Origin of the sequence: Pseudomonas sp. HY2-MNA-CIBAN-0224 (assembly GCF_040310285.1) — a bacterium.
GTDB classification, from domain to species: domain Bacteria; phylum Pseudomonadota; class Gammaproteobacteria; order Pseudomonadales; family Pseudomonadaceae; genus Aquipseudomonas; species Aquipseudomonas helleri.
Genome location: NZ_JBEOPQ010000040.1, coordinates 1 through 51,900 on the forward strand (window position 1 = coordinate 1; position 51,900 = coordinate 51,900).

Here is a 51,900-nt window from a genome sequence, read left to right on the forward strand (position 1 = left end):
CTTCATGCGACACCTATGATGCACACTACGACTGTATCCTTGAGCAATATCTGTATCATCTCGTAGTGCAGAATTATAATTGCACATTACGTGAGAAATAACAAGCACTTACCTTCATTCATTGCGCATGCATTTGCGGGCCTTACCCACGTTGACGCCCAGGAAAATGTGTCGCTATGCCAACACTTGTTGATGGCCTCCGATACCCCTAGATCCACCGATCTTCACGTAGGCCCGTCTCGCCCACGGGCTAGTGACTCCGAACGTGTCCGTACCGTATACACTTGGCACAGGCTATCTGCCATCACGACTATTAGCTTTCGCAATGGACACTCCATGGATTACAGACGCATCAGAGGCATGGATTCAGGACAGCGCCTCGCATTTGAAGAACTCGTTTGCCAGCTAGCCCGACGTGAACCACCAGCCGCTGACGCGGAGTTCAGGCGAATAGAAGGTGCTGGAGGAGATGGGGGAATCGAGGCGTACTGGTTGCTCAGTGATGGAAGCGAGGTTGGTTATCAAGCTAAATACTATACGAAATCGGCTGATATAAACTGGGCTAACATTGACGACTCCGTGCGGCGAGCCTTGGAAACGCATCCAGGATTGTCCAGGTATATTGTCGCTCTCCCCTGTGACCTGACTGATAAGACTGGCAAGCAAGGTGGCGGCAACACAGGTTGGGAACGCTGGCACTCTCGAAAGGAAACATGGGGAAAGCTCGTTGCGCCGGGTAAACATGTCGACTTTATTGCATGGACGGCCTCAGAGATCACGGATCGACTCACCCATCCGAATGCGGAGGGGTTGCGCAGATATTGGTTCGGCGACGTTGAGTTCTCACCAAAATGGTTTTCCGATCACATTGACCTAGCAGTCAAATCGCTGGACGAAAGATACCATCCTGAAGACCATGTGGAAGTTGGCATTGAAAGAATATTCAAGGTCATATTACGAGACGATAGCATTGTCTCCGAGATCCAGGATCACTTTTCAAAAATACAAAAAGCCGCCCAACTTGGAGACATTGAGCAGTCATTCGAAGGCAGCTTAGAGCTTATTGAGAATATCCACGCCAAAACAATTGACTTGGAGAAACTTAGCCTCGCATTTACTTCAGACGCCTACAGAGTCTGGCCTGTAGCGGCAGCCTTAGAGATAATCGAGTCTATTTCAGAAAGCGTCCATGATCTAGAAAGATTTTTTTGGCGAGCGAAGCAAGAAAAGGCGAAGGAACCAAAGTCCAGCAGCTCCTCATTGGACTATATAGAGTACCGACTGCGAGATCTCAGTGGTGCAGCATACGCCTTCAGATCACTCATCGAGGGTCGATACATTTCTGCGGAATCAGGTCGCAGCATCTTCATATTTGGAAAAGCGGGAACGGGAAAATCGCATCTGCTGGGTAACGTAGCGCAGAACGCCATATCAGAGGGCAGAGCTGTCGTCCTGATACTTGGCCAACAGCTAAACGGCGACAGCGTCTGGGCTCAGTTTTCAAAGCGCCTGGGAGTCGGAGACATTAATCCTGACGCATTGCTTCAAGCACTGAGTGCCGCCGCAGACGTTACCGGCAAGCGCGGATTGATCCTGGTGGATGCGGTAAATGAGGGGGCTGGATTAACTCTCTGGCGTAATGAGCTTGCAGAGTTCGTGGCAAGAATCGAACGCCACCCGAACCTAACGCTGGCCTTCAGTTGTAGGACTGAATACATTCCTTACATTATCCCTCCTGCGGTAAGTGAGAAGGTTCCGGCGTTCCGAATTCGCGGATTTGAGACACAGGAAGAGCAGTCCAGAGCGGCTCGAATATACTTGGGAAAGCGCGGCATATCTCAACCGAACACCCCATGGTTAGCTGCCGAGTTTGTAAATCCGCTTTTTTTGCGTAGCGCCTGCGTTGCTCTTGAAAGGGAAAATCAAAAGTGGTTCCCCAAGGGTTTGGTCGGCACGAAGCAGGTTTTTTCGTTCTATACGAAGAGTATTGCTCGCAACTTGGGTGCCGGTAGGGATGGTAGCGATGAGTTGGTAAGGCCGACGAACCAGGCACTCGCTGCTATTGCATCAGAGATGGCTGCAAACAGACGGGACTATGTCCCGCATAGCGACGCCATACGTATCGTCGATGGGAGGTTCCACGCATACCCGGCACCTCCGGGAACCACATGGTTTGAAATTCTCCAGAGAAACGGATTATTCAGGCTTGATCCAGATCCCAGGGAAAGGAGAGCCGATCCTTTTGCCGCCCCTGAAGACATCGTTCGCTTCAGCTTCCAGAGACTTCAAGACCACTTGATGGCCTCAGTGATACTGGAGACGGTAATCAATCCTGCTGATGCACTGAAATCTGGTGCCCTGAAATTCATCCATGATGATGAAAGCATTCATGGTGACTGGGTGGGATTGGTCGACGCCCTGTCGGTGCAACTGCCTGAGCGTTTCAATCAAGAGCTGCTCGATCTGTTACCAGGCGATATCAATGCATGGGCGAATGATCCAGCAGTCAATGATGCCTTCATAGAAAGTCTTAGGTGGCGCAATAATGAGTCGTTCACCGACCGGACGCTCGAGCTATTCAACGCATTCCTGGAGGTTGAAGATGGGTATTTCGACATTATCATCCAGGTCAGCGCGAGTGCTGGGCACCCCTGGAATGCAGAAGCACTGCATAAGCGGCTAATTGTCCTTGAAATGCCGAAGCGGGACGCATACTGGACTGTGCACGCGAATATTCTCCCGTTAGACGAGGGGGCTACTGCCAGGCGGCTCATAGAGTGGAGCGCTCTCGAGCAAAGTGAGCAGACAGACTCTGAGGTACAGTACCTTTGCGCGATAATCCTCACATGGTTCCTTGCTAGCTCTAATCGGGAGCTGCGGGACAAGGCCACCAAAGCGCTTACCTCGCTGATGATCCGCAACCATTCTCTGTACGCGAAGCTTTGTGATGACTTCGCCGCAGTGGACGACTTGTATATCCTAGAGCGCCTGCACACAGCAGCCTTCGGCGCGTGCTGTGTCAGCAATTGTGAACGGCTTCTGCGCCCCTTTTCTGAGGTGACCTACAAGGCTGTATTCGACCGAGTGGACGTCCCCGCGTCCATCCTGCTTCGAGACGCCGCCCTTGGCATTATCGAGCTCGCAGCTTGCAAAAACTGCTTGCCGGAAACCGTGGACATTCAGAAGGCCCGTCCACCCTATAACTCGAGAAGCATTCGGCTTTCCGTTACAGAAGATGCGCTCGAGAAGGCTGCCAAGCATGCTGGCGACTCTCAGATACAGAGCTCATGCGCCCAGTGGGGTGGCGACTTTGGCTGCTATGAAATACGACCTCGCGTAACTTCGTTCCTGAATATCTCGCTGAGCACGCCTGAGCCCCTGACCCCCTCTGAAAGATCTGAAATTTTTGAGCAAGAAGTCATCGACCATTGCCCTGAACGCGTCGAACTCCTTGAGATGATGCATGCCTTCACGCCGACCCGTTTCCGCGATCTTCTTCAGCGCCGGCAGGGCACAACTGCACCTGATTACTCTGAAAGCTTTAAGGCGTGCGAGACACTCCTTCTAAGAATGCTGAGCACAGGTGAAAAGGCAAGGTATCGCAAGGAATATAAGCCGCGATTCAATGCCCCCGAGGAGCGGCCTGACCAGCTACCGCATATCGATGTGACTGCAGCCCAGCGCTGGGTCGCAAAGCGTGCCTATGGCCTCGGCTGGACGAAGGATTTGTTCCCCGAAGATCGGAGCAGGCGTCATGATTACAGTCGGGACAGACCGTTGGTTGAGCGTATTGGTAAGAAATACCAGTGGCTGGCTTTGGATGAGCTTCTCTGCAGCCTTGCGGATAACAAATGGATGTCCGAACGCGCCCTCCATGGATCGCGTCAGTATGCTGGGCCTCTCGATGTAGGTTTCCATAGAGACATAGATCCGACAATCCTACTAGCCTCCGAAGAGGCGCCTAGCCCGGAAGATTCCATTCCCAGATCCGAAATCACCATGCGACAGACCTCAGAACAGGAACTCGGGAAGTGGCCTTTCGAAGAGGATCCGGCTTTGGGTATGGCAAGCCTTGTCAGCAGGACGGATGCGAAGGGCCGGGCCTGGATAGTCCTACATGAGCATCGGTCGGTATCAGAGCGGTACAAAGATAAGTCCAGCCGCGAGCATGGGCTTAGAAAACAGGAGTGGCGCTTTTTACTGCCAGTAATCGTAAAGCGTGAGGATGAACAGAGACTCATAAAATACATCCGTATGGAAAAAGAGGTTCGAGTAGACAACTGGTCAACCCGAAATGCGACGGACGATGGCTATCTGCTGGAAGCCCCTTGGCGTTCGACGTGGGATCAAGAGCAGTGGTCAACCATGGACTTTCACAATATTGGTGAGGTTGAGATTGCCTACCCGTGTTTCCGTTACCACTGGGAGTCTCATCTAGATGCGTCTCTGAACGACGGCGCTCACGCTCTGATACCTGCACCATGGCTCGCAAAACGACTAGGGCTGACGCCGCATCAGTCCAACTCAAACATATACGCTGACAGCTCTGGCAGAACACTTTTCGTCAGCGGGCAGAGTCCTGACGACGGCTCTCATGCTTTTATAGATCAGGGTCTGTTTGACTCCTTTCTCGAGGAAGACGGTCTGTCCTGTGTATGGATTTTTGTCACAGAACGGGGCGCTTGGCCAGGCGGTGGAAACAGCCATGCCTCCTGGCGTCGATCTGAAGGGGTCGTTTGGTTTAGCAAGCGCGCTCCACAGCTGCAACATTGGAAAAGGGATGTGGACAAGGGAGAGCCAGGAGAGGCATCCGACCTGGATTCCTGAATTAGGGGCAGCCGGAGTGGTCACCAGGTCGAGGTTCAGCATTAGTTAGCTGGGCTAGCCTCGACTTGATGGCTGATGACGGTTCGAACAGTGCGTAGCCAAACAGGAAGTAGCTCATGTCTAACAGGAAGAAAAAGCCAAATCGCTCCGGGAAAGTTACGTCGTCACTGGCAGATCACAAAAGGGTTGGCAAAGCGCTCATACCCCCCATTATGCAGATCACAGGGATGAGCTTCTCGTCATGGGCGAACAATCGCCTACCGGAGATGCTTTGGGCCTGCCTGGTCATTACCGTAATTCCCCGTGAAGAGGCAATCGAGGTTTTTCGGGACATCGCTTCCATCGGCATTCGCTATCGACGTGATGATGACCGCGAACAGGAGCCAAAAGAAGCACTGGGCTGGACGCTTCGCCACTCTGATTTACCGAACCAGCCGAGAGAACTCTTCAACGCCCTCGTGAGCCGGGTGCTCCACTGCCATTCAGGCTTGCAAGCGTTGCGTCCGTTACTGCTCCTCGAAAACCTTCCAGGTCGAGACTGGTGGAAAGCAGCACTCGCTGCTGAAGCAACCGAGGACGACTGGCAGACCCTTGGCCAGGCGGTACTGAAAACCTTTGACCACCAGTCCCAAGAAGCAACGGATGTGCGCTGGTTAAGCGTACTGTTCAAGCTAGGGCTAGGGGAAATCTTCGTCATGGAGGAGATGAGGGAGCGGATTCAGGAAATTATCGAATATCCACACCGGGGAGATATGAGATCAGTCCGACCCTCCATTAGATCCATGGAAATGGCTGTAATCAGCCTTAAACCGGATCAAGAACCTAGCCTCTGGCCCGAATTATTTTGGGCTTACACACTGGAACATACCCACTGCCTCCCAGCTCCGTTGGAGGCCAGAGGTGAATCTGCCCATGACCCCAAAATCTTGGGCAAGACGATCAATGATGTCCGTGAAGGTTTACTGGCTCACTGGTTCACGAGCTTGAGCACCACTGGCCTGAATCAGAAACATGATGGCGTTTTCGGGTTCGGGTTCTTCGCTCTCGCCTGCTTAGCCGAAATAAGCATGGGGCCGTTGAGCTCAGCCATTACCGGAAGGCTACTGCTTCGATCTCTCACTGAGTGCAGGATCTCGCTGGCTTACCTAGTACGCTGTGGGAACGACGAGATGTGGAAAAAATTCCGTTCCTATGGCGCCGGCCAAGCCAAGCTGGCACTGCTCAAGCACGAGGAGATGGCCGGTCAGAAGGCTCGGTTTGTGACCCAACAGGCTTTGGAAACCTTGGCGAACGAAGACTACTTCCAAGAGTACGTGGAGATCGATCTGGGCCATTGGGCCGGTAAAGATCTTCGCAGGCTAGCAGAGGAGTCAGGCACGAAGGATGACTACGACAGGTACTACGGTTGGGCCTCGGGCTTCGTCCATGGACAATGGGGTGCAATAAGGGACAGTAACTTCACTCACTGTCTGAACCCTCTGCACCGGTTCCATCGCATCCCACTGCCATACCACCGGATGCTAGAACCTACCATTGCTGATGCGTTGCATTTAATAAATGCCATTCTTGCCGACGTGAACACTGCGTACCCTGGATTTGATACGCGCTTCGAGATCGAGGACGCACCGAGGGATGATGAGAACAATGCGGCGGCTCCTAAAGAGCCTGCATAGGCTGAGGTTTGGGGATAAACGGGATTCATCTGCTGGTTAATAATGATCCCGAATCGGGATATTAAGCCTCTAAAACTGGCTTAGTGTCCCTTTTCGGGCACATTACACGACCCTTCAATCTCGAGCCGTGTTTGGTCATTGTTTGAACAGCTTATCCAGTGTCACGAACGCAGCGCCTGTCTCTGCCGCTGCTCTTACTTGCCGCCCATAGCCCAATCTTTCGGAACCATCGTAGACGCTCCGCAGATTGCCATGCTAATTTCTATGCCCCTGATCTCCCTGGATCAAACGGTCGGCTCGTGAAGGCTCCAGTGCCACAGGTTGCAACACCACTTTTTCGCACGCATTTCGACGATAGTCAGCGGGCAGCCGACACCCTGACGCTACCGGAGAACTGCTATGCGCGTCCCAGTCTATCCAGACGACCTGATCCGAAATCGTGGCTTCAAAAGCCTGTCCAAGCAGTTGCAGCAGCACTGGTGTGGCCCAGCCCCAATCTCACTTGCAGATGCTCAAAAAGCGCTCGCGCAGGGACTAGGTTATCTGAGCTTCCACGATCTCAGCGAGACGTCAAAAGTCTGCCCGCCAGATGAGCCTGTGCCGCATGAAGCCGATGTCAGGAAGGCAATTGGTTCAGCCATCAAAGCTACCCTGCAGGCAGAAACATCGCCGCCTGTGGATCGACAGAAGCTGGAACGGCTCGTGAACGATCTCTCCCTGAAAAAACTCCTAGCCTTTAAACGTGTGCAGGTTTCTCCCGCTGCTGGTCATGGCCTACTACCAAAACTGGTTATCCAGACTCAGCAAGGGTTGATCAAAGAACATGTTCAGACCTTGGAAAAGATCCTTGCCGAATCGGGCGACTTGAGAGATCGGGCGCTGTTTGCATGCATGCTGGGTGGGCTGCGGGCAAACGAGTTCCTATCGGCGAGGATGCAACAGGGTGCTGCGGTGTATAGCGTGAAGAGCCGTGATACCAAGCATGTACTCGATGCGATTCCTGATAGGTACAGGTCGATACTTAAGGAGTACATCAAGGTCTCAAGGCTGTCAGACGGAGATTATCTTTTCCGTGCGGGTAATGCCTCTGGGCGTCCGCTGTCGGTTATAACTCTGAGAAAGATCTGTTTCTCCTGGACTCGCAAAGGGAATATTGATGCGAGCTTGCTCACACCTTATGGCATCCGCAAAACCACGGACAATTACGCCGACTTTTTGCGCGAAATGGGCGTGAGGATGGGCCACCACTCAGTGAATACGTCCTTGGCATATGGAGTCGGTTTGCCGAAAACCAGTAGCACTGTTCACTAGGCCTAACCTTGGGAATGGTTTCGCGACTAATTTGCGAGGCCATTGAGTATTCCTGTTTTGGGCGAGCCCCCTGTTGGGGTACGGCTGTCGTGAACCCAATCTTGGCTTCGCCAATGTTGGGCCCTCCGGGCGTCCATCCTCAGGACTTTGGCCCATCCTATGCCGGCGCGCTCCGCTTACGGTCACGACCGATACCTGAGCAACGCTCCAAGCCACTTCCTGCGAAACCAGCCCGACGATGCCCTTCCCGCTGGCTATTGCGAAGTGAATTTTCCTGACCTATGATCGGGTCAGGCGGTGATGGTCGCCTGGCGCCTGTTTCGCGAAGCAATAGCCCATCGTTTGACATCTTCCAGCATTACATCGGCATGTCCCTAACCAGACGCTGCCCGGTGAACAGGCAATCGGACACCTAAGCGTCGTAGATTTAGGAACCTTTGCCATGTCTGATTTTTCCCCGCTAAACATCTTCAAATCCCAAGCTAAAAAGCTTGCTCATGATCAGGGCCTGAAGCTTTCTGTCGCTCAAGAAACCCTTATTCAAAAAGCAGGCTTCGCTGATTACCATGAGTTTTCTGTAGTCGCCCAACGGAACCCCAAGGATGCGCGTCTGATGGTGGCTGTTTTTGGGATCAAAGACTTTCACCAAGCGATCCATGAAGACGACGTCTACGCCCATCTGGATCTAGAACTGGAGGATCAGCTCTCCGGCGCGATTGCGGACACCAATGCGAGTGGATTCACTATTGATACTCTTGAAATTGAAAACGCTGACTACAGCGACGCAACCGGGAAGCTTACTTTAGAAGTCTCCCTGACCTACCAGGGGCAGCAAGATCAGGAGAGGATGTATCACGGTGCAGCCTTCTATCTCAAAGCCACGGTCGAATTGCTACGCCGTGATGGTATATGGCTACTTGCTGACGAGGGCGTGGTCATCTCCAGCAGTGAGTCTGATGCTGATCGCGACCGTAGATCTGAATGGGAGCACTGGGCCCAAGTTGAAGAAGCTGAACGCGGCAACCGCAAAACCATGGCCCAGGCCCTGGCGAATGAGCTGGAGATTTCTATCGACGACGCAGAGCTTCTAGCCGATTCGGAGGTCACGGCCAACGAATCGGATGAGGGCCTCGTATACAGTTACTGGATCAATTTTGAACCCGTAGCCGAGGGTAAAGTGAGAGCAGACCTCCTAGCGCGATTCGGTTCTCTTGAGTACGAGCTTGGCCCGAACTTCTTCGACGATATTGAGCACGAATTCTGAGGTTGACCAGGTGATGGCCGGCGCAAACGCTGGCCATTCAAAACGCTCTCTGCTTTATCCAGCCAGTACAAAACAAGCTGCGCATGTCGACAAGAACCATGGTGCTCGTGGGGGACAGTGCGCATCGCCACTTTCCAGCTACGCTGAGGCTCCATGCCCACCGTAGATAGGGAATTCCGGCCATGCACTCCTTGAGCAAAATACACATCAAGAACTTCCGCTCGTGCAAGCAAGTGTTTTTGCCTCTGGGTGATTTCACCCCACTGGTCGGTCAGAACAACGCGGGGAAATCCACCATCCTCGACGCGATCAGATTGGTGTTAGCACCAAAGGCATTTGCGAAAACAGACGCTAATGACCCCAGCCAGCCAATCATCATCAGCGCCTGCGTGTCAGGGATTACAGAAGAGCTGATTGCACAAATCCCTGAAGCCAAACATCAAGCCGCGATTACCCCCTACTGCATCAACGGTGACCTTTGGATAAGGATTTCTGCGTCAGGCTCGACAAAACCGACCACGGAAGTTTGGGAAAATGCGGATCTAAATGATCAGGGACTACCTGCTTCCTGGCGCTCATACCCGACTGGCCTACCTCAAGCCATTTCTGCACTGTTGCCTGAAGCGTTGCATATCCGTGCCATGGACGACGTCCAGGAAGATTTAGGTAAAGGGAAGGCTGGAAGCACAATCCGAGGACTACTGGATGAGATCATGGCTCCCATCCTCACGGCTCACCAGGAGGTTCAGGATGCCCTGACAGCGGTGAGGAATATTCTAGGCTCTGACGGAGAAAACCGATCTCCTCTACTGGCTGAGTTCGATACCAGTGCCACCAATGCCCTCTCAAGCTTCTTCCCCGGCCTACTGTTAAATCTCGACGTACCCTCAATCGATGTGAAGGAATTTTTCAAGAGCGGTGATTTGAATGTGACCGATGAGATATCTGGTCAAACTAGACGATTCGACACCTTAGGCAGCGGTGCACAGCGTGCAATACAAATGGCCTTGATCCGACTTTTGGCCGACATCCGCAAAACCCGCGATCAAGACCTCTCTCGCCGCCTCCTCCTGATCGACGAGCCCGAGATTTTTCTTCACCCACAAGGTGTCAGAGGCCTTAGGGAAGCACTCCATGTGCTTTCGAAATCTGGCTACCAAGTCGTATTCACTACCCATTCGCCATTGATGGTGAGCAGAGATAACGCGCCTGAAACGGTGATCGTGCGCCGATCAAGGGAGAATGGATCCGAGGTTCGGATTCCGATGGGTACGGCGGTTACTCAAGCTATAGCAGAGGCTCAAGCCCAATCTCGAACGCTTTTTGAGCTCGGAAATATTGCGGAGATCTATTTCGCTGAAAAGGTAATTTTGTGCGAAGGCAAAACCGATCAGAGACTGCTACCCCTCATATACGAAAAGCTCTATGGCGTCAGCCCAGAGCTCGAACGGATATGTTTCGTTGCCCTCGGGAGCTGCACCGCTATCCCTAAAGGCTTTTCTGTACTGACGGCAATGGGCATCAAGTGTGGCGTGATCGCTGACTTAGATTTTGCATTCACCCACGCTAGGGGCCCCTGGCTCCCGAAGGAATGCGAAGAGATGGATAACGTCAAATCTGCACTTCAAGTAGTCAGCCGAACCGAAGGTTTCCAGCTTGGAGGGAATGGAATGCCTCAGAAATCCCAGAACGGAACCGCAGCGGACTGTTGGGCTGCCTTCGCAAGGCATACTGAAGGTCAACCGCTCGCAAACGCCGCTCATGAGGCTATGAAAGCAAGATTTTCAACTTGGGTCTGGCCAATGGGATGTATTGAGGATGCCTTGAACATTGTGGAAAAGGGGGAAGCCGCCATTATCGCCCAGGAAGATAATATTCGAAGCTGGCAGCCGGAGACGATAGATCAAGAATATCCCGTTTTCCGAAGCACCCTTGATTGGATGCGAGCTATCTGACCGCTTACCTCATCGTAATGCTTCCGCTCGGGAGCATTACTCCAGCTAGTGCGTCAAACCTGCTAGCTCGCTGCGACCGTCTGTAGCTGTCCTATCTCCGCAGTGAAGCTCTGGCTCATCAGGTATCGACGCTTCGACCAGACCAGCGCGGCAGGAACACTAGCTACCTTGAGAATTCCATTACGCGGACTTGATGCGCCAAATGAGCGAGAGGATGGGGCACCACTCAGCAAACATGTCGTTGGCATACGCAATCGGACTGCCGACAACCAGGATCCCTTAGCTTTTGACCAATGGATGAGAATCCAGCGACCATAACACCGGCACCCAAATGAGATCCTGCCCTAAGGAATGCTTATGATCACCAGTTCCCTCGCTGAGCGATTGCGTAAGACTCAGCATGTCGTTGTCTTCACTGGGGCGGGTGCTTCAGCAGAGAGCGGCATCCCGACGTTCAGAGATGCGCTGACGGGGCTCTGGGAGCGCTTTGATCCTGCACAACTTGCGACTCCTGAAGCCTTTCGTGCAGACCCGAGCCTGTGTTGGGGATGGTACGAGTGGCGTAGGAACAGGGTCATCCAGGCGCAGCCAAACGGGGCACATCGTGCCATCGCTGAGCTTTCCAAGCATGTGCCCAAGCTGACTGTGATCACCCAGAACGTTGATGATCTTCATGAGCGGGCCGGCAGTCAGGATGTGATTCATTTGCATGGCAGCCTGCACTCTCCTCGGTGCATCGATTGTGGGCTGGCGTTCACATTGCCTCTCACGTCTGACGTGCTGCCGGAGGATGGACGTCGGATTGAGCCGCCGCGATGCTGTGTCTGCAACGGGTATGTTCGACCTGGCGTTGTTTGGTTCGGGGAGATGCTGCCTGAGGACGCATGGAGCGTAGGTCTCGCAGCTGCAGAGGGTTGCGATGTTTTCCTTTCGATTGGTACGTCCGGGTTTGTTTACCCTGCAGCTGAGCTACCACTACGTGCTTTAGGCCACGGGGCGACTGTTGTTCACATCAACCCTGTGCGGTTCGATATCAGCAGTCAGGAGCATTTTCTTCAGGGCCCTGCTTCGGTGATGATGCAGAGCCTACTTCGCGAGGCATTCGGCTGATTTCCTACCTCGTAGTTTGATCGCGGTTCACATTGCTTCTGCATTGAACCTGGCCCTCCGGGCGTCCATCCTCAAGCTTCGGTTCGTCCTGAGTCGGCGCGCTCAGCTTGCGCTTCGGGCCCGGCTGTGGAACTCCGCTCAGCCCTTTAAGTCATGGTGGAGTTTTCGTCCAAATCTATCTTATGAGAGCAGGGTCACAACCTAGTACGTGCGCCAGTAACTCATATGATATGGCTGAATTAGCCATCTCTAAATAGATTCAGTATAACTCACATTCCCAAGGGATATAAATGAAGCCTCCAACTTGACTGCTGCTATTGCCCTTTTTCTTGTTGCAGGACTCGCATAAGGTCTGGAGGTTCGTAGGATCGGTGGTTCCACCTTTACTGATAGGTACAATATGGTCGATTTGAGGCTTAAGGGAAGTATCAAAGACACCTGTAAGGCTATTTGAGCACTCCGCGCATCGGCCATTCTCTCTATAAAACAAGGCATCTCTAAGCCATGCTGGCCAAGAGCTGGAGCGCTTAAGCCTGCCCTGCGCATGCACATATAGGGGATATTGAGAAGGATTTATATCAGCAATAGCATCAGAAATCCGCTCCCCAAAACAACGCATCAATTTTTTGTCGTTAAATAGTATGCAAAATACTTCATGCGTAATTCTTTTCAAGGGTTCCTGCAATAACTCAAAGAGGTAGTCCTTTTGCTTTGAGATGTCGGAGTATTCCTCATCTGAGAAAGGGATTTTAAAGTGCTGTAGCAGTCTCGAGGACTCCAGCACAAACTCTTCGTCAGCCTTCCTGCGAAGGTAATTCCACTCTTCCCATAAACAGTTCTGAGCGAATCGATGAAGCAAAGTCCATTTGTATGGCTTGAAAGCGATTCTAAAAAAATCCTCGTCAATCGCTAGTGCATCCTCGAATGAGAGAAGGTCATGTCCGTAGCGCTCTTCAAAGGTTCCTAGTATACGGTGCCGTATAGCGTCCGCTGAGTTCAATGCCTCTGCAGAGTGGGGTGGTGAATATGCCAATGCTCTTGCCTTATCAGAGGTCGCATTTGGTTTTTTTTACTATACGGATAGATCGCGATTTCAGGCTGATTCATCTTCGTGAGGTATCCACTTTGGCTTGGCTACTCGTGACCCGAAGACGAACCTACCTATTGAGACTGTCTGGGCGCCGAATTCCAGTGAGGAGTGGTCGAACACTGGCGACAGCGCACTATGCTCTTGAATCATTTCCTCCTGTCCTGGCTTTTGGGCAATGACAGCTCCATAGCCGAAGCGACAGGTTTGGGTGTTTACAGAATGTACCCATTCAACGTCTGGTATTTCACCATGCATAAGCCCCTCCGCGCAGTAGCGCTCTCGGTATTCTTTAGCCCCAAACAACATCATGTGGGGACTGATGGGAAACTGGATCGCTATCGGCCCATCAGGGGAAATGGCATAGGGATTCTGGCTTTCGATTGGGATTGATGGGTCGTACCAAGCAACTGGATTGTCACTTGTGAGAAACGGCACGTCTGATGTGTTATGGATAATGGCCAGGCCAACCGTATCGAAAAGCTCCCCGATCTTCTTGATAAGGCCAGGCATCGCATGAATGCTTTGATGAGGGTCGATGGATACCTCGACCTTGTCGAGGATGTCTTCAAAACCTAGGGGTGGCGGTGAGAGCTTTCCATTCCTCACCAGCGCTTTCATCGTGTCCTTAACGGTTGCCGCAAATGCGGCCTCAAACGCATCTCGCGCCGCAGGCACACGAGCTCGCTGAAGCGCAACAAATTGGATGAAGGGCTCAATGTCATCGTTTATGGACTCTTTCCGAGCCAGCCTTTCAACGAGAACTGGCCATGCGGACTCTACCTCACAGAAGATGTCCTCGAGGGCGTTATTGTCATGACCGCCTTCGGGTAGCGGTTGCGAATAGTAATAGCGCTCAAACTGCGTTGTATCTGGCCTGGCAGGGAGCGCCCGTCCAGGGTTGTCTTTACGGTAAACGAGAACTTGGCCACCCTGATTCGCGAACGCTTTGAGATACGCTTTGGGAACGAAGTGATGGCGTTTTTTTTGCTGAGTAGAGTTCACTGCTCACCTAGATATCAATAAAGAATACGACGCTGACTGAATGCTCCAACTGCTCCATAGCAAGGGATCAGGGTTCCTCATCTTCACCACGAATCCAATTGTGATCAGGAACGATCAGTGTGCCAATAAGGCCATCAGCTTGCTTTCTCAGGAATTCCTCATGCTGAGAAATTGCCAGTGCAAGCATCTGGATTGCAGACCTCGCGACTCGCAGGGCATCCAGAGCCTCGTCGACAAAATCTGAGTGGTTGAGATGCTCAATTTCCGGAGCCTGCCTCGCTAGTGCGGGATCACCAAGGTCATGGAGCACCAGGAATCGATGTGTACCCGAATTTCGCAGATTTTTCTGTGAGCGGAGAATTCCGTCTACGCCGTTATAGTCTTCTGCCAGCTCGGCCAATCCGTACATTGCGTATACGCCTGCCCGAATCAGCACCTCAACTTTCTCTACAAGCCGAGTACCTGTTTTCTTGTCTTCGGGATCCCGCCACAGCCTCCCGAAGCTCACTTTTTTTGGAGCTAACCCAAGCTCGAAATAGGAGTTCGCTGTTACGGCTACCTTGTCGAGCAGGTCAAGGGCTGTCCGGTGCGCCAGTATAAGTGCCGAGGTTTCAGGGCCGTATAGAGCATAGTCAAGAGTGTCTGCAAACTGTCCTGTCTTAGGCCAAACGCTTTCGTCTCTTGCACGCCATGCTAATTCTCGGGCGAGCAAAAAATCGCTCTTCAACATATTGAACATAGCAAACAGTGGCGGTGGGCTAACTCCCTTTTCTGGCTCACGCTCGAGAATACCTGGGAGCGTGAGCCAATCGAGCTTACCCAAAGATGGATCGACGAGTTCGACAGCTGGAGCAAGGGTGAGACGCTCCTCCTCCACCCATCTGATGAATGGATCGGTGTGCTCAGACCGAGATGGCGGATCGCTTAGCTCACTGGCGAGCGCTTCAACCTTGGCCACTACGTTCGCCCCGGCGTATTGGAGGATTCGCTCCTTATTTCGAAGCGCCTGCCTGGCTAGCATCACGGCTTCCATGTGGGTTAGCTCTGAGCAGCCTCCACGTTTAAAAAGCCACATTAGATCCAATGCCGCGCAAAAGGCGGCGACGCCGTTCGTTGGATCAACCTTCAATGCGGAAAGGCGTGCGTCATGAGCCTCAGAAAGCCGGTAGGTTTTTGCGAACAGATTAGCGATGTTAGTCCAAGCCTGGGTGCGTAACTCCAAATCGGCATTTACATCCTGTACCACCCTCCAGTAGTGCCTTCGAGCTTCGGCTCTGTATGCGCGAGTCTGCTCCTGATGATCTACCCACTCCGAATCAGCGCTGCCACAATTTGCTGCTTCCACGAGCCCATTTGCCAAGTTGTAGGTGATATCTACTGTTGGGTACAGGTCGTGAAGCTCGCGGTATAGCTCGACTCCTTCATCGATTGCATCCCGGCGCCCAAGCGAAGCGCCGGCATTAACCAGTGTGGCCGCACGCAAGGACATCCAATTAACGCGATCAGGCCTATCTAGATCGATTTCACGTGCGTGTTGCACTGCAAGTGCGGGATCAGCATCCACCAAGGAACAGAGGTTGGATGACAGCTTTGAGAGCTCGCTCAACATGTGGTGCCTCCTTTGAAGGTGAACAGATCAGCGATGGTGGCATGTCTTAATCATCCGCAAATGCTTCAAGGGCAGTGAGCAGCTTGGCCAGCTCAGTCAGGTTGCCTGCAGTGACGATGTCGTATTCCCCCCGACTACTCAGCCGATAAATCTCGCGTGCCTTCTTAACGCGCTCCAGTAGAGGGACGACGATGCCTGACGCTCGCTCAAGGAAGTCATTAATGTCCGCTCGTGTTTGGGGAATTTTGTAACCCTTGACCGCGCTAGAGATGATCACCCCTGCATCGCGAAGCTTGGCAACGCCACTTGAGCGAATTCTCTGGCCGCTGACCTCGCCGAGCCCGCTGTCTTTTAGCTGGGCCATGATTTCCGTAGTCAACACGTAGTCCTTGGTGACGAATTCGCTCTGAAATCTCAAGAAACGCAAGATGCTTAGCTGCAGGCGCTCATCTTCATCAGGGTGCTCACCAACCCGCTCGCTAAAACGGTCTGCTTGGCGGAGAGCTTCCTGGTGTACTTGGTAGTCTGCATATCCCGATTCATTCGTCGGCGGAGGCAGGAGAGACTGGTACTTGGATGGCCACTCGAGCATTCCGAGAGTCAGACTGCGCAGGATCTTCTTGTAGGCGAGAACTGCTTCTTCCGATGCTTTTTCTTCGTAGATCTGAGCCACTGAGCCGGCAAAAAAATCTGCAACCTGAACAAGGACATTGTCCTTACTGGACATCGTCAAGAAAGCATCCTCATCGCCAAACAGGTCGTCAACGAACCGTTCTACAACGTAGCTTCTGAGACTCTCCTGAAATTCCTGCCCACCATGCTCATCTACAACCATCCGGAGATCAGGGTAGGCGCTGAACAGGCGCTCATAAAGCAGTCCGTTCACGTACTTAATGAAGGAGGTTTTGATACGAAGGCCACCATCCTTGTGGATTCGTGACTTATCAACGACGGTGAAATAGAGCTTGAATGGAAGCTCGGCCAGCTCGTTCAAGATCCGGGCACGGCGATCTGAATCTTTGGGCTTCAGATTGCTGGATTTGATCTCGCCTGTTTGAAAATGACGCTCGCGGAGTGCTTCAGCTAGGGCATAAGCAGCTTCGAGGTCTTTCTCTGCCACCAGAATGGAACACACGATGAAGAAACTCGAGCTTCCTCCCTTTGACGTGTCAAGGTCGGAATTCCCGGACTCATCCACGAAGGCATATGTTCTGACCATGAGCTTGCTCCATCAACAACGTACTGAGCGCGGTGGGTCGCCCAATGGCAAGGTGGCGAACTTAGTTCGTCGCAGTGGTAGTGCCTGGAGCGGGGCCTTCACTGAACGTGTAATTGATTACCACGTCATTGCGGATCAAGACGTCGAGGGTTTTCTGAGTGCCCGTAGTCGTTACCTTCATGGTGACCACGTAGCTTTGGGCGTGGGCTGAGCCATTGGTGTAGGTGTAGATCCACTTCTCGTCAGTCTCGCTGACAGCACTCTTGGCGTAGGGCTCACCAAACAGGGACTTCAACTCAGTAGTCGTCGTTTTGCCTTTGGTGATGCTCGCAACACTGGCCGACGGAAAGTCTCGTCCTGCGGTGTAGTGGGACGTAGCGCAACCGCCAAGTGCGACACACATCCCCATTACTGCGATGAGCTTTTTCATACCCTTCCTTGATCGTAGAAAGCTCGTAATCTAGCTCGCAGCCAGGCTAAAAGCCATCACGAGCTGAGTCATCTGCTTTCGTGCTCTCAGGAATTAGAGCTGCCAGCTAGCCGCTGCCAACCGACCTTGATTACATCTCCCCTTGTGGTGTACCTAAAACTGCCTGAAACCTTGCTAAGGCCAGAAGATATAGTTGATAGCTGGGGCGCGAACTACCATCGACATTACGAATAAACTTCTGCGCCGCCCGGCGTTCAATTGACGTAGTAACTGAAGGATTGCACATGATTGCTCGTTGGCGCTGGATAACGAATCAACTCACCAAACGGCTGTGGTTCAGAGCCTCCCTATTCTCCCTTCTAGGGGTGGCCACGGCTCTGCTCGCTGTTGTATTCAAAGACTTCATTCCGGAGTCATTGCCAGCGCGCATCGGCGCAGATGCCGTAGACAAAATTCTGGGGATCATTGCCTCCAGCATGCTGGCCGTCACAACCTTCTCGTTGAGCACAATGGTCACCGCTTATGGGGCCGCGAGCAGCGGAGTGACACCGCGCGCCACCACCTTGGTAATGGAAGACACGACGACCCAAAATGCCCTTGCCACGTTTATAGGTTCATTCCTATTTAGCCTGGTAGGGATCATCGCGTTGAGCACGGGGGCTTATGGCACGCAAGGTCGGGTGTTGCTGTTCGCAGTGACGATAATTGTGGTGATCTTGATCGTTTACACCCTCTTGCGCTGGATCGATCACCTCTCAAAACTCGGACGGGTGGGAGAAACCATCGACCGCGTCGAGAAGGCTGCGATAACGGCAATCACTCAACGAGTTCAGTGGCCATACTTAGGCGGTTCAGCTTACCCGACCAATCTTTCGCTACCTCCTGGCGCAATCACGGTCAAAAGTGAGCTAACAGGCTATGTGCAACATATTGATGTGAGCGCACTTGGAGCCATCGCGCAGGACGATCAAATACAGATTTATCTGGAGGTGCTTCCGGGGACATTTGTGCACGAAGGAATGCCACTGCTCCACATTGTGAGCTTGGGCAACACGAGGGGCGGTGATACCGATACTACAAGAGAGAAGGTTCTAGCGACCCTAACCTTCGGCGTCCGTCGAACCTTTGAAAATGATCCACGCTTCGGACTTTGTGTGCTCTCGGAAATCGCTTCTCGCGCCTTATCGCCTGCGGTGAACGACCCAGGGACAGCCATTGATGTCATTGGCCGGGGAGTGAGAACTTTAACTTGCTGGAGCAAGCCTAACGTATCGAGCTCGCATACAGACCAAGGCTGTAAACAGATCTTTCTCCGAGGGTTGACGGTTGATGATCTGTTCGATGATTTCTTTGCTCCGATCAGTAGGGACGGCGCAGCTTTGCTGGAAGTTAACGTGCGTCTGTTGAAAGCCCTCATCAGTCTCGCTGAAATAAACCCAGCGATCTTTAAAGATGCCTGCTACAGGCACGTGGATCTTCTGATCACTCGTGCAGAGACCACCTTAGCGCTGCAGCATGAGAAGGATCAACTGAGCTCACTGGCTAGAACGATCACGCGGTAGGCTTATTGAGTTGGATTCTTCGGCTTAGTGGCCGCTTCTGCGTTTTCGAGAAAGCCTCGCGCCAATTGCTGATACAACTCAGGCCCCATTCTTGAGCTGACAGCCTTGGCGATCAAAGCTACCGCCATGAGACTGATCACCATACTGTGGCTATCAATCATCTCCATCACAATGATTGCGGAGGTGATTGGCGACTGAGTAACGGCAGCCAGAAAACCAACCATGCAGAGTGCAATAGTGGGCTGAGCGGCCAAGTGAAATAGCTCTGCGGTATTGGCACCGACTGCGGCTCCTACAGCGAGCGAGGGCGCGAAAATACCTCCTGGAATACCAGAGAAGTAGGTCACTACGGTCGCAAGGAAGCGGGTAACAGGGGCGTGCCATGGCAGGACTACATCAGATACGATGACCTGAGAGGTAATGCCGTACCCACTACCGAACGACATTCCACCACTCAGCCAACCCAATATAGCGACGACAAATCCACAAATGCCGGCAAACCACACTGGGTGCAGTCGCCGCCATTGCCAGATGATCAAGTGTGGATGCCGCTGCGGCCATAACAACATTCGGCTGAACAAACCACCCAATAGCCCACATCCAATCCCTATGACTAATGCCGGGACGACTATGTCGTGGTTGATGTCCTGAATGCCGAAGTGACCGAAATAGTTGTAGTTTCCCTGCAAGGCAATGGCAACCATCCCAGATAGGATGATGGTACTAAGAAGAACGCCGCTGGTACGGGTTTCCAGCTTGCGTCCCAGCTCTTCTACCGCGAATGCTATCCCTGCCAGGGGCGTATTGAATGCTGCCGCAATACCCGCTGCACCTCCCGCCAGAATAAGATCCTCGCTGCGTACGATTCGCGCATTGGGCAAGAAACGGTGAAAGAAGTGCATGATGGATGCCGCAACCTGAACTGAGGGCCCCTCACGCCCCGCCGAAAAACCGCCGGTCAGTGCTAGAGTTCCAAGGCTTATCTTGGCAAAAGCAATGCGCAGTGAAACCAGTCTGTTAATGGGCTTACCTTGACGTGCAAGTCGTGTTGCTGCGATTACCTGAGGAATTCCGCTGCCTTGGGCGCCCACGAAAAAGCGCGTTGTCAGCCAGACTACGAGCATGCCGATCAGTGGGGTGTAAATAAAAGGTAGCCACGCTCGCTCAGCGGTCTGTTGAGCAAACTGCGCCAGTGCCATGTCTGCCAGCCTTGCGAAAGCCACCACCAGTAGGCCGGCAATGGTTGCCGCAATCCATAACGTGACCCTGGTGCGCCAGCGCATTGACGCGAAGCCTCGGCGTAACAGCATTATCGGTTTGATCACCCGAAGGGCTTCCTTGAAGTCGCCATATTGACCGCAAGACTAACCAAATAAGCAGCTCGTTCCAAACAGCTTTGGCGGAGCCGCTCGACAGGCTTTTTTTACGCCCATGGGTATTCACCTATTCATTGATAGGACTAATACCTCCAAAAAACCGGTGTTACGAGTACCAGGACGGTGAGTATCTCCAGCCGCCCCAGCAGCATGCCAATGGTAAGCAACCATTTTGCAGCGTCAGGTAATGACGAGAAATTACCAGCAGGCCCGATGATTGTGCCTAAGCCTGGCCCCACGTTGCACACTGCAGTAGCAGCTCCGCTCAATGCTGTCGTCCAATCTAGCCCGATCAGAGAGAGTCCTAGGGCGATCACTGCAATCGTGATTGTGAAGAAAAATGAGAAAGTCAAAAGCGACCGTATGATTTCTTCGTCAACTGGATGGCCGTTGTACTTTTTTCGAATCACTGCACGAGGGTGGATCAACTGCTTCAGGCTACTCACTAATAGAGCACCAGCAACCTGGAAACGGAAAATTTTAAGGCCTCCAGCTGTTGAGCCTGAACACCCACCGACGAAGGTCAGATAGAAAAAAAGCAAGACCGCGAAGCTGCCCCACAAGGTGTAATCGCCTACAGCAACTCCTGTGGTTGTGACGACCGAGGTCACATTGACGGCCACGATACGAAAGGCATCCCACCATCCGTAGTCGCTGTGAAAACACAGCCATGTCCCCACCGCTAGCCAAGTAACAATCAGGAAACCAATAAACCCGCGTACCTGGTGATCCTTGAGCAGCGCACGTCGATTGCCGCGCAATGTCGCGACATAGAGGGTAAACGGCAGGCTGCCCAGAATCATGATGACCACGGCTATCCAGTGAATCGCTGGCTGCGTCCAATGCCCAAGCGAGGCGTCCGAAGTAGAGAATCCACCAGTAGAGATCAACGACATGGCGTGGTTGACCGCTTCAAACGCCGTCATCCCAGCGATCCAAAGTGCTAATGCCCCGGCGCCAGTCAGCCCCAAATAAAGAAAGAGAATGTACTTGGCTGCCACATGTGAACGCGGCGTTACTTTCTCCGACCAGTCTGAAGACTCTGTCTGGAAGAGGCGCATGCCACCCACTCGCAGCAGTGGAAGGATCGCCACTGCCATGCCGATGAAGCCGATACCACCTAGCCAGTGCAGCATCGAGCGCCAGATCAACAATCCAGGTGAAGCGGTATCCAAACCACTCAAGACAGTTGAGCCCGTGGTTGTAATGCCGGACATCGTTTCAAAAAAAGCGTCGGTGTAACTGATGTTGCTGATGAACACCATCGGCAGCGCCGCGAAGGTACACACCACAACCCAACTACCGGTCGTCAGCAGGTACATATCCCTAGGACGAAGCTGGGCATGATCTGGGGGGCCTCGCACTATCAACAGGAGGCCACTGATGAAGGTAATCAAGCTCGACCAGAGGAAGGCCGACAGGTCATCGCTACGCTCATAGGCAACCAGCGTGATCATGGGTATAGCCATGCTCACAGCCAGCGTGATTAAAAAGATACCTAAGATGAAGCCGACAAGCCTGAGTACAGCGGAGGACATGAGGTTAGCCTGCCAAAATCACCGCCGCGAAGTATCCGATGGCTAAGATTCAATGCGTGTAAATTTTGCGTAAAAAAATCGCGACCTCACTGAAAAGGGACGGCAGTATGCCGCCAGAATCACAAGGGCATATCGGCTTTTTATTAACATAACCGTATGCGCATCCTTTGATTGTCAGGGCAAAACGGAGCCCTGCTTTCGTGGCGCTGATTCAAGCGGCGTTCACCAGAAGTTTGGAAAGCTTGTTAGGATAGGATTCTTATATCTCGTTTTTACCATAGGAACAGCGGGGCTAACGGCCATTGCACGTTATAGCGTGCCACAACCAAGGAGGCTCTCATGGGCCGATCACCTGGCGATGATCTACCGGAAAAACCTCATCAAACCAGTGAGGATGGCATTCCTGCTCCTAGCGGAGCTGCCAATCTAATCGACACCGACTATGTCATCGGGCAAGACAATATCAAGGGCGAGTATTCGTTCTCCCTCGATATTCACGGCAAAGTCTTCATCATCTCATCCGCCACGATCTTGCTATTCGTGATTATGACGCTCGCACTTCAGAATGAGGTTGAGCCGCTGTTTAGCGCTATTCGAAATTGGTTAACTGGCAATCTCGCCTGGCTGTTCATGAGCATCGCGAACATATTTGTGGTGCTCTGCATCGCGCTAATTTTCTCCCCGCTGGGAAAGGTTCGCTTGGGAGGTAGAGATGCCAAACCAGACCATAGCTATGTGGGCTGGTTCTCCATGCTTTTCGCTGCGGGAATGGGCATCGGCTTGATGTTCTACGGCGTGGCCGAACCCATGTCGCATTATCAGGCATCCATGGGCGGTGTGACCCTCGATGCAAGTGGTGCGCGCACTGACTGGGCACCGTTAGGGGGAGCAGCGGGCGATGCTAAGGCATCCGCCGACTTGGCAATGGCTGCCACTATCTTCCACTGGGGGCTCCATCCTTGGGCGATATACGCAATTGTTGCTTTATCCCTAGCGCTGTTCTCTTACAACAAAGGCTTACCACTCTCTATACGGTCGATCTTCTATCCATTGCTAGGCGAGCGCGTCTGGGGATGGCCAGGACACATGATCGATATCTTGGCGGTGTTTGCCACCTTATTTGGACTGGCGACCTCCTTAGGGATAGGAGCAGAGCAGGCAGCAGCAGGGATTGAATACCTCTTCGGTATTAAGTCCACGAATCTAAGCAAGGTAGTGCTAATCGTTGGTATCACCTTAATCGCGCTCTGGTCGGTACTCGCTGGCTTGGACAAGGGCGTCAAGATGCTTTCTCAGATCAATATGGGCCTCGCATTGCTACTGCTGGTGTTCATCATTGTTGTTGGGCCCACCTTGGCGATCTTCACTGGGTTCTTTAAAAATCTGGTGACGTATGCTGAGTACCTTCCGGCACTTTCCAACCCTTTTGGACGCACTGACGCTGAATTCACTCAAGGCTGGACTGCATTTTACTGGGCATGGTGGATTAGCTGGTCTCCCTTTGTGGGGATGTTCATTGCCCGCGTCAGCCGTGGCCGAACGGTCAGAGAGTTCCTGATCTCGGTCTTGCTGGTTCCAACCGTGGTATCGGTATTGTGGATGACGACTTTTGGCGGGACTGCCATTGACCAGGCCACCGTACAAAACTTGGTTGGCGTCAAGGATGCTGTGTTGGAGCTGAAGCTGTTCGCGATGCTGGGAGAACTACCCCTCAAGGAAATTACTTCGTTCCTGGGCATTGTTCTCGTCATTGTGTTTTTTATCACCTCCTCGGACTCTGGTTCCCTGGTCATTGATACGATTACAGCAGGGGGCAAGGTCGATGCGCCTGTTCCGCAGCGTGTATTTTGGGCTGTCATAGAGGGAGTGATTGCCATTGCGCTACTGCTAGGCGGCGGTCTTGTGGCACTGCAGGCCATGGCGGTATCTACGGGCCTGCCTTTCGCACTCGTATTGGCGCTGGGTTGCGTATCCCTTGTTAAAGGACTGATGTCCGAGCCCCGCTAGCGGCTATACGGAAAGCGACTGCTGGAACCATGGAGATCTTCTGACAGATTGTTGAGGCTCCTGAGGAGCCTCCTATCCGAGGCATGTCGAGCGACCGCGCTCAGAGCGCAGAGCATCAGTCCCATAGCGCACCAATTGGTGTCTCAGGTGAATAGTGGGTAGCTATCTGCGCTTGTAGCAGCTCAGCGGTAGCGAGGGCATCGGTTAACGCATGATGCCCTTGATAGGCTGGAAGGTTATAGCGTGCGCGGCTGTCGGCCAAACGTATGGATGTTTGCGGGCGGCGCATGAGCCTAGCAATCCAACTTTGCTTTTGCCGATGCATCCTGGCCTCCAATTGCATAGTGTCCACAACTGGAAAACTCAGGCCTTCTCCGAGGTGCCTATGCAGTGCTGCATCAAGAAACTCACGCTCGATATTGCGGTAATGGACGACAATCACTTTGCCAGCCATCGCCTGCAGAAGTGGCTCCAGAACTTCAGGGAGCGAGGGAGCATTCAAAATCTCCGCGTGGGTAATGTGATGGAAGGTGACTGACTTTTCACTCAGTTCTGATGATGGGTTTAGCACCCAATACGCGGCGTTGCTGCAATAGATGCGCTTTAAGGTGAACGGCACCAAACCAATGCTGACAATACTGTCATCTTGGGCATTGAGCCCGGTTGTCTCCATATCCATCGCAAGAAATTGCACGCTTTCAATCAGGGTGTGTGGTGAGACGACGCCGGCCTGATAAAACGTACCCAAGCAAGAATTAGCCGCCTTCTGCTCCAATTCCCGAAACATGGCTGGCCAGTTCGGCGGGTAATCCGGTTCCACCTTAAACCCATTCATTTTGAGGTACGGCCCTTCGGCGGGTAGCGGAAGCGCAAAAAATTCTGGCCGTTACTCAAGACCTGGAAGGCCTCTTTGAGATTGTGTCGCTCGCTATTAGAGAAGCGTTCAGGCTCGACATAATTATTGGGCGTTTCTCCCTGCTCGAGCGCCTCTACCTGATGCCGGATCCGCACCATGGAGAGGAACTCCAGCGCATAGCGCAGGTGCTTAAGTGCTTCGGGCGGCATGATATTAGCGCTAGTGATTGCATCGATACGATCAAACGAGTTCTGCGCGGTACTGCCGCAAGCTAGCGAATGGATGCGAATGAGGTCAGTGAGCGGTGCGGTACCGCGACCTTTGAGATTGATGATTCTCTTCTGTTGCCCATCTGTCTCGACGACAAAGGTACGAAAGAATCCCAGGGGGGGTGTCCGGTTGAGCGCAATCCTTGCCATGGCGTTGAGAAATCCGGGATGTAGACTGGATTTTTGAGCACACAGGACTTTGAGTTCTTGCACCAGCGAGAGCTGACCAAATACTCCATCCAGATCGAAAAAGATGCAGCTGTTGAGTAAGGTTGTCGGGTTTGGCTTCTCGATCCACTGATCAAAATAGCTGCGCCAAACCTTCAAAGGCTGGCGCCATTGATCGTTCGTCGCCATGACGCCGCCCTTACAGTAGCTGTACCCACACGCGGCGAGGCCATCGCACACAAACGATGCAAGGCTACGGAAATATGCGTCATGCGAGGAGGGATCGAATCGATCATCAAGCACCAAGGCGTTATCTTGATCGCTTATCAGCAGTTGCTCATCGCGCGCCATGGAGCCCAGTACCATGAAGCAATAAGGTACTGGTGGAGGGCCAAGTTTTTTTTCCGCAAGCTCCAGCAGGCGTTGCGTGAAAGCCCTGCCGATTCCAGAGATAGCGCTGCCGATCATGTGCGCGGTCGCGCCATCTCGCACCATGCGGATGTACGTTCCTCGTAGGTCTCGTAAGAGCGACTTTAAGCCGTCAACTGACGTCTGGTTAGATATTCTGTTGACCAAGTACAAGCTACTATGGGACTCGTACCGAATAATATCTGACAGGTTAATTACGCCAATTGGGCGGCCCTGGTTGAGAACCGGCAGGTGATGGATATTGCGGCGTAGCATGACAAGCATGGCCTCAAAGCCTGAATCATCAGCATTTATGGTCACTGGTTCTGTAGTCATAACGGCGCTGATGGGCGTTTCGCCGGCATTCCTTCCGGCAGCGACGACCCGCGTGCGAAGATCTCTGTCGGTCACAATGCCCTGGGTGTCTCCTGCCTGCAGTCCCGCTGGCGACATGACCACGACACAAGCAACGCGTTGTTCTGTCATTAGCCTTGCAGCCTCGAGAACGGTGGTATCCGACGTAACCCACACTAACGAGCGTGACAGCAAGGCTCGGCATTTGAGCTGGATCAGTTCGCTCGACCGCCCTTGTGCCTCGACGGCAGACTTCAGCCTGGAGTGCCCTTCAGCTTCAACGAAATCCGCAAAGGCGTCATGCTGTGCGCATAGATCGGCAAAGACGTCGGCGGGGATGTAGTAAATCAGGCTGTCTTCAAGTGCTCTCGCAGGAAAGCGGACTTTGTTGCTGCGTAAAAGCCCTGCTTGGCCAAAGATATCGCCTTCGACAAGCCGGTTATAGAGTTCACCGTTGCGTCGATAAATCTCCACTGCTCCGCTGCGCACATAGTGCAAATCATGGATCACTGCACCCGCTTCCAGGATGTCGCTGCCAGCCTTGAAGTAACGCACATCAACTCGCCGTGCCATTGCATCTACCGTATCTCTTGGCAACTGATCAAACGGGGCGAATCGATAAAGATGGTCGCTGATCTCCTGCATCTCGGCTTGCATGGAACCTCGGTATGCTTGAAGGAAAAGATCGCCAAAAGGCGTACGTTGAAAGTTGCTAATCGCCCTAAAAGCCTATCAGATGCTTCCTATCGGATTATAAGATTTAGATATTCAAGTCGAGTGGGTGGTTAGCGATTGTTGCAAAACAAGCCTTTTAAAAGCTCTCGACGACGATGGGCTCACCCTCATCCAGCAGTAACATCACTTTGCTTTCTACCATATGGCACTTCGACCTCAGTGTTCTTGGTAGAGCGGACGCGAGCTTCAAAATAATGCCACAATGACATTAATAACGATGTTAAATCCGCACCACCTAATGGGCATGCCGATCTATGACTGACGCCGAGGAATGTCGTTTCCAATCCCATAAGCTGTTGCTGGAACTCGATGCAGCTACAACTATGTTAATGATGCTTGTCTCGGCGCGTCAGTCAGAAGGCTCAGAGTGGCTCCTCGCCGTCCGTCGCCATAAACTGGCTTACGAGGCGTGGGTAGAATTTCTTAGCGCGCCAGCGACTGATCCAATGTCGCTTTTGGATCGGAGGACGGCAGGAGGCCTGGGGACGTTGGCTGACAGCCAGTGCTGACACTCAAAAACGTGCTCTCTGACGAGCTTTGTCTTCAGACTCAACATATGAAAAGCGGAGAGGCGGGTCGCAATCGACACCAGTTCCCCTGTATGCTGTCTACGTTTCATACACCCTGAGCTACAGGAACATCCGCATGACTGTACTCCAAACGATCTACTGGCAGCCTACTCCGCCTTAGCGCTACGCCCCCTCGCAACACCCTGCTTCCGCTAGCCTCGCTCGCGGGTGCGCACTGCTGTACGCCTGGTTCTACACCTTAAGCACACAGCAAAAAATCCTCAAAATTTGAATTTGCATCGGTTCGCTCGCCATTCCTTTGGCGTGCGCGATGCTTTGCCTTGGATATTTATATGCTGCAAAAACTTAGACAAACGTGGTTTTCCAATGTCCGTGGCGACGTGCTTGCGGGGCTGGTGGTCGCACTCGCGCTGATCCCGGAAGCCATCGCCTTTTCCATCATCGCCGGCGTTGACCCAAAGGTCGGGCTTTACGCCTCCTTCTGTATCTGTACTGTTATCGCCTTTGTCGGTGGTCGTCCCGGCATGATCTCGGCTGCCACCGGCGCCATGGCACTGCTCATGGTCACTTTGGTTAAAGAGCACGGACTTCAGTATCTGCTTGCAGCCACATTGCTCTGTGGGGTACTCCAAATCCTCGCTGGCTACCTGAAGCTGGGATCACTGATGCGCTTTGTTTCACGCTCGGTAGTCACCGGTTTCGTAAACGCATTGGCGATCCTGATTTTCATGGCGCAGTTGCCGGAACTTACGAATGTCACCTGGCACGTCTATGCCATGACGGCAGTGGGCCTTGGGATCATCTACCTGTTCCCATACGTACCGAAGATCGGCAAGCTGATTCCGTCACCGTTGGTGTGCATCCTCACACTGACTGCCATCGCCATTTACCTCGGCTTGGATATCCGCACTGTAGGCGACATGGGCCAACTGCCTGACACGCTCCCGATCTTCCTCTGGCCTGAAGTTCCGCTGAATTTTGAAACCCTGCGGATCATTTTCCCGTACTCGGCTGCCTTGGCCGTAGTGGGTCTACTCGAGTCAATGATGACCGCGACCATCGTCGACGATCTGACCGATACCACCAGCAATAAAAACCGCGAGTGCAAAGGCCAGGGTGTGGCCAACATCGCTGCCGGCATGCTTGGCGGCATGGCAGGTTGCGCCATGATCGGCCAGTCGATCATCAACGTGAAATCTGGTGGCCGCACCCGTCTCTCGACATTGTGTGCCGGCGTTTTCCTGCTGCTGATGGTGGTATTTCTTGGCGAATGGCTCTCCAAAATCCCTATGGCGGCACTCGTGGCTGTGATGATCATGGTGTCCATCGGCACCTTTAGCTGGGATTCTTTGCGTAATCTGAAAGAGCATCCGCTGTCGACCAACCTCGTGATGGTGGCGACCGTCGTGGTCGTCGTAGCCACTCACAACCTAGCCTATGGCGTACTGGTAGGTGTGTTGCTGGCTTCGCTGTTCTTTGCCAATAAAGTTGGGCACTACCTAGATATCAAGAGCACTCTGGAAGAGACGGAATCGCATCGGACTTACCACGTCGTGGGCCAAGTGTTCTTTAGCTCTGCGGACAAGTTCACTGAAGTTTTTGACTTCAAGGAAGCTCTCAACAAAGTCACCATCGATCTCACACAGGCGCATTTCTGGGATATCACCGCCGTCGCAGCACTGGATAAGGTCGTGATCAAGTTCCGCCGTGAAGGCGCGGAGGTTGAAGTGCTCGGTCTCAATGAAGCCAGCGCAACAATCGTTGACCGCTTCGGCGTGCATGACAAACCCGGTGCCATCGACAAGCTCATGAGCCACTAAGGAGAACGACAATGACCCACGTAATGGCATGCATTGATAACTCACAATCCTCATTGGCGGTCTGCGATTACGCAGCATGGGCCTCGCAGCGACTCAGCGCCCCCCTGACCTTGCTTCATGTGCTGGATAAGGAGAAATATCCTGCATCCGCTGACCTCAGCGGCAATATCGGTCTCGGTAGCAGAGAACATCTACTGGAAGAGTTGGCCACGCTGGATGCGCAGCGTGCGAAACTGGCCTTGGAGCATGGTCAGCACATGCTTGAAAAAGCTCGCGAGCGAACAATCATCTCTGGCGCCATGTCACCTGATCTGAAGCAGCGCCATGGACATCTAGTCGAGAGCCTGAGCGATCTCCAAAACGATATTCGATTACTGGTGATCGGAAGAGTCGGAGAGGACAGCACGCGCAGTGCCCAAAGTCTTGGCAGCCAGATTGAAGCGGTAGTCCGAACTATCCACCGCCCCATCCTGATTACAACCAGCCATTTCAGGAAACCTGAAACGATCATGGTGGCATTCGACGGTAGCGCTACAGGCCACAAGACCGTGCAGATGCTTGCTTCAAGCCCGCTGTGCGAAGGCCTGCCGATTCATATCGTCATGGTTGGTACGGACTCTGAAGAAAACCAGAATGAGTTGGAGAAAGCACGAATCACACTTTCCTCTTCTGGCCTGCTAGTGCATGTCGAGATCCGCCCAGGCGAAGTGGAGTCGGCACTTCATGCATATCAGGCAGAGCACGGCATTGACCTCCTGGTTATGGGGGCGTACGGGCACTCACGCATCAGGCAGTTTCTGGTGGGCAGCACGACCACGACGATGCTGCGAACATCCACTTTACCCGTATTGCTGCTTCGCTGAGCCGGTTCCACTGGCCACAGTATTTCCAGAGCTGCGGAAATACCGTGGCCACCCAGGACGATGACTAACTGATCTTGCCGTAACGAGACCACATGCAACTCATAACTGAAATTGTTCACCCCGATCTGAAATCCAAACAGGGCAGAGTATTCCGTCGACATGCAGCACGCGGCATCGTGATGCGGAATGAACAGATCCTGTTGCTGTTCACCGAGCGCTATAACGACTTCAGCTTTCCTGGAGGCGGCCTTGATGGTGACGAGGACATTGTCACAGGCTTGAAGCGTGAGCTTGAGGAAGAGACTGGTGCCCGTGAAATACAGGTGCTCCAGCACTACGGTTACATCGAGGAGTACCGGCCCTACTGGAAGCCGCAGTACGATCTGATGCACATGACCTCGCATTTTTATCAATGCGAAGTAGCGCCCCAGCTAGAGCCCGTAAGAATGGAAAACCACGAAATCGCTAATGGAATGCGGCCCGTCTGGATCAACCTGTATGAGGCAATATCGCACAACGAAGCCGTGATGCAGCGTCAGGAGTTATCGATGGGGCAGTCAATTCAGCGCGAAACGTTCATGCTGAAAAAAGTCGCGTCCGAGTTGATGCCGCCAATCAGCCTTTGAGGGGATATTTCAGCAACTTGTGGCGTAAAGCACGATGACCTCGCTTCGCGAGACGATGTTCCGGCCACAGGATTTCTGTCAGGGAGAAACTCCGTGGCCGGCTCGCTTACGCTTATTTAGAAACCGTGGCGGCGACAATGGCGGGCGCAGCGCTGCGTCGCAAAATCAGGACTCCACCGATTGCAGCCAGGGTCGAACCAATCAACACGCCGACTTTTACCTCATCGATCAGGTGAGCTGATCCAGCAAACGCCAGGTTTCCGATGAACAGGCTCATGGTGAAGCCGATGCCACACAAGAGCGCAACGCCGTAAAGCTGTGCCCAATTGCTGCCTTCCGGCAGTTTGGCCAAGCCCATACGAATGGCCAGAGCAGCCAATAGGAAGATGCCAATCTGCTTGCCCACCAACAAGCCGAGCGCAACACCCAGCGGAACCGGATCGACTAGGTTTTCCATCGAAATACCGGCCAATGAAACACCCGCATTGGCGAAGCCAAAAATCGGCACCACAGCGAACGCTACCCACATATGCAGCTTTTCTTCTAGGAACAGCAGTGGAGACCGGGCTTCCTCTTCAGGCTTACCCATTGGAACGCACAGCGCTACAGCGACACCCGCAAGGGTGGCGTGCACTCCCGATTGCAGCACGAAGAACCACAGCACACCACCTACCAGCAGATACGGGAACAATCGTCTGACGCCCAATCGATTCATTGCGATCAGAATGGCCAAGGTTGCAAGCGATGCCAGCAACATCGGCATGGAAAGACCAGAGGTGTAGAAAAAGGCAATGATGACTACAGCACCCAGGTCGTCAATGATCGCCAAGGCGGCGAGGAAGACCTTCAGCGACGTAGGGACTCGCCTCCCCAGCAACGACAAGACGCCCAAGGCGAATGCGATGTCGGTAGCGGCTGGGATAGCCCACCCCTTCAAAGTCTCAGAATTACCCCAGTTGATTGCGATGTAGATCAGCGCAGGCACAACCATGCCACCTAAAGCACCAAACCCCGGCAGGGCGCGCTGGCCCCAAGTAGAAAGCCCACCTGCCAGAACCTCTCTTTTGATCTCTAGGCCGACCATCAGGAAGAAGATGGCCATGAGGCCATCATTGACCCAATGCTCCACAGACATGCCCAACCAGACACTGTGCAAGGCGGCAAAATAACCTTGCGAGAGAGGCGAGTTCGCCACGATTAGGGCCGCGAGTGCTGCGCCCATCAGTACAAGACCGCCAGCGGATTCCGACGATAGGAAGCGAGCCAGAATCGCGGCTGCTCTAGGGGTTTCTGCGGGAGCTCTACTATGAGTCATCAGTGTCCTTGCGCTTTGATCCAAAGCGATTATTTTAACATCCGAGGTTTACCAGCGCGGCAGGGCACATAGCCTGTAACGATTTACACCGAGCCTTAATCAGCCTTCAGTGTGTTCCCAGGCACGGGCTCGCTCATGAAACGTAGGAGCGCGCTCCAAGCACATAGCCTCACTAGGCGAGCGAGCATCGATCCTTCTTTACAGGCGTGTGGCTCCTCGGATATTTGATGATTGGAGCAACTTAGGCCCAGCATAAATGCACGCACCTCAGCGCGATCCTATGACAGTGGCATTTGAATCTGGAGTAAGCCTATTTGGGGATATACGCAGCTACCGACTTGCGAATCTCTTCCCGCGCTTCATCGGCGCTGCCCCAGCGGCCCATCTTCACCCACTTACCCGGTTCCAATGCTTTGTAGTTTTCGAAGAAGTGCTGGATCTGGGCGAGGAGTAACGCAGGGAGGTCTGAGCACTCCTTTACGTCGATGTACATGGAGCTGAGTTTTTCATGAGGCACTGCGATCACCTTGGCATCGGCTCCGGCTTCGTCAGTCATGTACATCACACCAACCGGGCGACTGCGGATGACAACTCCAGGTGAGACGGGATATGGACAAACCACCAGGACGTCCAGCGGATCGCCATCGTCGCTCAGCGTGTTCGGGATAAACCCGTAGTTGGCCGGATAGAACATCGGTGTACTGAGGAAGCGGTCAACGAAAATTTGTCCGCTCGACTTGTCCACCTCGTACTTGATCGGCGAGTGGTTTGCAGGAATCTCGATAACGGTGAAAAAGTCATCGGGGATGGCGTTGCCAGCTGGGATGTCCGCGTAGCTCATGTTCATAGCTCCGAAGTTGTGGAGGGTGTTGAGCTGGAGGGCGTTTTTCCAAGGGTGCCCATCTCGACTGGCGTCTTCGTGAAAAATACCGATATTTCCTCAGAGTCCAATCGTTTGAACAATCGTTCTGCCTCATCTTCCGTGATGGCCAAGCGAATCTCCGTGGGTTGATCCGCCAGCTCAAAAAAGTGCGATGAATGCAGTTTTCCTGTGTGCCCAAACCCTTCGATTCCGGTGCAGAGCGTGGCGCCTCGCAACCCCATTTCTTTAGCCACGTCGACGATCCATTCGCCTAGCATCTTTCCCTGATAACGACGGTTTTGTTGGGTGAAGAAAACGACCATATAGCCTTTCATTTCTATCTCCTCAGCGAGTACCAATCATTTGGTAGGACAGAAGCCCGGCAGCGGTCATCGCTAACGAGCCTAAGACATGCAACGAAATTGAGCCGAGCGCCCAAACCAGTCTACCCTCCTGAATCAAGGCAACCGTTTCGGCTGAAAATGTAGAGAAGGTGGTAAGCCCACCACAGAAACCCGTGATGATAAGGAGACGCCACTCTGGACTGAGGGTGGGAGAAGCGGCCAAGAAGGCGATGGCCAGGCCGATGATGTAGCCCCCAACCATGTTCGCGACCACAGTACCTGGCGGGATCGTCGGGAAAAGAGCATTCAGCTTCATGCCCAACAGCCAGCGCAACCAGGCTCCAAGTGAAGCGCCAACGGCAATGACGAATAATGACTTCAGCACGCAGAGTCCTCCTCATCAGATCTGAGTGGACTAACTGGCAAGCAGCTCGCGCTGAAGGAAAAGGGAAACTCGAAGAATAAGATCATAGCCTGTCCTTAATTGGAGGACAGGGAGACACACCTACGCACCCTGTCCAGGGTTCACGTAGGCATCATCAGCTCTAAGGCGGTTAAAGGAGGAATGCCATCTCCTGTTCTGATCCTATAGCATCAGCGCCAATGGCATCAAGAGCAGCTACACGCGAGCGATCTGAAGGCCCCTTCGGCCAGGCAAGCTGGTTGATCAATGATCCAGGCAGGGGTCGCCCCTTCGCCCAACCAGATTAGTTGGCGCGTCTACATCGATTTAACCGATACCACTTCCACATACTTGTACTTTTTCCTAGCAGCCTTCACAGCCTCCTGCTCAGCAAGCAACGAGCTCAACGTGTCGGCCTCGTGGATAAACTCATGCATCTTCCCCTCGAATTCGTTTCCAACCCGAAGCGTGACCTTCAGCCTAGGCGTAAATGCTTTTGCCACTTTCTTCTTCGCTGCTGGAGCGACCAGCGGTTTGGCGAGCACAACTTCTTCCACGGGCTCCGGCACTAGCGGCGTAGAAACTTGCTCCTCTGGCTGAGGTGTGCCGAAAAGGGCATGACGCATTTCTTCTTCAGTTAAATCAGAGCTCATAGAACATCTCAAAAGGACGCATTTCGCTGGGCAAGTTTTAATAGGATTGTTGCTGACTGGTATTCGTGGAGCCTGTGCGGACGTCAAATCCCCAGTTCGATTTCAAGACAAGAGCCTCTCAAGGCTTGCGAAAGCTTCACCTTTGGCAGCAGTGTAATGAGCCCATCAACTAAGTTGCTAGCGTGACGAGCGTACAGCGTGACTGTGCCTGCATCAGGCGTTCGACCTGGCACGATGGCACCTACCCGCTGCTGGGCAATTTTCAGTATGCTCAAGACTTCCTGACTCACCTCATTGGTGGACAGGTGTTCAACCAATGGTCTGGGTGGAGGGGCGGCGCGGCTCCACATTTCTATGACCGCTTGGAGGAGTCCGTCTGAGCCAAGATGCTCGAGGGCCATTTCCCATAGCTGCCCCTCCTGCGCCATATCCAAGCGAGCCCTAGTCATTACGGAGTTCTAACAAGGTGAGGGTCTTTCTTGATTGTGAGTTTACCAAGCTCTCAGCGGCTGCGAAGCTGATATCACTCGCACTGGTGGCTGAGGATGGGCGCGAATTCTACGTGGAATTGCTCGATGCTTGGAAAGAAGAAGACTGCAGTGATTTCGTAAAGGAAATCGTGCTTCCGCAGCTGTGGGGTGGGAGCTACGCATTGCCCATTGTTGAAGCCAGGATGTCGCTGCTCAGGTTTCTGACGTCGTTCAAAAAGGAGGTCGAGATCGTCACTGATGCCCCTCAGTACGATTGGGAGCTTTTTTGCGACCTGGTATATGAGGGCGGACGATGGCCCAGAATCGTTCGTAATTTCCCTACTGACGCAACGACCCTTTCTCCGACTAGCGAGGGTGAAGAGCTGCCTCACCACGCGTTGCTCGACGCTAGGATTATCGCCGGCATGTTTGCATCCGTGAGCCGAGGGAATCCCGATGGAGCTTGGGCGGGTTAGACGGAGCTATGCCTCTTGCTGATTCGCTGGACTTTTTTGATCTCTGATCACAACAGATCTCGTACAGACCACAAAAAAGTAAGCTTAAAAACTCGGCTTTGTTGGCAAAAACGAGCCGGGGCCTGCGGCCCCAAATTGACGAGCAGGTTACAAGGTGCGGAGGGGCACCCCTAAGCGATGGTATCTGCTTGGGAGTGAGCTAAAAAAGCTATCAGATCGAAAGGATCAAATGAAAAAAGCGACCAGCAAACCAGCCTGATTTCCAAAGTGAAAAACAGGTAGGCACAGGCAACGCTGCTTTTCTTTTGAGTTCAAAATATACATCTCCGATTTTGAAAAACGGATTCAAGGGCGAGCATTTTATATGGTCGCAAAACCGACACAAATGTCGCCTGAATATAAATATTCCACATACTCAACCGGTGCAGCCGACCAGCCAGAGCAATCAGTGCGCGGAGCTCCCGACTTGGGCTGGAGTGTCTGCCCTCCCTGGAGCGTGGCATCCAGTTAAGGCACTTATATATGATTGGGACGCAAGCCAGTCAGCCTGCAGTCTTCGAGCCACCGCTGCCGTCATGAGTCGCGCACAGTGTGCTTACCCATGCACCGCCGAGCTGCTTTCCAGGCGCTCCGCAGTATGAGCAGGTTTTCGTCGAAAGTTGGATCGCTACGTCTACTGCGCCCCTGCAGTAGGCATCGCCCCCGTCATAGAAAAAATGCAGCTCTCCAAATTTGGATTTGATCTGCGCGACGGTTAAAGGGGTGACCTCTGGATGTCGCCTCAGGTAGACCTGAAGAATATCGCAGAGAGCAATTAGGAGGTTCCTCCACCCATGATCGCAATAAATCTCGTCAACTGCTGGGTCTACATATGCGAGTAGCGCTCTCGAAACTCCTCAATGTCGATCTCAGGCAGGGACTCGGTGTGCTGATCCATAGTGTCCGGACTCATCAGTGGTTGAAAGCCGCCGGATGAGCTTAGCAATGAAGATCGCAAGCCGAGCGCGCCAGCTTTAGATGGGCGAGAGGCCTGAGGGTGAAAGCCCGCCAGGGCCAAAATCCGGCTCGTCCAGGGCTTGGTTCACGACACCCTTCCCCGAAGGCGGGGCAAGCCCAAAACAAGGATCAAGATGCTACTGGAGGCGATCAGGCGTTGGCATATATCTGTCGCCCGCAATACGCATGAACTCTCGCAGGCTACGCCGTCCAACATCACGCCTGAACGTCGCAATGACGTACTTGGAGTTGACAGTGGTGAGTACCCAGAACCTACCTTCCTTCTTCACAGATTGAATATCCGACGTCCGGATCAGACGGCCATCCGCAAGTCGCTGATGTGGCCCAGGGCAAAGGTGACCAAAGACGACGCCGACTGCACTGCACGAGTGGATATGTACGTTCACGAGATAAGCGGTGATCAGGCCTTCGTAGTCTTGGTTCACAGCCCTAGCAATGCGAAGAAGGTCAAAGTCTGAGTAGCGCTTCACGTGCAAATCGACCGCGACGGTGTTGATCTCTGACATGGTTACACAGTCCCAAATACGGAAGGTTCTTGGGTGGTTGCAACACTGCGGCGATACAGCTCCTTCAACCCAACGAGGGAGTCAATATCGAGGTCACGCTGGTGAGTATTGACGTACACATCACCACTCTCGACCTGCAGAACGCAGATCGGCACTTCCACCTGATTGAACCCCATGGACAAGGAGGTCAGCTTTTCCATTTTCCAGCTCGAACCTTTGTTCATCCAGGCTGGGGTGACGACCTGGACTTCCTTAATGACCATGCTTTCGTCTTGGGAGATCAGTAGCTCCACGAGGCGAGGCTCATCGCTGACCATCTCCTCATAAGCCATGAATCTTTCATCGTGCCGGCGCTTGAGACTGACGTGATACCAATGCGTTGCGAGAGATCGTGACACGGCGTGAAAATGAGCGAGACCGTCCCCAAACATTCCCACCGGGCCAGCCTGGTCTTGCATGCTAATCCTGAACATCATGTATCTCGTTTGAAGCAGGCCCGCTCAGCGCACCTGCAATTAACATAAGCCGAATATTGTCTTCAGCGAGGCCTTCATCTCGCGTCCCTGACCCACCAGCACATAGATCGTGTTTCGCGTCTCGAACAGGCAAACACCATCGAATGATTTGCATAGGGTCGAGCGCACCCACCCTCCAGGTGGGAACCGTCCGTGCCCGTCGTAGATGACGCAATGCGAGTACATGAACATCGGCTCAAGGCCTGTTGCACGAACTCGGGCAAGCGACTCAGCAGGTTCGTCCACGTGGAGGATGAGCCAATCTTCGACTGTGCAGTACGCCTTGCGGGGAAAGCGCTCAGCCACTAATGCCTCTATCTCGGCAGGCGACAGCGACGTGCCAGCTGAGGAAGCCTGGCCATCCTGCAGCAGTTCGTGCTCAGGATAATTTCCCATAAATTGATGATCCTCATGGCGATGAGAAGAATTCAGAGCGAGTCACGGGGGGTAGCCCCCCCATGGCAAATCGAGAATTCCCACGACAATGACTATATACATTTGAGTGGGAACGATCAAACCCGGCATACCGTCTTCTTTTTGAAGAGGACTGCCTGGATGTCTTTGCGCAAGGCATACGCAGCAACGTTGCAGTGGCTAAGAATTAGGCGGGGCTTATCGCAAGCAGACCTCCAAACCCAAACCGATCAGGGTCACATCAGCCGCTTGGAGGCATCGACGGTGTCAGCCAGCGTCGACCTTAGCGCCGATCTAGCTCAGGCACTGGGTGTAACACCACTGTCGTTTCTCACGCTTGTGGCTGCCGCCCATGATGGCAAGACTGCACGCGCGGCCTTGAAGGACACGCTCGCAGAATTGGAAAAGCTGGGGGTTTTAGACGAGGTGCTTCCTGACGAACCTCAAAAGCTCACTCCACCCAGAAAGATTACTGCGGAAGAAAAGCTCAAGGCGATTCGCGAGCTGAGAGCGGCGGGGCTTACCCAAATGGAGGTTTCCCGGAAGCTGGGGTTGCCGACAAGCACCGTTGGGCGACTGTGGCACGTAGATGGTTAGCCACAAGATTAGCGCCTGCTACGTGGCTTAGGCTGAGGGTATTTACGCTCGGCTTGGTCACATCGGAAACAGGTCGATGGCTGAGATACTGGTCAAAGCCCGGTGAGGATGATACTGCTCTCTCGGCGTCAGCTTCTTCGATGTGTGCGCTTGAAGATGGGCTTCAACGACACCGTTGACCGACAGGAAAAATAGCTCTAGAGCGCTGATCGCAGTTCCTTGCTGATCCAGGTAGAAATACGACATGTACCCTGCGCCGTCCCTATCGTGAATGACGTATTCCTTCCTCAGTTGGTACGAGGAGTCAAGACCGATGATTTCATCCGGCAACACCTGATAAGTGTCATGGTCGAATTCTTTGTGATGTCCTGGATGCGGATAGGAATGGAACCATGCGTTGATCCTACCCAATGTAGGCGCGTTGAACATGAAAAGGTAGGTGCGAAACTTCCAGCTGAAAGCCTCGAATGATTGGAAATATCTGATCACATCGTTAAACCCTTTCTTGTTGATTGAGGTTTTCACCTCGATCACCGCAAGCACGGCCTCAGTGGGGACGACGACCAACTGGCCCGCTCGGTAAAAAGGCGCGAATCGGTGCGAATCGTAAATGATGATGTCGCACTGCTTTGACAGCCAACCATCGGGGCTGATGATGAAGCCCTCCTCAACACTTACCCCGCGAGGTAGGTGCTCCTGGAGGAATTCTCGCAGCACCGCTTCAGCCAAGGCGCCGGTCGTGGGGTTGTGTTTGGTGATGTAGACCTTTGCTTGCTGAATCTTGCTGTGGAGCTGCTGGGTCAAATGATCGAAGTATTTGCTCAAAACGGAAAACATCCTGTGGTCGCGCTGGAAGCGTCTGGAATACCAATCATGAAACGACACTCCGGCGCGGCTCAGTACGTCCTGAAACTCGCTCAGGGGGCAATCCGAAGCAGGAATATCGATGTGCCTTGCGTCTGTATGCGATCCCGCCGTGGCTAACCTATCCGAATGCAGCACCAACAGGGCACCGGGAAAGATCACGAGCAAAGAAATAGTCTGTACTGGCTTCAATAGCAGCTTCGTTGATCCACGCCACCTCCCCAATGGACAGCAGCTCAACGGCGGCAACAGGCTTAGTAGGCCCGTACCACAGGCATGCCGTAGGACTGAGGGGCAACATTGACATACGCTTAGCATTGTCCGGCACGATGAACTCCCCCTCCATGGCACGCAGGATATTCCAGTTTGAGTCTCCCATAGCCTTCGCTGCTTGGGCTACATGCAGCCTGATACTCGGACTAGCCAAGAATCTGCCGGCTATCTTGAAGTCGCCTTGGATGGTGCTGATGCCTTCTTTTTCCAGCTGCTCTTGCTCATCCTTGGTGTACACACGTGACAGTCCGAGAAAATTCTCCATGTAAATGGACTGATCCTCAACCCTGTCCTGCTTGTGAATTGCGCGAATATTCCACAGACAATAGAACTCATTGATGACTGTTAAGTCGGCCTCTTTGAACGACACTAGGTCATCATCAAGAATCCGACCAGCAAGAGCCTGAAAGTCGTCTTCGACCTTTTTCATGAAACCCGATTCCGCCTGCTGATCCCAAGCCCTTTCAGCACAGAAAATCTCATTAGACGGCTTCGCCTGGATGACCCTGTCTAGGGATTTGAGGAACAGCTCAACGTTGCCTTTCTGCCCAGCGAAACGGGCAATGCTTGTTTTGGGGAATGTGTGCTGCTTGACAGTAAGGCGATGGGGATTGCCCTTCTGAGTAGGTTCGTAGGTCACGACGTCATCCTCATGTCTTTATGCAGGCTTTAGCCGCGAGCACTCATGGCGGGGCATTATGACAACGGTATGAAGTAAACTCCCAGATAAAACCCGACCAGCGGCATCTCCAATCACTTGGATTCAGCTGCCTCCCAGACTACACCGGTTTCGACGACAGTTAGGTCGTGAGCAGGACGAAGCCGCGATTGGACGCTCGAGCGGGCCCTCGGCAGGATTGCTGCGTATCGGTAGGCAAAAGCAATTTATTGGTTGCCGGTAGCCAACGCGGATTCGTAAAGTTCTAAACCATGGACTGGCCAACGTGAGGAGATGATATGGATGACGAATCGCTACCGATGCTCGACCCGCAGCTAGAGGACATCCAGTGGCCGGCAGACTTCTCCGGCCAGAAGCTGTTTATCCAGGGTGAGGATTGGCAGTACAACGCGATGCTGAACTGGTCTCACTTTCGCGCCGACCTCTATGCTTTTGCATACAAAGATGCCGCTGACGGTCTCGTAGAGGCTATGGCAAATCGTCAGGTGCCTTTGGATAGCGGCATTTACCCTTTGCTCTTTCTATACCGCCACTCCCTGGAGCTGCAGTTCAAGCTGATGCTAAAGAGTGCTCGCGCTCTGACAGGCAAAGAGCCCAAGAACTACGACAAGCATCCGTTGATGCCTCTGTGGTCGGAATTGCGTCATCTGCTCAAGGACTTGGGTCTAGAGCGCTCAGACGCCAACGCTACTGCTGTTCACGAGTTCATTCGTCAGTTGGACGACGTTGACCCAGACTCGATGGCATTTCGGTACGCGACGACCAACAGTGGTAAAGACCACCTCCCGGATGTTACCCACATCAATATCCGCCACTTGCGTGAGGTACTCAACAGTGTGTTCGTTTGGCTAAACGGTACGTACAGCTGGATTGGAGAGATGGAGCAAGGTCAACCTGGCGACTAATCACGCGAGGCGTGATGCCCGGACGGATAAGCTCTGCCTGCTACGCGTCGATTTACCTCCACTTGAGGTTCCTCAGGGACTGACGTAGGTGAAGGAACGTGCCACAAGGTGCGCTTGTTCATCTCCCTTCGGCGTTAGAGGAGTGGTCGCGTGATCCAGACTAGCTTCACCAGCGTTTGCGGCACTTTCTGCGTGACGGATCAGCCTGACGTGCTTCATCAACTAGATGCCTGCCCAGTGTCTACCCTCGCCTAAGAATACACCGCAGCCTCGAGAAGGGATCGCTGATGTTCTGCAGACTTATGTATTCCAATATTTTTGGACTGTGCTTCTGGCAATGCCGAGCTTTTCAGCGATTGTTTTCCTGTCGAAACCTTGCGCTTTCAAGGCTCGAATGTAATCCGCATTAAGCGGCTGCTTAGGCTTACCCTGGGAGCGCTTGATGAGCTTTCCATCACTGAATTGCTCCTCTACCAACTGCCACCCTCCGGACATCTCGAATTCCCTGATTTGCAAGGCAGTACGTTGCAAAACCTCCGAAGGGAGTTCCTCACCTTGGGCCGCTATGGCTAGGGTGACCATGGTCAGCAGATCGAGACCGAGGTGGTCAGCGATTTCATCGAGCTTCTCCAGCGTCGGATTCGCTCGTGCCTGCTCTAGCATACCGACATACGTCCTATGGGTTGCCCCTGCCAGTTCGTCGTAGTTCAGCCCCTGGTGGGCTCGAGCTCCGCGCAATGCCCCTGCCAGCGCTTCTTTCAGATGCATGAGTCGGATCCTCAAAAGCGAGGATAGAGCCATGCGATGTGCATTCCGATAAACAGAGCATACTGATATTATCGTGGCGCACAACCAAATTGCATGTCTCTGCTCGGGCACTGCTAGGTCGGGTTTGCCTGATGGGGGTGGAGCACAGGAGGGCTTTAGTGTTTGTGGGCGCGGAGACAGAACGACGCCTCTGTTCACATCGAAGACTAAGGAGCGGAAGCGATAGGCGAGTTGGATGAACTAAGACTCGGAGCTGTGTTTCCTGAGTGTTTCAGCACCGACAGCAAAAGCCCGATGTGATTTAGGCGACTCTGAGTGCCCTGCGCATTCATGTTGCCTGCAGTAATGCACGGAGTAATTTTTCTAATAGGAGATTTAGAAAATATGTTTGTAGATTGTCTAAAAATGTCTGGGAACCTTGAAGATATTCGTGTCTTCAAGCAAAACAGTGACGATATTGAAGTTATTATGAAGATTGACGGCGTCGTAATTCCTAACATAATCGTCCCTATTTCCCTTTTCGAGGAGATTGAGAAAGGACGGCACTGGGAGTTTTATGGCATCTTCAAAAAGTCAAAGGATAAAGTGAAGAACAAAGGGATAATTTACGCGATTAAGCCAGCTGGCGGCAGTATCAAGTCCGTAACAAAACTCCGCTTCACTGTGCCGGGAATGATGGCCTTCGGTGCAATCCTCGCTTATGCACTTACTTATATTCTCACCTGGGCTGTAGCCATCATGCCGATGGCCGCTAAAGCCGATAATATTCCCGAAGCATTCGGACATATACACGACTTGGCTTTGCTCGTTGCGATGCTTCCTGTCCTGTTCTTCTTGAGTTGCGCCGTGAATTTCATACGTAAAACTGGGAATCTCGAAGCGTGGCCTGCTACTGCGCCAAGTGTCGTCATTGAGCGATTCAGTAAACTCCATAAATAATGCAGCATGTGGCGCATAGGTGCCCCTTGTATGTGCTTCAAGGACGCGTTGGTTTGCCCTCCACCCCATCTGCAGCGCCAGTAGTGGGTGCGAGCGGAGCGCGCAAGCCGGCACGGCTGAAGGCGTGAGGATGAAAGCCCGTAGGGCCGAAACGTGGCTTGCCACGGTTCGGTTCACGACAGCCCTCCGCCAGCGGCGGCACGCCACTACCGCAGCCCAGCTTCAACCGACCTGAAAGAGACTGAAATGACCCACGATGAACTCCGAAAGCTTGAGCGCACTAGGCGGAGAGCGCTATGGGAGATTGCCAGATTCCTTCCAGGTGACCCCGAGGCAGCTGACGCCTTAGCCATCCTTGATGACCTCGACGACCAGCAGCGAAGCGGCACGCCTACAATGGGTGAGTCACTCGAACTCAATGAAGTTCGTGCCTCTGTCCCGGTGCAGCATCACAACTGCGGCATCGATATCGTCTTGGAAATAACCATTCCTCAGCCATGGAGGGAGCGTTTCCAGCAGGCGAGCATCGGTTCGACACGGGTGGTCGAAGGGCCTTACGCCACGGACTGGGATAAATTCCTGGCTAGGTGGGAAGCAGAGATGCGGCACCTGGAGCAGCATAGAGCCGTGAGAAACAAACCTGTAATAGATTGAGGGGGCTACAGGCATGGCACAAGACGACGATGACACTGTGTATTGCGACATTCAGATGCCGGTGGCCCAGGGACGGGAGCTGCTGGAGCTAGTGAGCGCATTGCGAAAGTCTAAAGCGCATCCAAGTCTCGATAGAGTCTTCGAACACATGCAGTACGAGCTCAGCACCTCAATCGATATCGTCGAAAACCCACCTACGTGGGGGCCTTATTGCCAGTGAGCCGAACTACGCCGCTTACAACCCCAGATCAGCCTCAACCTTTATACCGCGAAGCTTTCTAGGAAGTGCATTCGGGGGGCACCATTCAAGTGCTTTTGAGATGCACAGATGCCAGATCTCAACCTGGACATAAAGGACATCATCAGCCGTGTCCAGAGGCATCAACCCACGTGGCTTCAGCACCTGCTTAAGAACGTTGATGACGCCCCGAGGGTAACGACCGCGCCCTTGAGCATCTGAAACTGCCGCGTACCGGAAGCGACCGGCATCACGATAGCCGTCAGCGACGATTTTCAGCCGTTTTCGTAGTTCCTTTTTGCTCAGCCTAGGCGCGACTGTCCACCAGATGAGTTCCACCTCTTCTAGATCCATTCCCTCTGGCGGGATGTCACCGTAATCTTCGTACTGCTCAAGCGGAACCGGACGAGCCTTTCTGTTTTGTAGGGACATCAAAGCGCTGCGTCCCAGGCATCCATCGCCTCACCCACAGTCGCGTACCAGTGGAACTCTGTGTTCTGGAAGGCGCTAGCGACTTGCCTGTTTATATTGCCGTCAACCCAAGGCGGAAGACTTTCAGTCCCCCCAGAGAACAGGCTAGTTGCCGCGACAACGAATCGACTTGTGCTCACGCACTTCAGGCACGTGTAGCGTACAGCTGCACCGCTGGGTAACCGACGCCAGGCAACCACCTCAATACAGTCCAGGACGCCCTGTCGAGGCTCTACAAACGGATCCGACTCCTGTGCCACCTCGAAGTCGGTGATTACCTTCAACGGCGCGTTAGGAGCTCCTGGCTTGTGAACCAGATGTTTCAGCTCTTCGCGTGCTGTGATTATCTGTTCGCGAAACTCTTGAGGGTCGATGGACATGCCGCCTTCGGGCGTCACCTTGAGGGTTTTGAGGCTGTTCGCAGCAGCGATGAAGTCACGCTCTCGCGTTTTCTCCGACTCCGAACGGCGGTCGGGATTGATAAGGTTCCAGAGTCCTGTGAGGAGCTTCAAGGCATTATCCTCGGGAGAGGTTGCGGCTGTAGTTACTGCGATCATACGGCAACCTCCGAATGGACTTCACTCGCCACCACAAAAGTCAGGCTTTACAGCCAGCCATATTGAGGAACCGTAGGTCGGCGAGGCTCTCCATCAGAGTTGATCCGGGATCAGCCTCCAGGCATCGAGCACCGGGGATATCTCATCGAGCGGGCGTAAAAAAACCGGCCATGAGGCCGGTCATTTCACTGGGTGTCGCTGAAGATCAGACTGATACAGGTGCAGAGATATGCGGGTGCGGATCGTAGCCCACCACCTCGAAGTCTTCGAACTTGTAGTCGTAGATGGATGCTGGCTTACGAAGCAACTTCAGCTCAGGCAACTGACGTGGCGCACGTGCGATCTGAGTCTTCACTTGCTCCATGTGGTTGGAATAGATATGGACATCGCTGAGCGAAATTACGATCTCACCAACGTCGAGGTCGCACTGTTGGGCGAGCATGTGCGTCAGGCACGCCAGGGATGCCGTGTTGTATGGGAGCCCCAAGAAGCTATCTGACGACCGAATGAACAGGTGCGCTGACAGCTTATTATCCACGACATAGAATTGATAAAGCAGGTGGCACGGAGGCAGCGCCATCTTGCCTTGACGGGCATTTTCCTGAGGGCTCACCTTCTCGTCCGGCAGGTATTCCACGTTCCAACCATGGAACAGGATTCGCCGACTATTCGGGTTGGTCTTCAGGGCATTAACGACGTAGTCGATCTGATTGATCGTCCCGCCATCCTTGGTTGGCCAAGCAGTCCACTGCTTGCCGTAGACTGGCCCGAGGCCACCTTCTTCGGTGGCCCACTCGTTCCAAATCTTAACGCCATTCTCATTGAGCCATTTAACGTTAGTATCGCCGCCAAGAAACCAAATAAGCTCATTAACAATACTTTTAAAGTGCAACTTCTTCGTTGTAAGCAAAGGAAAGCCTTTCGACAGGTCGTGTCGATACTGCCTCCCAAAGACACTAATAGTACCGGTGCCGGTTCGGTCACCTTTGACCGCACCATTCTCAAGAACATCAGTCAGTAAGTCCAGATAGCTTTTCATGCAATTTTCTCCGCCTGGGCTGCTTCCAGGATACTGATCACTTGCTTGAGTTTATCAATTTCTTTTTGAGAGTCCAAGAGCCGCTTGTTGGCATCAGCCAAAAGGCTTTTATAGGTATCTCTTGAACCAATCATATCTTGATACTTCTGCTCATTAGTCTGAGCAGCATCGTCAGCTATTTTAGCCTCCGTAAACCAGTGAAGAACCTCGACCCTAGCAGCTTCCAACTTATCAGTAAGCACTACAAGAGGATCAACTGGCTTCTTGTTTGAGACCTTCTTGCGCAAAAATTCGATTCGGCGATTCTCCTTGATAATTTCAAGGCGCTCCAAAGGCCAAACACGCATGCGGATAGTATTGCGATGCATACCAGTCATACGGCTAAGCTCAGCAACAGTCGCCTTCATAGAGTCGTCCGCTGCGATATTAAGAAGCGCTTCGGCCAACAACTCTGTGTACTGATCAAAATCTTCTTTATTCTTCTGATCGAATGCCCGTGGATCAGACATCTCAGAGCTCCTCTTCCAGCAACTGAAGGACGCCATAAGCTTCCTCCATCGCGGCTTTGTTCTGCGCATGTGTGTGTGCATACGCTGGATTGCCGAGCATCGCCTTGTTCTGGTAATAAACGTCTCGCCAAGCCGGCGCGTTGGCCTTGCTGACGATGGCATTCTGGCAACGGTTAGGGTTACAACGAAGCCCGCCAATGCAAGGTAGGGAACTGTCGAACTCATCCGCGCCGCCACCATAACAGAAGCCAGAGCCCACGTTGATAACCGCAATGTGCTGGTCGAGCATAGCCTCAAAAATATCGTCCTTGGTGTGCCCAGAGGCCATGTAACCTCGGAAAACCTTCCTGAGGCTTTCCCTATGGGCCTCAGCATTCACGCCTGCGTAGCTGCCGTCAGGGTCGAAGCGCTGTTGAATGCTTTCAATTTCCGCATCCTGACGAAGCGACCTACCTTTCGTCTTCCGGGCACCACCACCCTTGGATATTCGGTCGGCAATCTCGCCATAGAGCAGGGTGGTCTTACTAAACCCGCGATCTGAATGCCCCACACCTACGATCTCACCGAAGTGCTTAAGCTGGTGAGAGATAAACGGCAGACCCAAGTCGGCACGATAAAGCTGATAAGCCAAGGTATGGCGCATCATGTAGGCGTTGAAGTCAAGCTCCTCAAAAGTCTCCGGCGGCAAGATACGCTCGAAAAATTTTTCCAGTGTGAGCTTGGTTGCGCCGGCAGAAAATGGCTTCCCTTGCTCCCCAAAAGCGACCGTATCCACATTCGAAAAGATATAGTCGTTGTTCTTGTATTTACTGATTAACTGACACACCCGAACAGCATCACGAACAATGGGGATGGCGAGCCAAAAATCATCAAACAACTCAACAAGATTGTCCTGGTGCTTGCTCACATTGCTTGCCAACACCCAGTAGCGGCCATCAGGGCGAAGGCTAGAACTAGCGAGCAGCTCTGCATATTCAGACGGACGCATCCCTGTGTACTGGCCAATAATGTAGAGGCACGAATAGTTGACGAAATTCATATACAACCTGAATTCATCATTAAATGGCGAGCCGGTGATTTTTGCATATTGCCTAACCGCATAGTTAGCATTCATCGAGAACAGGTTGCTTGAACCCATGACATCACTGTCCAATAACCTAGAGGCTTCCTCCTTCGAGAAGCCCTTATTCACCAGCCGATTATAGACATACAGGTTAAATTTCAGCGGGTTCAACCCATTCATTTGCGCAGGAAAATAATCTTTTGCGTTGCGGCGTTTGAGGCTGGCAGTATCAATTACGTTCTCACCCATAGCATCCAAAAAGTCGACAATGGATAGCGAGGCCATTTGAGATGAAATTTCGAAGACGGTGTTTGGTAATACTTGGGACTTTTTTTCAGCATCCTTTGCAGGGCGATGTTTACCACCAAGGACTTTCCACTTTAACTTGGTAAAGTCCACGAGTGGTAGGTTTGCACCGAACACGTTCGCTTGCAGATAGCCTGACTTTAGTAGCTTGAAAAGCTTTTCAGTGTTCCCATCGTATACATAATCAAAATCCTCCGCAGCTGCTGCATAAAAATGCGCAGATAAACATTGAATTGAGATCAGCTCACGATCAACGTGCTCTTTTCCAAGTTCAATAGCAGCGACGGAATAAACCTTATCCAAAAACCGAAGCCCGCACTCATAGTCAGTGATCAACGAATTGGGCTTTGGCGGTTTCTTGTTTGCACTGACGGATTGACCCTCCGCTGGAACTCCACTCAGCGCCTTGAGAATGATCATGAACGCAGCTTTAAGCTCAAGGATCGCCAACTCTGGAATGTTGGGGTACTTCGTAAAATCAATCCGAAGCTTGGATCCACGAATATAACGGGATGCATTTGGGTAATCCGCATTGAAGTCCCAGACCCCGTCCAGGAATTCAGAGAGTTCAGATACCTGCAAGGCATTGAGATAGGCCAGAAAAGCCAAGGCTTCCTGCTGCTCGCTCTCTTCTTCAGAAGCAATAGCCGCTCCCTGTAGCAAAGACAAGCTAAAGCGAAACTTCGAAAACGTTAACAGGGTGGAGAAATTCGTTTGTTCCATCATCACATCCCCACCCCATCAACCAGCACAGTTGTATCTACAAACTCGGAAAGACGACGGCCTTCGGCCAATTCCTTAGGAGTAAAATCAGAGTTTGAGTTGAGGATGCCATCCAACAGAGCCAAGTTTTCGCGCACTACGCGGCCATAGGGTGTGTCCATGATCCGAGATACCTCCATAAGCTTAAGGTAGTCCCGCTCCATCGCGAACAGCTCCGGCAAACTAGACGCAGTGAGCAAAACGTTCTCACATCCTAGGCACATGTTGTACAGCGCACATGGGCTACCAGGTACATAGGTACTCAGTTTTTTGATGAACTCTGGCGGGTTGAAAATATTACGACAGCTCGCCAGCGGCGTTTTGAAAACTACCTGAGGCCCATCGAGATTCACGACGTCGATCAGGTTGGCCTCAGCATCCTTGTTCGGGCCCTGATCAAACGCCTCGGCTGCCGACTCATGGAGTTCCCTGAGCGCCACATCCAGTTTGGAGCGTGCGATGTGGTTGAAGTCCATACGATCCAGGTAGGCTAGGGTAGTCTCGATATGTTTGTGGCCCAAAATCAGCTGGATCTCGCGGACGGGTACGTCCCGCTCCACCAGTTCGCTGATGAAGCTAGGGCGCAGCCGGGAAGGCGAAAGGCTCAACGGCTGACCAGAGCTGTCCAGTAGGGCTTTACGCTTAGAATATGCTGCGAAGACTACCCCCAAGGCCCCGTCCTTCGCAGTTGCAAAAGATTTGATCTCAAGAAAGCTGATCCGCGCACTGGACTGCCAGATGAATAGCTTGTCGCGCACGGCCTCGGGAGCAGACTCGCGCAGCGAAGCTGTCAGTGCTTTAACGTCTTCAAACACTTTGGCAACAGCCCTGGATTGAGCAGTGGTAAGCCAGGTGATATCAGCCTCAAAAATATCAAGGTGCATCACCTTTCCACCCTCGGAGCGCTCTTTCCAGTACCTCAGGCAGGGGCGACCGGTAAGCGGGTGCCTAGGCTCATAATCATCCACATCAAGAAGCTTGATTGAGTCAGCGTTCAACCCGGTGACTTGGGCGAGCTTAATGGCATACGGAGCAATAACGGTCGAATCGATTCGGTAGTGAGCACCCCAACCTTCCACCACCTCCCGCAGGCTGACGCCAGAACGCTTAACGAGTCGAAGAAAACCTAAAACATAAGGATCGTCACTATCCTTCTGATCGTAGCCAGCATGAGAACAGCTCAGCTTGTTCTCAAAAATCCAACGAGCACTGTCGAGGGTGTTGAGGCCTGGCTTCAAGCGCCCATCCTTGCAGAGAGGATCCTCACCAATGCCGCTCTTCTGATACGGCTGAGAAAGGGTGTTGTAGTGCAGGATATCCTCTTCAACGCTCTCAGAAATACGAACACGCTCGGCGCTCGAATAGGGACGGTACTGATCAGTGACGCGGTCAGCATCGAATCCTTGGCAGTTGATGAAATCTGATCCCGTGTAACCTTTGATGTTTTTAATGGTCGTCAAGGTGATCCGGGCGGCGCTAATCAAGGTATTGGCGGAGACTGGAGAAAGGTCACCCGCAACAATCTGCCGCTCAAGGTACGAGCGAAACAGAGGGAGGATAAATGGATCAAGAAACTCAGTCAGCGGCTCCATTCCCCTGAAGCCACGCCCAACAAGGAGCTTGGTGAACCATCTAAACCCCTCATGGTAATTGCTAGCTCCTGAGTCGCTGGTAGTCCCCAGAGAAGCGGTCGCAAACGCATGTTTCAGATCGTTGAATGGCCTATCTTCAGAAGATTTCTCGAGGTCGTCCAAGGTAGCGAAATCAAGCATTTTGAGGCGTTTGAAATCCACAAGAGCACTCTCCTGCGGCACAAACTCTTCCTTGGACTCAATTCGTTCCTTAACGGTCATGTAATCCGTTGAGGCCACGCCCAGGAATTGAAGATCCAGATTGATTTCATCGTACGCAAGACGGACGCCTTCATACTGACTGAAGCCATGCTTGATCGACTCAAGCCCCACAATCGGCTCAACAGCCTTTGTGAGACTAAGTTTGTTGCCGTAAATGGGCAACTCGAGCTTTTCTTCTTGGGAAAGAGACTTGTACCAGCCCAACAACTTCAAACGCCAGTTGCAGCCAGCAGCGGTTTCTCCCTGGTGAATAACACCATCAATGAGCATGTTAAGGATGAGTTTCTGCTCTGCAAGCTCGAACATCTCGATTGATGGATCGAGATCCTTACTAGCAATATAGGACTCACTCAGCATGAGTGGAGCGTACTTCCCACTGGAATCGTCGGCGAGCTCGACTTGGTAGTAATTGAGCGGATTTTCTTCCAGCTCTCTAAGCCACCTGATGATCTTGCCACTTTCAACTGCACGTACTGAAATATTCATTTCTTATCTCCCAACCTGATCTTCAATGTCGTCTGCGCAGCAAGATCCGCCATGCTTTTTGCCTTGGTCGAAACTTCTCCCGTGTTCGGGCAAACCAGATGAAAAATATCCTGTGGCAACCTGGTATAAATCCCTGTCGTGGATGCGTCTTCGTGGCCGAGGGATTTCTGCGCCATTAGAAGTTTGTCGAGGTAGTTATCGCCAAAGTCTGGGCTAATCAAAATCGCATACGCATGGCCATGACGAAGCTTATGTGGCGAGACCATACGCTCAAGTCGCTTGCTCTTAACGGCACGCTTAGAAAGTCGCTCAAGCAGTTTGCTAATAGCGTCAGGATTGAAAGGTCGTCCCTCTGAATTGAAGAAGCAGGGAGTTACATCCGCACTTTCGTAACGGCGAGCGTGCTTCTTGAATAAAGGAGAAGCGTGGTAACGCTTAATACGCTCGAGCACAGCTCGACTCACGATTGAGTATCGCGGTTTGAACTCCTTACCACGCCCCTTGCTTCCATCAATATACAGCGGGCAATAATCAGGATGCACCCAATCAAGTGCGTCATCTGGAACAAAGTTAGCTTGAGCGAACCCCAAAGCCTTATTCACGGCCCCTAGGGTGACCCTACCAACTTCACTTCGACGCAAGCCCACATCAAAGATAGTTTGGATTAGGCAACGCTCCCTCTCGCTACTGGCATACTCAATAAGCGCTTTGAGCTCCCGCATGGAACAGGGATATACCAAATCTTTCTTCGGAGGCGGCGAAAGAAATCCACCGGCATAAGGATTGTCCTCCCGCACAGCAGATCGTTGTTTACCTGCAACACACAAGAAATCGTTGAACAGGGCCATATAACAAGCATCCCTGTTACGGATAGTAGTTGAGGTCAAACTATCAACTTCGCGCAAGTGGGAATAGTAGCGCTGAATGTTGTGCTTACTTACGGCAAGAAGTATTTCGTCATAGGACGAGCTTTTGAAAGTAGGCGTGCCTTTCATGTGCTCGAGAAGGTAACCAATGTTACGCCCGTACGTCTCGGCGGACAGGGCCGCTAGGTTGGCACTGCGTACTGCGTAGGTCAGGTACTCGCTTACAAGCGGGACTAACCTCTCTTCTGAATCGAACAGCCCCACCGCAGTCACAGACACCTGGTCTGCCACTGTAGGCCCATCCTCGTTGAGCATCGACCCACCCAGGTCGAGCAACTGCTTCTCTTTGACTACAACCTTCACCGACTACCCCTTTTTGAAGGCCGCCCATCCTATGCAGAATGTGCAGCTTGTCAAGGTCAAGATGAAGTCGCATGAAAGACAAATTTTTTAGGCTAGGAACACGTACTGTGCGCTTTTTCCTACGTCCGATA

At 52.8% G+C, this 51,900-nt stretch carries 44 protein-coding genes, 1 pseudogene and 1 riboswitch; of the genes and pseudogenes, 17 read left to right on the top strand and 28 right to left on the bottom strand.

The features are described 5' to 3' along the window. The first annotated feature begins 336 nt into the window (after window positions 1–336). From AAEZ03_RS17315 to AAEZ03_RS17340, 6 genes are all read left to right on the top strand, one after another. Window positions 337–4,827 (top strand): NACHT domain-containing protein, encoded by a 4,491-nt coding sequence (locus tag AAEZ03_RS17315; RefSeq protein ID WP_169918563.1) that lies wholly within the window; start codon window positions 337–339, stop codon window positions 4,825–4,827. 116 nt (window positions 4,828–4,943) lie between these two features. Beyond that, window positions 4,944–6,500, top strand: coding sequence for a DUF5677 domain-containing protein (locus tag AAEZ03_RS17320; RefSeq protein WP_105753681.1), 1,557 nt, complete (start codon window positions 4,944–4,946; stop codon window positions 6,498–6,500). A gap of 399 nt (window positions 6,501–6,899) precedes the next feature. Continuing rightward, window positions 6,900–7,811, top strand: a complete 912-nt coding sequence (locus tag AAEZ03_RS17325) for a site-specific integrase (RefSeq protein WP_105753680.1) — start codon at window positions 6,900–6,902, stop codon at window positions 7,809–7,811. A 442-nt stretch (window positions 7,812–8,253) separates the two neighbouring features. Beyond that, window positions 8,254–9,075, top strand: coding sequence for a hypothetical protein (locus AAEZ03_RS17330; protein WP_105753679.1), 822 nt, complete (start codon window positions 8,254–8,256; stop codon window positions 9,073–9,075). A gap of 182 nt (window positions 9,076–9,257) precedes the next feature. Next, window positions 9,258–11,030: an ATP-dependent nuclease gene (locus tag AAEZ03_RS17335; protein ID WP_106117502.1), complete on the top strand. Its 1,773-nt coding sequence runs from the start codon at window positions 9,258–9,260 to the stop codon at window positions 11,028–11,030. A 357-nt stretch (window positions 11,031–11,387) separates the two neighbouring features. Further along, complete coding sequence (locus AAEZ03_RS17340) at window positions 11,388–12,140, top strand: SIR2 family NAD-dependent protein deacylase (RefSeq protein ID WP_106117501.1); 753 nt, start codon at window positions 11,388–11,390, stop codon at window positions 12,138–12,140. A 259-nt stretch (window positions 12,141–12,399) separates the two neighbouring features. Here AAEZ03_RS17340 and AAEZ03_RS17345 read toward each other — a convergent pair whose 3' ends face one another. From AAEZ03_RS17345 to AAEZ03_RS17365, 5 genes are all read right to left on the bottom strand, one after another. Beyond that, a complete protein-coding gene (locus tag AAEZ03_RS17345; RefSeq protein ID WP_169918566.1) occupies window positions 12,400–13,173 on the bottom strand; it encodes an HNH endonuclease in 774 nt (257 codons plus the stop codon). A gap of 60 nt (window positions 13,174–13,233) precedes the next feature. Then, window positions 13,234–14,232 carry a DUF4238 domain-containing protein gene (locus AAEZ03_RS17350; RefSeq protein ID WP_197898210.1) on the bottom strand — a complete coding sequence of 333 codons (999 nt, stop codon included), beginning with the start codon at window positions 14,230–14,232 and terminating at the stop codon, window positions 13,234–13,236. Between the two features lie 67 nt (window positions 14,233–14,299). Next, window positions 14,300–15,841 carry an LA2681 family HEPN domain-containing protein gene (locus AAEZ03_RS17355; protein WP_203584171.1) on the bottom strand — a complete coding sequence of 514 codons (1,542 nt, stop codon included), beginning with the start codon at window positions 15,839–15,841 and terminating at the stop codon, window positions 14,300–14,302. Window positions 15,842–15,887: 46 nt separating this feature from the next. Next, window positions 15,888–17,060, bottom strand: a complete 1,173-nt coding sequence (locus AAEZ03_RS17360) for a DUF3800 domain-containing protein (protein WP_106115703.1) — start codon at window positions 17,058–17,060, stop codon at window positions 15,888–15,890. Between the two features lie 61 nt (window positions 17,061–17,121). Further along, complete coding sequence (locus AAEZ03_RS17365) at window positions 17,122–17,490, bottom strand: hypothetical protein (RefSeq protein WP_096143194.1); 369 nt, start codon at window positions 17,488–17,490, stop codon at window positions 17,122–17,124. Between the two features lie 284 nt (window positions 17,491–17,774). Here AAEZ03_RS17365 and AAEZ03_RS17370 point away from each other — a divergent pair, with 284 nt between their 5' ends. Beyond that, on the top strand, window positions 17,775–19,052 hold the full coding sequence (locus tag AAEZ03_RS17370) for a DUF2254 domain-containing protein (RefSeq protein WP_096143193.1): 1,278 nt from the start codon (window positions 17,775–17,777) through the stop codon (window positions 19,050–19,052). A 2-nt stretch (window positions 19,053–19,054) separates the two neighbouring features. Here AAEZ03_RS17370 and AAEZ03_RS17375 read toward each other — a convergent pair whose 3' ends face one another. Both AAEZ03_RS17375 and AAEZ03_RS17380 read right to left on the bottom strand, forming a co-directional pair. After that, on the bottom strand, window positions 19,055–20,377 hold the full coding sequence (locus tag AAEZ03_RS17375; protein ID WP_096143192.1) for a chloride channel protein: 1,323 nt from the start codon (window positions 20,375–20,377) through the stop codon (window positions 19,055–19,057). Between the two features lie 134 nt (window positions 20,378–20,511). Continuing rightward, a complete protein-coding gene (locus tag AAEZ03_RS17380) occupies window positions 20,512–21,966 on the bottom strand; it encodes a TrkH family potassium uptake protein (protein WP_096143191.1) in 1,455 nt (484 codons plus the stop codon). Window positions 21,967–22,305: 339 nt separating this feature from the next. Between AAEZ03_RS17380 and AAEZ03_RS17385 the strand changes: the two genes are divergently transcribed. Continuing rightward, window positions 22,306–23,973, top strand: a complete 1,668-nt coding sequence (locus AAEZ03_RS17385) for a BCCT family transporter (protein WP_106115702.1) — start codon at window positions 22,306–22,308, stop codon at window positions 23,971–23,973. Between the two features lie 115 nt (window positions 23,974–24,088). On the opposite strand, the gene AAEZ03_RS17390 is transcribed toward AAEZ03_RS17385, so the two are convergent. Continuing rightward, the gene (locus tag AAEZ03_RS17390; protein ID WP_096143189.1) at window positions 24,089–24,808 is read right to left on the bottom strand and encodes a 3'-5' exonuclease; all 720 of its coding nucleotides are present in this window, start codon (window positions 24,806–24,808) and stop codon (window positions 24,089–24,091) included. Next, window positions 24,805–26,685, bottom strand: a complete 1,881-nt coding sequence (locus tag AAEZ03_RS17395) for a DUF294 nucleotidyltransferase-like domain-containing protein (protein WP_096143188.1) — start codon at window positions 26,683–26,685, stop codon at window positions 24,805–24,807. Before AAEZ03_RS17395 ends, AAEZ03_RS17390 begins: the two co-directional genes overlap by 4 nt. Before the next feature lie 940 nt (window positions 26,686–27,625). On the opposite strand from AAEZ03_RS17395, the gene AAEZ03_RS17400 reads away from it, so the two are divergent. The 3 genes from AAEZ03_RS17400 to AAEZ03_RS17410 all read left to right on the top strand — a co-directional run bounded on the left by AAEZ03_RS17400 (window position 27,626) and on the right by AAEZ03_RS17410 (window position 30,602). Further along, complete coding sequence (locus tag AAEZ03_RS17400) at window positions 27,626–29,113, top strand: SulP family inorganic anion transporter (RefSeq protein WP_096143187.1); 1,488 nt, start codon at window positions 27,626–27,628, stop codon at window positions 29,111–29,113. A gap of 11 nt (window positions 29,114–29,124) precedes the next feature. Then, on the top strand, window positions 29,125–29,976 hold the full coding sequence (locus tag AAEZ03_RS17405) for a universal stress protein (protein WP_106115701.1): 852 nt from the start codon (window positions 29,125–29,127) through the stop codon (window positions 29,974–29,976). Between the two features lie 92 nt (window positions 29,977–30,068). Then, window positions 30,069–30,602 (top strand): NUDIX hydrolase, encoded by a 534-nt coding sequence (locus AAEZ03_RS17410; RefSeq protein ID WP_106115700.1) that lies wholly within the window; start codon window positions 30,069–30,071, stop codon window positions 30,600–30,602. Window positions 30,603–30,714: 112 nt separating this feature from the next. Here AAEZ03_RS17410 and nhaA read toward each other — a convergent pair whose 3' ends face one another. From nhaA to AAEZ03_RS17435, 5 genes are all read right to left on the bottom strand, one after another. Next, the gene (gene nhaA / locus AAEZ03_RS17415; RefSeq protein ID WP_106115699.1) at window positions 30,715–31,917 is read right to left on the bottom strand and encodes a Na+/H+ antiporter NhaA; all 1,203 of its coding nucleotides are present in this window, start codon (window positions 31,915–31,917) and stop codon (window positions 30,715–30,717) included. Window positions 31,918–32,227: 310 nt separating this feature from the next. Beyond that, window positions 32,228–32,758: an inorganic diphosphatase gene (gene ppa / locus AAEZ03_RS17420; RefSeq protein ID WP_096143185.1), complete on the bottom strand. Its 531-nt coding sequence runs from the start codon at window positions 32,756–32,758 to the stop codon at window positions 32,228–32,230. Window positions 32,759–32,760: 2 nt separating this feature from the next. After that, window positions 32,761–33,114 carry a DUF190 domain-containing protein gene (locus tag AAEZ03_RS17425; RefSeq protein ID WP_096143184.1) on the bottom strand — a complete coding sequence of 118 codons (354 nt, stop codon included), beginning with the start codon at window positions 33,112–33,114 and terminating at the stop codon, window positions 32,761–32,763. Window positions 33,115–33,124: 10 nt separating this feature from the next. Continuing rightward, window positions 33,125–33,508, bottom strand: a complete 384-nt coding sequence (gene crcB / locus AAEZ03_RS17430; RefSeq protein WP_096143183.1) for a fluoride efflux transporter CrcB — start codon at window positions 33,506–33,508, stop codon at window positions 33,125–33,127. 138 nt (window positions 33,509–33,646) lie between these two features. Next, a riboswitch (Fluoride riboswitch) is annotated at window positions 33,647–33,708 on the bottom strand. Window positions 33,709–33,843: 135 nt separating this feature from the next. Beyond that, the gene (locus AAEZ03_RS17435) at window positions 33,844–34,179 is read right to left on the bottom strand and encodes a hypothetical protein (RefSeq protein WP_096143182.1); all 336 of its coding nucleotides are present in this window, start codon (window positions 34,177–34,179) and stop codon (window positions 33,844–33,846) included. Between the two features lie 466 nt (window positions 34,180–34,645). Between AAEZ03_RS17435 and AAEZ03_RS17440 the strand changes: the two genes are divergently transcribed. After that, window positions 34,646–35,125 carry a 3'-5' exonuclease family protein gene (locus tag AAEZ03_RS17440; RefSeq protein WP_106115698.1) on the top strand — a complete coding sequence of 160 codons (480 nt, stop codon included), beginning with the start codon at window positions 34,646–34,648 and terminating at the stop codon, window positions 35,123–35,125. Window positions 35,126–36,258: 1,133 nt separating this feature from the next. Here AAEZ03_RS17440 and AAEZ03_RS17445 read toward each other — a convergent pair. From AAEZ03_RS17445 to AAEZ03_RS17455, 3 genes are read right to left on the bottom strand one after another with little or no spacing between them, the layout of a single operon-like run. Beyond that, window positions 36,259–36,648, bottom strand: coding sequence for a hypothetical protein (locus AAEZ03_RS17445; protein WP_105753638.1), 390 nt, complete (start codon window positions 36,646–36,648; stop codon window positions 36,259–36,261). Window positions 36,649–36,650: 2 nt separating this feature from the next. Then, window positions 36,651–37,121: a hypothetical protein gene (locus AAEZ03_RS17450; protein ID WP_105753637.1), complete on the bottom strand. Its 471-nt coding sequence runs from the start codon at window positions 37,119–37,121 to the stop codon at window positions 36,651–36,653. Between the two features lie 42 nt (window positions 37,122–37,163). After that, window positions 37,164–37,559: a DUF6957 family protein gene (locus AAEZ03_RS17455; RefSeq protein WP_106115697.1), complete on the bottom strand. Its 396-nt coding sequence runs from the start codon at window positions 37,557–37,559 to the stop codon at window positions 37,164–37,166. Window positions 37,560–37,718: 159 nt separating this feature from the next. Between AAEZ03_RS17455 and AAEZ03_RS17460 the strand changes: the two genes are divergently transcribed. After that, window positions 37,719–38,174: a helix-turn-helix transcriptional regulator gene (locus AAEZ03_RS17460; RefSeq protein ID WP_106115712.1), complete on the top strand. Its 456-nt coding sequence runs from the start codon at window positions 37,719–37,721 to the stop codon at window positions 38,172–38,174. A gap of 57 nt (window positions 38,175–38,231) precedes the next feature. On the opposite strand, the gene AAEZ03_RS17465 is transcribed toward AAEZ03_RS17460, so the two are convergent. Together AAEZ03_RS17465 and AAEZ03_RS17470 are read right to left on the bottom strand one after the other, a co-directional pair. Further along, complete coding sequence (locus AAEZ03_RS17465) at window positions 38,232–39,230, bottom strand: DUF6602 domain-containing protein (RefSeq protein WP_178110585.1); 999 nt, start codon at window positions 39,228–39,230, stop codon at window positions 38,232–38,234. Then, complete coding sequence (locus AAEZ03_RS17470; protein ID WP_106115696.1) at window positions 39,160–39,951, bottom strand: DUF4238 domain-containing protein; 792 nt, start codon at window positions 39,949–39,951, stop codon at window positions 39,160–39,162. The genes AAEZ03_RS17465 and AAEZ03_RS17470 overlap by 71 nt, the downstream gene beginning before the upstream one ends. A gap of 317 nt (window positions 39,952–40,268) precedes the next feature. Here AAEZ03_RS17470 and AAEZ03_RS17475 point away from each other — a divergent pair, with 317 nt between their 5' ends. Beyond that, the gene (locus AAEZ03_RS17475; protein WP_232251859.1) at window positions 40,269–40,895 is read left to right on the top strand and encodes a hypothetical protein; all 627 of its coding nucleotides are present in this window, start codon (window positions 40,269–40,271) and stop codon (window positions 40,893–40,895) included. Window positions 40,896–40,979: 84 nt separating this feature from the next. Here AAEZ03_RS17475 and AAEZ03_RS17480 read toward each other — a convergent pair. Beyond that, a pseudogene (locus AAEZ03_RS17480) lies at window positions 40,980–41,114 on the bottom strand (histidine phosphatase family protein); the annotation flags it as partial. A gap of 81 nt (window positions 41,115–41,195) precedes the next feature. Continuing rightward, window positions 41,196–41,663, bottom strand: coding sequence for a helix-turn-helix domain-containing protein (locus AAEZ03_RS17485; RefSeq protein ID WP_106115695.1), 468 nt, complete (start codon window positions 41,661–41,663; stop codon window positions 41,196–41,198). A gap of 330 nt (window positions 41,664–41,993) precedes the next feature. On the opposite strand from AAEZ03_RS17485, the gene AAEZ03_RS17490 reads away from it, so the two are divergent. The 3 genes from AAEZ03_RS17490 (at window position 41,994) to AAEZ03_RS17500 (ending at window position 43,476) form a co-directional block, all read left to right on the top strand. Continuing rightward, window positions 41,994–42,602: a hypothetical protein gene (locus AAEZ03_RS17490; RefSeq protein ID WP_146118199.1), complete on the top strand. Its 609-nt coding sequence runs from the start codon at window positions 41,994–41,996 to the stop codon at window positions 42,600–42,602. A gap of 246 nt (window positions 42,603–42,848) precedes the next feature. Continuing rightward, window positions 42,849–43,256, top strand: a complete 408-nt coding sequence (locus AAEZ03_RS17495) for a hypothetical protein (RefSeq protein WP_106115694.1) — start codon at window positions 42,849–42,851, stop codon at window positions 43,254–43,256. A 13-nt stretch (window positions 43,257–43,269) separates the two neighbouring features. Next, window positions 43,270–43,476 carry a hypothetical protein gene (locus AAEZ03_RS17500; RefSeq protein ID WP_106115693.1) on the top strand — a complete coding sequence of 69 codons (207 nt, stop codon included), beginning with the start codon at window positions 43,270–43,272 and terminating at the stop codon, window positions 43,474–43,476. Window positions 43,477–43,491: 15 nt separating this feature from the next. Here AAEZ03_RS17500 and AAEZ03_RS17505 read toward each other — a convergent pair whose 3' ends face one another. The 7 genes from AAEZ03_RS17505 to AAEZ03_RS17535 form a co-directional block, all read right to left on the bottom strand. Further along, entirely contained in the window at window positions 43,492–43,926 is a 435-nt protein-coding gene (locus AAEZ03_RS17505) for a hypothetical protein (protein ID WP_106115692.1), read from the bottom strand. Then, a complete protein-coding gene (locus AAEZ03_RS17510) occupies window positions 43,926–44,522 on the bottom strand; it encodes a hypothetical protein (protein ID WP_232251858.1) in 597 nt (198 codons plus the stop codon). Before AAEZ03_RS17510 ends, AAEZ03_RS17505 begins: the two co-directional genes overlap by 1 nt. Window positions 44,523–44,727: 205 nt before the next feature. Next, entirely contained in the window at window positions 44,728–45,561 is an 834-nt protein-coding gene (locus tag AAEZ03_RS17515; RefSeq protein ID WP_106115691.1) for a thymidylate synthase, read from the bottom strand. Next, the gene (locus tag AAEZ03_RS17520; RefSeq protein WP_105753629.1) at window positions 45,558–46,070 is read right to left on the bottom strand and encodes a hypothetical protein; all 513 of its coding nucleotides are present in this window, start codon (window positions 46,068–46,070) and stop codon (window positions 45,558–45,560) included. The genes AAEZ03_RS17515 and AAEZ03_RS17520 overlap by 4 nt, the downstream gene beginning before the upstream one ends. Before the next feature lies 1 nt (window position 46,071). Further along, the gene (locus AAEZ03_RS17525; RefSeq protein ID WP_105753628.1) at window positions 46,072–48,165 is read right to left on the bottom strand and encodes a tyrosine-type recombinase/integrase; all 2,094 of its coding nucleotides are present in this window, start codon (window positions 48,163–48,165) and stop codon (window positions 46,072–46,074) included. Further along, window positions 48,165–50,540 carry a tyrosine-type recombinase/integrase gene (locus AAEZ03_RS17530; RefSeq protein WP_105753627.1) on the bottom strand — a complete coding sequence of 792 codons (2,376 nt, stop codon included), beginning with the start codon at window positions 50,538–50,540 and terminating at the stop codon, window positions 48,165–48,167. The genes AAEZ03_RS17525 and AAEZ03_RS17530 overlap by 1 nt, the downstream gene beginning before the upstream one ends. Further along, window positions 50,537–51,769 (bottom strand): tyrosine-type recombinase/integrase, encoded by a 1,233-nt coding sequence (locus AAEZ03_RS17535; protein ID WP_279923731.1) that lies wholly within the window; start codon window positions 51,767–51,769, stop codon window positions 50,537–50,539. The genes AAEZ03_RS17530 and AAEZ03_RS17535 overlap by 4 nt, the downstream gene beginning before the upstream one ends. Window positions 51,770–51,900 lie beyond the last annotated feature (131 nt).

What these genes read in the sequence shown, in the direction of transcription:
- AAEZ03_RS17485 (WP_106115695.1), bottom strand. Translation starts at nt 41,663, where the DNA reads ATGCATCTGAAAGAAGCGCTGGCAGGGGCATTGCGCGGAGCTCGAGCC.
- AAEZ03_RS17510 (WP_232251858.1), bottom strand. Translation starts at nt 44,522, where the DNA reads ATGATCGCAGTAACTACAGCCGCAACCTCTCCCGAGGATAATGCCTTG.
- AAEZ03_RS17450 (WP_105753637.1), bottom strand. Translation starts at nt 37,121, where the DNA reads ATGTTCAGGATTAGCATGCAAGACCAGGCTGGCCCGGTGGGAATGTTT.
- AAEZ03_RS17435 (WP_096143182.1), bottom strand. Translation starts at nt 34,179, where the DNA reads ATGAGCTCTGATTTAACTGAAGAAGAAATGCGTCATGCCCTTTTCGGC.
- nhaA (WP_106115699.1), bottom strand. Translation starts at nt 31,917, where the DNA reads ATGACTCATAGTAGAGCTCCCGCAGAAACCCCTAGAGCAGCCGCGATT.
- AAEZ03_RS17445 (WP_105753638.1), bottom strand. Translation starts at nt 36,648, where the DNA reads ATGTCAGAGATCAACACCGTCGCGGTCGATTTGCACGTGAAGCGCTAC.
- AAEZ03_RS17365 (WP_096143194.1), bottom strand. Translation starts at nt 17,490, where the DNA reads ATGAAAAAGCTCATCGCAGTAATGGGGATGTGTGTCGCACTTGGCGGT.
- AAEZ03_RS17460 (WP_106115712.1), top strand. Translation starts at nt 37,719, where the DNA reads ATGTCTTTGCGCAAGGCATACGCAGCAACGTTGCAGTGGCTAAGAATT.
- AAEZ03_RS17530 (WP_105753627.1), bottom strand. Translation starts at nt 50,540, where the DNA reads ATGAATATTTCAGTACGTGCAGTTGAAAGTGGCAAGATCATCAGGTGG.
- AAEZ03_RS17500 (WP_106115693.1), top strand. Translation starts at nt 43,270, where the DNA reads ATGGCACAAGACGACGATGACACTGTGTATTGCGACATTCAGATGCCG.
- AAEZ03_RS17455 (WP_106115697.1), bottom strand. Translation starts at nt 37,559, where the DNA reads ATGGGAAATTATCCTGAGCACGAACTGCTGCAGGATGGCCAGGCTTCC.
- AAEZ03_RS17395 (WP_096143188.1), bottom strand. Translation starts at nt 26,685, where the DNA reads ATGCAAGCCGAGATGCAGGAGATCAGCGACCATCTTTATCGATTCGCC.
- AAEZ03_RS17370 (WP_096143193.1), top strand. Translation starts at nt 17,775, where the DNA reads ATGATTGCTCGTTGGCGCTGGATAACGAATCAACTCACCAAACGGCTG.
- AAEZ03_RS17520 (WP_105753629.1), bottom strand. Translation starts at nt 46,070, where the DNA reads ATGTCTGATCCACGGGCATTCGATCAGAAGAATAAAGAAGATTTTGAT.
- AAEZ03_RS17495 (WP_106115694.1), top strand. Translation starts at nt 42,849, where the DNA reads ATGACCCACGATGAACTCCGAAAGCTTGAGCGCACTAGGCGGAGAGCG.
- AAEZ03_RS17390 (WP_096143189.1), bottom strand. Translation starts at nt 24,808, where the DNA reads ATGAATGGGTTTAAGGTGGAACCGGATTACCCGCCGAACTGGCCAGCC.
- AAEZ03_RS17525 (WP_105753628.1), bottom strand. Translation starts at nt 48,165, where the DNA reads ATGATGGAACAAACGAATTTCTCCACCCTGTTAACGTTTTCGAAGTTT.
- AAEZ03_RS17360 (WP_106115703.1), bottom strand. Translation starts at nt 17,060, where the DNA reads ATGGTCAGAACATATGCCTTCGTGGATGAGTCCGGGAATTCCGACCTT.
- ppa (WP_096143185.1), bottom strand. Translation starts at nt 32,758, where the DNA reads ATGAGCTACGCGGACATCCCAGCTGGCAACGCCATCCCCGATGACTTT.
- AAEZ03_RS17490 (WP_146118199.1), top strand. Translation starts at nt 41,994, where the DNA reads ATGTTGCCTGCAGTAATGCACGGAGTAATTTTTCTAATAGGAGATTTA.
- AAEZ03_RS17330 (WP_105753679.1), top strand. Translation starts at nt 8,254, where the DNA reads ATGTCTGATTTTTCCCCGCTAAACATCTTCAAATCCCAAGCTAAAAAG.
- AAEZ03_RS17475 (WP_232251859.1), top strand. Translation starts at nt 40,269, where the DNA reads ATGGATGACGAATCGCTACCGATGCTCGACCCGCAGCTAGAGGACATC.
- AAEZ03_RS17505 (WP_106115692.1), bottom strand. Translation starts at nt 43,926, where the DNA reads ATGTCCCTACAAAACAGAAAGGCTCGTCCGGTTCCGCTTGAGCAGTAC.
- AAEZ03_RS17400 (WP_096143187.1), top strand. Translation starts at nt 27,626, where the DNA reads ATGCTGCAAAAACTTAGACAAACGTGGTTTTCCAATGTCCGTGGCGAC.
- AAEZ03_RS17355 (WP_203584171.1), bottom strand. Translation starts at nt 15,841, where the DNA reads ATGTTGAGCGAGCTCTCAAAGCTGTCATCCAACCTCTGTTCCTTGGTG.
- AAEZ03_RS17320 (WP_105753681.1), top strand. Translation starts at nt 4,944, where the DNA reads ATGTCTAACAGGAAGAAAAAGCCAAATCGCTCCGGGAAAGTTACGTCG.
- AAEZ03_RS17410 (WP_106115700.1), top strand. Translation starts at nt 30,069, where the DNA reads ATGCAACTCATAACTGAAATTGTTCACCCCGATCTGAAATCCAAACAG.
- AAEZ03_RS17385 (WP_106115702.1), top strand. Translation starts at nt 22,306, where the DNA reads ATGGGCCGATCACCTGGCGATGATCTACCGGAAAAACCTCATCAAACC.
- AAEZ03_RS17325 (WP_105753680.1), top strand. Translation starts at nt 6,900, where the DNA reads ATGCGCGTCCCAGTCTATCCAGACGACCTGATCCGAAATCGTGGCTTC.
- AAEZ03_RS17335 (WP_106117502.1), top strand. Translation starts at nt 9,258, where the DNA reads ATGCACTCCTTGAGCAAAATACACATCAAGAACTTCCGCTCGTGCAAG.
- AAEZ03_RS17380 (WP_096143191.1), bottom strand. Translation starts at nt 21,966, where the DNA reads ATGTCCTCCGCTGTACTCAGGCTTGTCGGCTTCATCTTAGGTATCTTT.
- AAEZ03_RS17340 (WP_106117501.1), top strand. Translation starts at nt 11,388, where the DNA reads ATGATCACCAGTTCCCTCGCTGAGCGATTGCGTAAGACTCAGCATGTC.
- AAEZ03_RS17315 (WP_169918563.1), top strand. Translation starts at nt 337, where the DNA reads ATGGATTACAGACGCATCAGAGGCATGGATTCAGGACAGCGCCTCGCA.
- AAEZ03_RS17425 (WP_096143184.1), bottom strand. Translation starts at nt 33,114, where the DNA reads ATGAAAGGCTATATGGTCGTTTTCTTCACCCAACAAAACCGTCGTTAT.
- AAEZ03_RS17515 (WP_106115691.1), bottom strand. Translation starts at nt 45,561, where the DNA reads ATGAAAAGCTATCTGGACTTACTGACTGATGTTCTTGAGAATGGTGCG.
- AAEZ03_RS17405 (WP_106115701.1), top strand. Translation starts at nt 29,125, where the DNA reads ATGACCCACGTAATGGCATGCATTGATAACTCACAATCCTCATTGGCG.